The organism is Cupriavidus sp. 22TCCZM01-5 (assembly GCF_057798915.1).
On the sequence record NZ_JBYOJR010000048.1, the window covers coordinates 1 to 41,371 of the forward strand.

Consider the following 41,371-nt stretch of genomic DNA (forward strand, 5'->3'; position numbering starts at 1 on the left):
TCGCGCGGTCGTTGAGCACGTCGAGCGAACGCTCGCTGCGCCAGAACTGGAACGCGGTGCCCATCTGGCGCTGCAGGCCAATGCGCACGTTCTCCATCACCGTCAGGTGCGGGAACACCGCCGAGATCTGGAACGAGCGGATCACGCCGCGGCGCGCGATCTGCGCGGGCTTCTCGCGGGTGATGTCGATGCCATTGAAGAGGATGGTGCCGGTGGTCGGCTCCAGGAATTTGGTGAGCAGGTTGAAGCAGGTGGTCTTGCCGGCGCCGTTGGGCCCGATCAGCGCATGGATCGAGCCGCGGCGCACGCGCAGGTTGACGTCGCTCACCGCGGTAAAGCCCCGGAAGGACTTCGCCAGGCTACGGGTTTCGAGTATCAGATCTTCATGGGGCATGACTGGATCCGGTGAGGTGGAACTTCAGCCCTGGACCGGCAGCGAGACGATCTCATACCCGTGCCGCAGCGTGCGGCCCAGGACCGGGTCCTCCAGCTCGATCTCGAAGCGCTCGGCCGCCCGGATGCCACCGATCGCGGGCAAGGTGCCGCACAGCATGGCCGTGCCGTCGGCAAACTCGCCGCCGTGCTCGGCAAAGCGGGCGATGAGATCGGCCGGCGCGCGCATGGCCGTCACCGGACCCTCCTGGTACAGCACGCGTTCACCGCCGATGGTGGCGTACGAGCGCAGCACCAGCGCATCCCAGTGGCCCTCCACATCGGCCAGGCGCCACAGCGTCGCGGCGCATGGCTTTTCGCACATCTGCTTGGACACGGTGATGCCATAGGTTTCCACCTCGCGGTCGGTGTGGTCGGAGGCAATACCGACAAGCACCTCGTCGCCATCCTTCACCAGCAGGAACTCCGCCTCGCCGCTGCTGGCCTGGCCGCTGACCTGGATCTGCCCGGCTGCGCCGAGCCGTTCCGCCGCCACGCGATAGAAGACCGGTGTGTACGCGGGGCGCCTGACGCCCAGTTCCTCCAGCTCGCGGATATGGGCTTCCATGGCGGCGACGTCGCGCCCGGTCCAGCCCGCGACCACGAGCTGGCGGATGGTGAAGGTGCGGTTCTCCCGCGCCTGGGTGCTGTCGATATCGAAGGTGAGCGTTTTCATGATGAGACGAAATCCTGTATTGGCGAAATGGATGCGCGGCGCTTACTTGCGCACGAGCGGACAGTGGCTCGCGCTGAGCGGGCGGAACGCCTCGCTCGCGGGAATCACGCTCTTGATCTTGTAGAAGTCCCACGGACGCTTTGACTCGTCCGGGCGCTTGACCTCGACGAGGTACATGTCGTGGACCATCAGGCCGTCCGCGCGGATCCGGCCGTCCTTCGCAAAGAAGTCATTGACAGGCATCTCGCGCATCTTGGCCATGACGGCGTCGCTGTCATCGGTCTGCGCTGCCTGGATGGCCTTGAGGTAATGCATGGTCGACGAGTACACGCCAGCCTGGACCAGCGTTGGCATGCGCTTGGTGCGCTCGTAGAAGCGCTGCGACCACGCACGCGTGGCATCGTCGCGGTCCCAGTAGAACGATGTGGTGAGCAGCATGCCCTGTGCAGCCTGCAGACCGAGACTGTGGATGTCGCTGATGAACATGTGCAGGCCGGCAAGCTTCTGCTTGCCGCCAATGCCAATGCCAAAGTCCGCTGCAGTCTTGATCGCATTCACCGTATCCGCGCCGGCATTGGCCAGACCGATCACCTTCGCGCCGGAGGCCTGCGCCTGCAGCAGATAGGACGACAGGTCCGCCGAGTTGATCGGATGCCTGGCCTTGCCCGTCAGCTTGCCACCTGCGCTCGCCAGCGCATCCGTTGCATCCTTCTCCAGCGACGTGCCGAGCGCATAGTCGACCGTCAGGAAGTACCAGCTCTTGTCTCCCGACTTCGCCAGCGCTTTCACCGTGTTGGCAGCGAAGGCATACGTGTCATACGAGTACTGCACCGTGTAGGGCGAGCAATCCTCGTTGCTCAGGCGCGTGGTCCCCGCGCCGCTGGCAATGACGATCTTGTGCTTGAGCTTGCCAAGGTTCGACACGGCCAGCGCCACCGACGAAGGCAGCGCGTCCTGGATGACATCCACCTTCTGGTTGTCGAACCAGCCGCGCGCCAGCGTCGCGGCGACATCGGTCTTGTTCTGGTGATCGGCGCTGACGACCAGTACGGGCGCGCCAAGCACCTTGCCGCCGAAGTCCTCCACGGCCATCTGGGCAGCCACTGCCGATCCCTTGCCGCCGATATCCGAGAAGATCGAGGACATGTCCGTGAGCACGCCGATCTTGACGACGCCGTCGCTGATTCGGGGCACCTCCGCGGCCTTCGCGGACCTCGCAGGGGCGGCATATAGCATGGCACCGGCCAGGACGGCCGCGCCGATTCGCATTGCAGGCATGTTGTCTACTCCAGGTTGGATTCTCTTGGGGAATCTGAATTGCACATCTACCGTCGCAGGGCGGCTTCCACGCCCATGCCGATGCCCAGCAGCCTCCGGTCGGCCCGATGGCGGCCGAACAGCATCAGGCCCACCGGCGCTTCACCGCGCCGATGGCACGGCACCGACAACGCACACAGGTCGAGCATGTTGGCGATGGCCGGGTTGCGCAGCAGCAGGCGGTTGACGCGGAAAAATGCCTCGTCATCATCGTCGACGTCGGCGATGCGCGGCGCCACGATCGGCACGGTGGGCAGCACCACCGCATCGAACCCCGCAAGTTCGGCATCGGCTTGCCGGCACAATGCGGTGCGGCGCGCGAGCATGCGCACGTAGTCGGACGCGCGTTGCGCATCCGCCAGGCGGATGCGCGACAGCACGCGCGGGTCATACGCGTCCGCATGCGCCGTCAGCAGGTCGGCATGCCAGGCGCTGGCCTCGGCAGCCACCAGGCCGCCGCTGGCACCGATCTCCGCGAGATGGTCCCAGCTGTCGAAATGCACATCCTGCAGCCGGGCACCGGCGGCCGAGAGCTGCCGCAGCGCGCGGCTGAATGACCGCGCCACCTCGTCGCTGGCGCCGTCGAAGACGATTCCGGCGGGCACGGCCAGGCGCAAACCCGCAAGCGGCACCGGGGCCAGCGGAGTCATGTCTTCGTCTGCCATCACCGCGTCGATATCGGCACAGCACGCGACCGTGCTGGCCAGGCAGCCGACGGAGTCGTAGCTCGGCGACAGCGGCACCGCGCCGTCCAGCGGGATGCGGCTTGCCGTGGGCTTGAAGCCCGCAATGCCGCACAGCGCCGCCGGGATGCGGCACGACCCGCCGGTATCCGAACCGATGGCGGCCAGCGCCATGCCGTCGGCCACCGATACCGCGGCGCCCGAAGACGAGCCGCCCGGAATACGCTCGCCAGCACGATCGAACGGATTGCGCGGCGTGCCGTAGTGCGGGTTGATGCCGACCCCCGAGTACGCGAACTCGGTCATATTCGTGCGCCCGACGAACACCGCGCCTGCCGTCCGCAGCCGGGCAATGGCCGTCGCGTCGGCGACAGCCGGCCGCTCGGGCAGCATGCGCGCCCCGGCCCGCGTGACGTCGCCTTGCACATCGAAAAGGTCCTTGATCGAGATCGGCACGCCAGCCAGCGGGCCGGCAACGCCGTACTCGCGCATCAGGTCACTGGCGCGCGCCTGCTTGCATGCGGCCATGCTGACGCCATGCGGAAAGACGCGCGCGCCCTCGCCGCCCGGATTGCAGATGCGCTCCACGCAGGACGCCAGCAGCGACGCGGCGTTCGCGCTGCCATCAGCCAGTTGCCGCAAAGCGGCTCGTACGGTGGCAGTCATGATCAGGCCGGATCGTAGTAGTGGATCTCGAGCAGCATGCAGCCGGCATCGGACTTGAACGGCCCGTGGAACGCGCCGGGCGGGCGGCAGGCATAGGTGTTGGGCTCGAATGCTTCGCCGCCCTGCCCGCTCGCGTCGTTGCCCACCGTGAGGTCACCGCTGAGCAGATACACCTCTTCCCAGTACTCGTGCACGAACGGCTGGGTGGTGAATACACCGGGCTCGAAGCGCAGCAGGCGCGTGCGGCTGCCGCGGCGGCCCGGTTCATCGAGTGCACCGGACAGGATCTTCTGCTGGATGCCGGCCGGATAGCCATGCGGCACCTCCCAGCCGGACTGCAGGTCCAGCGTATGGAATTCGTCGTGAAGCTTGTTGATCGCCATGATCATCTCCTTGGTGTGGGGTGAGTCCGAGCTAACAGTGCGAGAGCAGTCTCAGGCAGCACGCGCGGTTGTGCCCAGTTCGGCTTCGAGTGAATAGCTGCCGAGCATGTTGTCGACGAGGTGCGCGGCGCGCTTCCAGTCGTACGTGCGGTAGGCATGGCCTTTCGTGACAAAGGACGCGCCCGCATAGAACATCTCGTACTGGTTGTGCCGCGACGCGAACTCCGAACCGACTGCGTCCCACGCGAGCTTGAAGAACTTGACGCGCTCCGCCGGGCTGCAGGCCGGCGATTTCTGCGTCTTGGCGATGATCTCGGCCAGCACCGGGTTGGCGAAGTCCTGGATGCTGGAAGGCAGCATGATCATGCCGCCGCCGGCCAGCTCGCGCAGTGTGTTGAGGACCTTCGCGTAGAGCTGCTGCGTCAGCACCTGCGAGCCGTACAGCATGCTGCGGTCCGGCACGTAGTAGCCGTTGACCATCTGGCCCTTGGCTTCCATGCCATAGACCCACGCCTCCACCATGCCCGCTTCGGCGGCGAGCTGGCCGAGCATCTCCTTCACCTGCGGGAAGTTGCTGGTACCGTTGACTTCGGTGATCTTGTGCGCGATGCCGACCAGGAAGCGCAGCTTGACCATCAGGCGCACCTGGCACTGGTAGTTCTGGTAGCTGTGCGCCGGCGTTGCATGGAACTGGCGCGCGCACATCGCAACGTCGCCGGCAACGAAGACCCGCTCCCAGGGCACCTTCACGTCGTCGAAGTAGAGCACCGCGTCGTTCTCGTCATAGCGGCTCGCGAGCGGGTTGTCGAACACCGACGTGGCATTGGCCTCGTACGACTTGCGCGACATGACCTTCAGGCCCTTGGTGTTCATCGGGATCGCGAACGACAGCGCGTACATCTCGTCGCCTTCGCGCAGCGGCTGGATGCAGCTGCAGAACACTTCATTGGCCATGATGCCGCTGGTGGCCAGCATCTTGGCGCCGCGCACGGTGATGCCTTCCGCATCCTGGTCGACGATGCCAACCGCCAGGTACTTGTCTTCCTGCTCATGCGCCGACTTGGACTGGTTGGCCTGCGGGTTGACGATCACGTAGGTCAGGAACAGGTCGTTGTCACGCGCATAGCGGTAGTAATCGCGCAGGGCCCCGGCACGTTTGGGGTCGGCCTGCTCGAACACGTCGATGCCCATATACATGCCCGAGATGCACGAGGCCACGTGGTCGGGCGATCGGCCCATGAAGCCGTAGTGCAACTCGGTCCATGCCTCCAGCGCGTCACGGCGCTGCACGAGTTCGTCGTAGCTGGTCGGAAGCTGCCAGATCCGGCTGACGCGGTTGGCAGTGCCGTCCGGCTGGAACGTCATCTTTTCGAGGTTCTCGGGCCGGGCCTGGAAGTCGTAGAGGCTCGCGTAGCTGCCGATCGAGTTGCGGAAGGCCGGGTGCGTGGTGACATCGGTCACGCGCTTGCCGTCCAGATAGACTTCGCGTCCATCGCGCAGCATGGCGATGTGCTGGGTGCCGGTCTTGACCATGTTGTTCTCCTGGGTGACTGCTGGATTGGGTGCTGGTGGTGGGCTCAGGCGGCGGCCGGGCTGGCGTCCAGCGCGCGGTACTTGCCGCCAAAGAAAATCAGGGGCCGGCCGTCCTGCCGGGACTGGTGGCGAACGACGCGCCCGATGAAGATCACGTGATCGCCGCCGTCATGCTGCGCATACGGCTCGCATTCGAAGGTGGCCAGTGCATCGGGCAGCAGCACGTGGCTTGCATCGCGCGGACCGGCGTCGATACCGTCCCACTTGCCCGAGTTCGCACGGGCGAAGCGGTTCGAAATATCCTGCTGGGCTTCGGCCAGCACATTCACCGCGTAACGAGGAGTCGCGCACAGGTCGCCAAGGCTGTGGCAGCGGCGATCCACCGAGAACAGGATCAGCGGCGGATCCAGCGATACCGAATTGAACGACGCCACCGTGATACCGACCGGCGTGCCCTCCTCCCGCGGCGCGGTAATGACGGCGACACCCGTGGCGAACATGGCCAGCGCGCTGCGGAAATGACGTTGGGCGTCGAGTTCGATAGCGCCCGCAACAGATGACTCAGACATCACGACTCCTACACATGTTGTCGACCTTGCTCATTTGCTTTTATTTTTAGCTTTGTTTGTTAGGTATTATTCAATGCTAATAAATTTCGCTATTCAAGCTAGTGAAAACACCTAGGCGAGCGCCGGGAGAGCAGTCCCGAAACCATGGTTGACACCCCGAAACCCTTCCCACACAAGGGTTTCCGAGAAATCCAGAATGACCCGTGCGGCCTGACGAAGTGGCGCCGCAAACCCGACAACAACCCTATCGACGGCATGGAGCGGCAAGGATTCTGGTGGTCCCGGTGCTAGACTCGGTCCGCGTAACCCCCACTCCAGAGCAGAAACATCATGCAATCCGAGCCCCGGACCTTTCCGATCTACATGGACTACAGCGCGACGACCCCGGTCGACGTCCGCGTCGTCGAGAAGATGGTTCCCTTCCTGCACCAGCACTTCGGCAACCCTGCCTCGCGCAGCCACGCGTACGGCTGGCACGCGGAAGACGCCGCAGAGACCGCGCGTGCGCATGTGGCCGCGCTGCTGAATGCCGATCCGCGCGAGATCGTCTGGACATCGGGGGCGACCGAAGGCAACAACCTCGCCATCAAGGGCGCGGCGAATTTCTACCGCGGCAAGGGACGACACATCGTCACCGTGAAGACCGAGCACAAGGCCGTGCTCGATACGTGCCGCGAGCTGGAGCGTCAAGGGTTCGAGGTGACGTATCTCGACGTGCGCGAGGACGGCCTGATCGATCTCGACGCACTGCGCCAGGCGCTGCGGCCAGACACCATCCTGGTGTCGGTGATGATGGTCAACAACGAGATCGGCGTGATCCAGCCAGTGAAGGAAGTCGGCGAGATCTGCCGCGCCGCGGGCGTCGTCTTCCACTGCGACGCGGTGCAGGCAGCCGGCAAGATTCCAATCGACCTGGAAGTGCTGAAGATCGACCTGCTCACCGTGACGGCGCACAAGGTCTATGGCCCCAAGGGCATCGGCGCGCTGTACGTGCGTCGCAAACCCCGCATCCGCCTGGAAGCACAGATCCACGGCGGCGGCCACGAGCGCGGCATGCGCTCCGGTACGCTGCCCACGCACCAGATCGTCGGCATGGGCGAGGCCTTTCGCATTGCGCGGCTCGAACTGGACGAAGAAGCGCGCCGCGTCGGCGCGCTGCGCGACAGGCTGCTGGCGGGGCTGAGCGCGCTTGAAGAGGTCTACGTCAACGGCAGCATTGCGCAGCGCGTGCCGCACAACCTGAACGTGAGCTTCAACTTTGTCGAGGGGGAGTCCCTGATCATGGGGATCAAGGGCGTGGCGGTGTCGTCGGGTTCGGCTTGTACATCGGCTTCACTGGAGCCGTCGTTCGTGCTGCGCGCGCTCGGCCGCAGCGATGAACTCGCGCATAGCTCCATCCGCTTCACGCTGGGCCGCTACAGCACCGAGGCGGAAGTCGATGAGGTGATCGGCCTGGTGAACGCCACCGTCGGCCGGCTGCGCGAACTGAGTCCGCTCTGGGACATGCACAAGGAAGGCATCGACCTGCGCACGATCCAGTGGGCTGACCACTGATGGCGCGGGTCCAGCGACGGCTAGCCGGCCTGCCGCCGGGCGTGCAGGTGCTCGAGGTCCAGCGCGGCGCGATCGCCGTTGGCGACGAGGCGATCGACAATGGAGCACAGCACCTTGAATTCCGTGCGCGTGACGCCGTCGAACAGCACGTCATTGATGCGCTGCTGCACCGGAAGCAATTCGCCGAGCAGCCTGGTGCCGGCCGGCGTGATCGTCAGCAGCATCTTGCGCCGGTCCTCGGGGTGCGCCTTCTTGTCGATCAGGCCGAGCTTCTTCAGCTTGCCGGTTTCGATCGTGATGAACGGCCCGCTCAGGTGCAGATGGTCGGCAAGCTGGTTGACGGTCACGTCGCCCTGCCGGGACAGGTGCGCAATCGACCGGATCAGGGAGTACTGCACCCCGGTCAGCCCGATCAGGCTGCCGAAGCCGTCCCGCACCGTCAGCAGCCGCGCGGCGAAGGGCAACAGCCCGTTCACGAGGTGGCGGAATTCGGTATCCGAGCCGTCTACCAGGCATGCCGGGTTGGTGATGGTCAGGGTCTTGCTGGACGCTTTCGACGCCACGGTATGCTCCACTTAGCTTTTTAAGCAAGCTTTGCATCAAATTGTAGCAAACGCCACCGGAGAAGACTGGCGCTGCCAGGTGCTCTCTGGCGCGATTCCCTGAAACGGAGATCACTGTGACCGCTATCCCGGCCGCTGCGGCGCAAGCCCTGCTGCACCAGTACATCGAGGCCAAGGACAACAACCGCCCCGAGATCATCCATGACGCCTTCGCCAACGATGCCTGGCTGACGATCTCGCTCAATACCGACGCCATCAGCTTTCCATCGAGAACGGAAGGCGCGGCGGCAATTGCCCGCACCCTGGTTTCAGATTTTGCGAGGATCTTTGACCGCTGCCGAACCTACTACATCGGCGACAGTCAGTCCTGGCACGACGGCGCCATGATCGTTCCATGGCTGGTTGCCATGCGCGAAACTGCGGCAACGAAGCTGCGCGTGGGCCGGGGCTACTATCGCCTTGGCTTCGTCATGACTGACGGCAAGGCCCGGATCGCAAGCTTCCATATCCATATCGACCGCATGGACGTGATCGATGATCCCGGTGCACGGGCGCTGGCAGCGCTGCACGCATCGCTGCCCTATCCCGAAGTTCGCACGGCGGAACTCAAGGCGGGTATCGAGCGGGCGCTGGCAAACCGGCCTGCGCTTGAAGCGCTGAGGTCGTTTGCCTTCCCCGCTGCGCTGCCCACTCCGTAGCCAGACTTAACGCGTCGGCAGGCTGCCGATCTCGTTGCCCGGCCCCTTGCCCATCTCGATGCGCGGATCGCGCCGCGCCGGGACGATGCCATCGTCGGCAAGCCGCCGCTGCAGGTCATTGTTGCCGAGCTGGCGATAGTCCTTGTCGAGTTCGCGCGTGACGACGTTGCACACGGACTGCGGCAGAGCCTTGCGCAGCAGGCCAAGGAAGCGCGGCGGCGCGATGACGACCAGTTCGTCGAAGCGCTGCTTGTTGTGGGCCTCCTCGAGCAGCTTCGCGACGCGGCGCGCGAAGAGCTGGGCTTCCTGGTGGACCGCGTCCTCGCCAGCCGATGACGTGACGGTAGCGGTACGGCCCGCGTGTGCGCCCGGATGACCCGCGTCGCCCTGCATGCTGGCCTGTGCGCGGCGACCGTAGGCGTCGTGCCGCAAGGCGGCATTGTGCGCGCGGGCTCCGGCGTCTGTGATCTTCTCGACGTCTTCCAGTGGCGTGCTTGCGCCTTGCGAGGCAAGCACTCTTGCAATCCCCTCGTCCGCGACAAGGATCCAGATCGTCTTCATGAATCGTCTCCGTTCGCCGGCCCCGATACCGGGCCGCGTGGAGAAAGACTTGCAAGCCGCACGCCACCCCGGAAGTGGATGTGTCTTCCCACTCCATGTGGAGCAGGGCATGCCTGATTGCAGCAATGACGCGAAACGCTGCAAGTATTGCACTACGGAGGCCCAGCCAGAGGCTGCGTAGCGAGGGTCAGCGCGGCGTGCTGGCATCCGGCGCGCCATCCGAAAGTGCGCGCCATGATTAGTGGTCCTCGGAAAATCGTGAAACTGGCCAATCCAGGTGGCCACGACTCCGACACCGAAAGGCCTCATCGCGCAAAAGTTAGCACTGGCACCCTAAGCCAACAGCTGAGCAGAGGACCAGACCTTATCCGTTCTTATATCGATTGTAAGCAATGTCTAATTCACTGCGTCCGCCACTCAGTGTTCGAAGGGGCAACTTGGAAGGTCCATTCTCAAAAACGTGCGTTGCTGCAAATGCAACTGCGCGGCTTTTCCATGCGTGCCGAGGAACTCGAGTAAATCTCCGGCGTTGAAAACGTTCCGGACGGCTACGGCTTAGAACTTGGCGCTACCTCTGCAGATGTCGGCCCGGTGCCATTTCCGCACAGACCACTACGACGGGCAGCCAGAGGTGCGTCCCCTCCTTGGTAGGATGCGCTGCCGTCTTCCACATTCTATTGTTGGACAGCTCATATCACACTATGATTCTTTTAAGCACATGCCACACACGTACGCGAAGCCCTTGAAGGGTTCAAGCGTGTAGATGAGCGCTGTCAAAGCAGGGGTCAATTGATGGATGAGGACTACGGGCCGTGGAGACGGCGCTGGCTACAATGGCATTCGCGTTCGCTGCTGGCCAGTGTGGTTGCTCTGACCGATGTCGAGCGGAATTCCTACCTGGGCAAAATGCGAGCGGCATACCGCAACCTTGGCGACTTTCCCGAGAGCGAGATTGATTTCATATTTCGGCGCGCATCCCGAGGTCTAAGAAGGCTTCGCTTATCTTGCCGGGTCTTCGAGGTTTCGCCGCTCACTCACCAGCGAATCAGGGAACAGGGTCGACGCTTGATGGCGGACGCGGATAGGCTCGTCGCCGATGACCTGTAGCAACGTCCCATGAAATTCCGGGTCAAACATCGTCGAAGCGTCAGCGCGAGTAGTGTAGATGCCAGCAGCTGCTAGCTACGGAACCTATGGCTGCGAATCAAGTGAGGTCGCATCTCATGCAGAGATGCCCCAATCCATGCTCTCGTTGAAACGTCTTTGAAGCGCGCACCTCCTGCGAAAGCTCATCTCGCGGCATTAGCAAGAAGCCATGACGACTGAAGAAGCCTGCACAACGATTCGAAAAGTACACGGCCTGCCGACAGCCGCTGGCGCGAGCTCTCATGAGGGCCGTGCGAACCAGATGCGATGCTATCCCTCGCTCTCGAAATTCTGGAAGTACTGCGACTGGTCCGACAATGGCGGTATCACCGCGCCGTTGAGCGCCGGCGCATCCCACAAGCATGCGCTCGGATTCGGCGACGTGGAACATTGTTCCGGGCAGGCCGACGTCGTCGCCAATCAGTCCGCTCCGCTGGAGAATATCGCCAATCCGCTCCCATTCTCCCGTCATTGCCGCGCGTATCGATATGCTTCTCATCACGGTACTCCATACAAGTTTGCGAACTGCAAATCACCGTGATGGCACTACATCAGTAAGAGACGAGGTCCACAGCGCAGGGTGGCCTGGTACCAAAAGTGGCTCTTTTAGGATTTCTGCAATGTGTGATTATCAGCAAAGCTCGCCGGCTTGCCAATCACCCGATTGAGCTACGAGGACGCAGGCAGAAGTCGCGGTGTCCTACTTCCCGCGTTACACCTCGCTCGTAACGCCGGATTTTTTGATTGCCACAAATCTTGCTCATCTAGCATCCGCAACCTGCGCGTAGCACGAGCGCCTCATTGGTCCCGACAATGCAGATGGGCACTTCAAGTTGGTTCGGCTTAACCGCACCATCATCCTGCGCCGAATTGCCGAGCAACTCTCCACTCAACTGGACCGTCGCCCGGAGGAACTGAAGCGCATCGCTGAGCTGGCCGCCCCTGTTCCTGAATTGTTCGACTGGCTATTTCTCGCCTGGCCGGACGGTAAGCGGGTATTCGATACCAGGTCGACAGGCCAGAACCCTGATGTCTTCGAACCGCTGGCTGGGAATTGGTTGCCACGCTACCGGCAAAGGAAGCCTTCTTGCCAATCACCCGTGCAAAGCCAAAGATTCTATCGATGCTTGCTGTAGCCCTGGCAATTGCCGGCATGCTGATGTGGGGGGTGGCCCGACGCCTGTTGACTCCGCTGGAGGCCCTGGAACGTGCCGTACAGGAAAGCGCGACGGACTTGTCGGGGCGCCGGCAGTCCCGGCTGCAACGGCCGCGGCTCGCCGCTCATGGCGACGCCGAGGTCGCGGATCAACCGCCTGTTCCATTCCAGCAGGAGGCCAGTCGAGTCACAGCGCGCTTTCAAAGGAGAAGGAGGCTTGCCCCGTTTCTGAAGGGTGCAGTGATAGTGGTCCATCACTGCACGTCGCTATTTTAGCGTGCGCAAGCGGCTGCATTCACTGTCAGTCGGTTTCCGGCAAGTCGTGAGCGTAGCTGTCCCATGAGCCAATCCGTTCGCCCCGTCGGTGTATCAAGAGTTCAACGTGTTCCCGTTCCGCCTTGGCCGTGGCCGCGGCAACCGCTTGGCGCTGGCGTGGATAGTGGCTAATAGGCTCCCGCTTTCCTTCAACGAATAAAGCCCAGCCAGCTCGGTCATGGAATACATGAATATTTGGTGCTGACATGGTGTCATCCTCTTGTACGGCGTCTCTTATTTGTATACCCGCAGATCGACAACAAGCATTCATCATTGATGAAATCTGTGTGGCTGGACACCCATAAGCCAACCGTCGCCGCGCTCCTGTTTGGGCAGCTTTTGCATGGGTGGTCGTCAATCCTATTGTCGGGTTCCCTGAATGACCGTAACTTCTCTGCTGTCCATGTTGAACGACCGCTTCAGAGTAACGCCAGCGTCTCTTCAGGGGGGCTACGGCCATCGCCTCCCTCAGGTTGAATGGCAGCAATTCGGTGCCGACGCGGACGCTCATCTCATCTAAGCGCTGCCTCGCTCCACCTGCAAAGAGTTTTCGAATTGTCCCGAGCGCTCTCCTAGCGGATCGAGGTTTGGCGGATAAGATATCCGGTCATTCCCCGAGTGTCACGCTATAGGGCTCCGGCACCCAACTGAAGCCGGTACACTCGGCGCGCACACGACCTATGCCTGGGAATGTCACATGCGCGCCGCCGACTAGGTACCCCTCCCGAGAGGCGTCGGTAAGAACGCGTAGCCGGGTCGCGGCGGCCTCGGCCCGGTCCACGTCGTAGTCGATGGTGATTGCCGGGTTGCGGAACTGCACCTCGCTGGCGTGAATGATGTCGCCCCACAATAGCAGGCGCTGCCCTTGGCTCTCGATGAAGTAGCCGCTCATCCCGGGCGTATGGCCATAAAGCGGTACAGCGCGGATGCCGGGATAGAGTTGCGTCGCGCCGTCGAAAGTCTTGAGCCGGCCTGCCGCAGCGTAGGGGTCAACCGTCTGATGCGACTGCCGATACGTACTGCGTGCTGCTGGCGGGGCCTTTGCCTCGGCTTCGGCACTGAGCCACAGCGCCGGGTCGCGCCGGTCTACGTGCACGGTCGCATTCGGAAACACACGCTGCCCGCCGATGCTGAGCCCGCCAGAATGGTCGCCATGGATATGCGTGAGCAGCACGTCGTCGATGTCGCTCGGCTCATAGCCGGCCGCGCGAAGGTTGGCGACGAGCCGGCCCGTCTGCGGCCCGAACAGCTCGCCGGCACCGGTATCCACCAGCAGGCGACGTTCGCCGGTATCTATCAAGTAGCAGTTGACCGAGATCTCAATCGGCAACGCGAGGTTGGCCGTCGCGTAGGCTTCGCGCACGGCACCGGGATTGCTCATGATCTTTGCCACGTCGCGCTGGGCGGTGCCATCGGACAGCGCGGTGATCCGGAACGCGCCGAGGCGGAAGCGATAGAAGCCGGGGGCCTGGCGGGACTCCCATCCGATGCCGGACCGCGGCACAGGCAACGTGCCCGTGCTGGCGGGACTGGCCGCCTGGATGGCCACGGAGGCCGAAGCGAGAACGAAGAGGCTGGAGAGGCGCAAGAACATGATGTCTGACTGTTTCAGGATGGGTGACAACCAAACGATAGAAGATCCTCCACACGCCGATTAGATGCCCGAATCGGGAATCATTGTGCCGTGAGTGGCATAATCTGCTTTCTACCAATGGCGAGCCTGACTGCCATGCCTGCCGACATGAACGACACGCTAGTCTTCCTGAAGGTCGTCGAGGCCGGCAGCTTCACGGCCGCGGCGGCGGAACTGCGACTGCCTAAGACCACTGTCAGCCGCCGGTTGCGCGAGCTGGAACAGCGGCTCGGCATGCAGCTCCTGCACCGGACCACGCGCCGGCTCGGCCTGACCGAAGCCGGCACGCTTTACTTCGAGACCTGCCGCGCCATTCCCGGCCTGCTCGCGAAGGCCAACGCCGCAGTCGGCCAGTTGCGCGGCGTGCCGCGTGGCGCGCTGCGGATCACGGCGTCGTACTCGCTGTCGGTCAATCTGCTGGCGCCGCTGCTGGCGTACTTCCGCGCCGCCTGTCCGGAGGTGACCATCGACCTCGTGCTGAACCACCGCACGCTCGACCTGGTGAGCGAGGAGATCGACCTCGCGCTGCGCATGGGCGACCTGCCGGATTCCTCGATGGCTGCGCGCCGGCTGACGACGTTTCCGAACCGCGTCTACGCCAGTCCCGCCTACCTGGCGCGTCACGGCACGCCCGCCCATCCCCGCGATCTGCGCCAGCACGCCGCGCTTTCCACCCGCGTGGCGCGGCGCGGCGGCGCATATGCGTGGCCGATGCGGCGCGAAGGTGGGGAGGACGAACTGGCCGACTACCCCATCCTCCCTGTGATCGAGGCAGACGACCCTGAGGTTCTCAAGGCGCCGCTGTTCGATGGCGCCGGCCTGATGATGGCCACCGACATGATCATGGCGCGCCATGCCGCACAGGGGCTGGTGGTGCCGGTACTGCCCGGCTGGGTGGGCCGCTGCCCGGTCCTGCATGCCGTGTTCCCGCGCGGGCCAATCCAGCCGCCGAAGCTGCGAGCGTTCATCGACTTCCTGGTGGCGCGCCTCGGCGGCGACCTTTCGCGCTGACGGCGCCTGTGGCATCGTCTGCCACACCCAGACGGACGACATCGTGGAACTACGACACCTACGCTACTTCATCGCCGTCGCCGAGCACGAAAGCATCCGGCACGCCGCCGAGCACATCCACGTCACCCAGCCGGCCATCTCGCGGCAGATCCACGACATGGAGGAAGAGCTCGGCTTTCCGCTTTTCTCGCGCACACCGCGCGGCCTGAAGCTGACGACCGCCGGCCAGGCCTACCTGCGCGAGGCGCGCGCTGCGCTGGCCAGGCTCGACGTTGCCGCCCGCGCCGCGCAGCGGATCTCCGCGGGGGTGCAGGGATACCTCCGTCTTGGCTTCGTGGAGAACAGCGGCTGGGACGGCATCGTCCCGCACGTCTTCCGGCGCTTTCAGGCAGAGGTACCCGACGTGCGCATCGAACTGGTGCCGATGAACACACCGCAGCAACTCGACGCGCTGCGCGACGGCATGCTCGACGGCGGCTTCATCTACCAGTACGGCCCGCTGGACTCCTCGCTGGCCACGCTGCCGCTGGCCACCAACAACGTGGTGCTCGCTGCCCCGCACGCCTGGACGCTGCCTGGCGACGACGGCTCGCGCCACCCAACAGTGACCCTGCGTGACATTGCCGACTGGCCTTTCATCACGTTCCCGCGCGCGGTCTATCCGCTCTACTACGACCGTCTAATCGGTGCCTGCCAGGCGCTAGGCGTTACGCTTGACGTGGTGCAGGAAGTCTCCACCGAGGCCGCCGTGCTGTCGCTGGTCTGCGCAGGCATCGGCGCGGCCATCGTCAACTCGGCCAACCTCGGCCGCCCGCCGGCGCTGGTTCGCTTCGCGTCGTTCTCCGACCTGTCGATCCCTATGCCGCTCGTCTTTGTGCATCCCGCGAATGCGCTGGAACCGGCACTCGCCCGCTTCATCGAGACCATCAGGGTGATGATAGCGATGCCCTGAAGGCATCAGCACCCACAAAAAACGGCATTTGTCGGCAATTCGTCCGTCGGCAATAGTGCATGCATCGGCGGCCCGTACAGCGGCCGCCCGCTTCCCAACACAGGAGACAGGCATGCAAGGCCACCCCCACGACCCTCTCACCCCCAGCCGGAAATCACTGATCTCGACCGGGATCGACTACGAGCGCGAAGGCTTCCAGACCGGCGTGCTGCGCGTTCCCTTCTCGCATGACCGCTCGGCTTACGGCCACATTCCCGTGCCGGTGGCCATGCTGAAGCACGGCGAAGGCCCGACCGTGCTGCTGACCGGCGGCAACCATGGCGACGAGTACGAAGGTCCCGTCGCGCTGATGAAACTGCTGCAGCGGATGCCATCGATGCGCATCCGGGGCCGGCTGATCGTCATCCCGGCGCTGAACTTCCCTGCCTTCCTGAATGGCTCTCGGACCTCGCCCATCGACCGCGGCAACCTGAACCGGATGTTTCCCGGCGACCGCAACGGCTCCATCACGGCCATGATCGCCCACTACGTCGATACGGAACTGTTCCCGCGCGCCGACGTGGTGCTCGACCTGCACGCCGGCGGCGCCTCGTTCAACCACATGCCGACGTTGCTCGCCGCGCTGCCCCGCGATCCGTCGCGCCATGCCGAGTATATGAAGCTGGTCCACGCCTTTGCCGCGCCGCACACGATGGTGATGGACCTGCTCGGCGAGGACCGCACCTACGGCGCCGCTGCCGAGCGCCACGGCACCCTGTTCCTGTGCGGCGAGTTCGGCGGGTACGGGAGCTGCAACGTGGACGGACTCGCCATCGTCGAGGAAGGGCTGCGGCGCGTGCTGCATGTCGCCGGCTTGACCCATGACGACACCCCGCCGCCGCCGTGCCACGACACACGCGTCATCGCCGTGAACGGTGCGCAGCACTACCTTTTCGCACCCCGACACGGAGTGTTCGAGCCGTGCTTCACGCTCGGGCAAGAGGTGGCCGCCGGCCAGCTCGCAGGCCGCCTGTTCGATCCTTACACCCCGTGGGAGGCGCCACGCGAGTTGCATTTTGGCGGCAGCGGAATGGTGGTTTGCGCCCGGACTTTCGCGAGCGTCGAGCCCGGCGACTGCATTGCGCTGCTGGCTTCGCCCGCGCCGCTCGCCTGAATGGCGCACCCTTCCCCCGATTTTCCAAGGAGATTCCTCCATGCAGCCCACCCAACCCGGGGCGCCCACAATGGACGCCCCTTGCACCGATGGACATGACAACGCCGGCAGCCTGTCCTCTCATGCCTACGTCGTGTTCCTGTTCTTCACCTGTTTCGCCTTTTCCTACATCGACCGCCAGATTGTCAGCATCCTCGTGCAGCCGCTGAAGACGTCGCTGCTCCTCAGCGACACGCAGATCGGCCTGTTGCAGGGGGCGACCTTCACACTCTGCTACGCGACGGCGGGTGTCTTCGTGGCGCGCCTGGTCGACCGCTCCAATCGCGTGCGGCTCAGCGCGGCCTGTGTCGCCATCTGGGCGATCTCCACCGCTATGTGCGGCACGGCGAGCAGCTTCGGCGAACTGCTGGTCTGGCGCGCGGGCACGGCCATCGCCGAGGCCGCGCTCAGCCCGGCGGCGCTGTCGATCTTCAGCGACCTCTTCCCACCACGCAAGGTCACGCGCGCTAGCAGCGTCTTCATGCTCGGGCCGTACGTGGGCGGCGGCGTGGCCCTGCTTGGCGGCGGCGCGCTGCTCGGCTGGGCAGGCCAGCCCGGCACATCGGCATGGCTGGCGCAGCAAGGCCTGCAACCTTGGCAGATGGTGTTCTTCGTGGTCGGCTTGCCCGGCCTGGCGCTGTCGGCGTTGCTGCTGGTGTCAATCCGGGAGCCGGCGCGGCGGGGCGTATCGGCAAGCCACGCGGAGGCCGCGCCACCGATCGGCGAAGTGCTGCGCGAGCTGTTCGTGCGCAACCGGTTCTGCCTGCCCTACTTCTTCGGCTATGTGGCACTCATCCTGCTGTTCTACTCGCACGCCGCCTGGTATCCGACCTTGCTGATCCGCAGCTTCGGACTATCCGCCAGCGAAGTCGGGAAGATGACGGGCCCGGTCTACATGCTCGGCGGGATGGCCGGCGTTCTCAGCGCCAGCCTGTTCGTCGGCAAGGTCAGCGACCGCGGCGCGCTGCGCAAGGTGCTGCGCATTGCCTGCGGCGCGGCCATCCTGCTGGTGCCCGCCGCCTGCGCGGCGCCGCTGGCCCCGTCGATGCCGGTGTCGCTGGCGTTGTATGGCCTGTGCGCCTACGCGGCCAGCATCGTCATGGCGCTCGCACCGGTGCCTCTGCAAATTGCCATTCCGAACCGCATGCGCGGCCGAGCGGTAGCGCTGCTGGTATTCCTGACCAACGCCATCAGCGGCGGCCTGGGCCCGTTCGCCGTGGGCTCGATCAACGAGTGGCTGGGGCATCCGAAGTCCGGACTGGCGATCGCGCTGGCTGTCGTCGGCACAACGGCTGCCACGATCAGCGCCGTCCTGTATTTCGTCGCTGCAAGACGGGTCGGCAACGCTTCCGTCGCTGGCATCATGCTGGAAGCACAGGAAGATTGAGTATGTTCGACAGCAAGCCATATTCAGACTGGGTCGAACACGCCGGACTGATTTTCTTCTCGGGAAAAACCGGCGCAGGCCCGGACGGATCGATTCCGGTCGATTTTCCTGCCCAGGCCTCCAATGCAATGTCAAACGTATGCACCGTACTGAGAGGTGCGGGCTGCGAGTGGCGTGACGTGATAAAGGTGACCGTATTCCTCGCGGACATGAGTGACTACGAGAGCTTCAACACCACTTACGCCGAGCACCTTGGCAGCGCAGTTCCCGCTCGCTCCTGCGTGGCTGTGGCGGGCCTTCCACGGGGCGCTGCGGTCGAAATCGAAGTGGTTGCACGACGGACCTGGGCATGATGAAGCAGGCGACGGCAGCAACGCCGTCGGTCCATCGGAGTTCGTACCTCCGGCCCCTATCATCATGGTCTCAAAGTATCGATGAAAGCGGGACGGACTCCCTATATAGGGTTGGCCAGAGGCGGTCGGAGTTTTTGGGGCAGGCGTCCGTCCAAGACTGGTCATGAAGGGTCGTTGGTCCCGGCGATCACAAGGGCGTTGGAATGTCAACTTCCGCCAAGCTAACGGACTTTCGAGGACAAACGGACGACCGCCTGGCGCCATATTTCGGCTCGTTCGAGGCTGGGTGTCGGCTGGCGACTTACTATGGCTTCATGGCGTGACAGCTCGTCCTGCGGCTACAGCCAATGCCAGATGCCTGCCGCCCGACCGGTGACTGGGGTATGTGCCCAAGTCGCTACGAGCCAGACGACGAGGCCGCCCAGAAGCGCATGCAAGCCGAAGCCGCCCGGCCGGGCACGGCCAGCGACAATCGCCGCGAATGGCCAGTAGCTCGTCTTCGACTCCCATGCGGGCCAGAGATCCGGCTGGAGCCGCTCCTTCTTCCGGTCCTGCAATGCGGCGCCGACGAGCGCGAGGACGACAATAGCCGCTGCGACTATGATGTTCTTGGCCACTGGGAACACTGCGACGTGGCACAGCCCCCAGAGTGCGAACGACCACATCATAGGGTGGCGCGTCACCGCATACACGCCGCGCGCCGCCTCGGGAAACGAGCCGGGCCGGCCGCCTGTCGGAAACGCCGGGTTGCGGATCAGAGAGCCCATCAGGAGGATCGACGCGATCAGCATGAACGCGGTCGCAACCACCCAGAGCACGTTTCCTACCGGCCATAGTGGTGCCGAAAGGGGCGCCTTTTCGTAGGCTATGACCATCCACCCGAGCGTCAAGACCGCAACCAGCGAATAGACGCCGAGAAATCCCACTTCGCCAAGTGTCCGGACCAACCGCCCGCGGAGCGAATGGGACAAGAGAAAGTGGCTGCCCACGAAGGCCACTGCCGCCGCCGCGACTGTGTAAGTGCTTCCCATTACCCGGCTCCTCAAGTCATATTGCCGAGCCAACGCTTCAATCGCCAGCCCGGCACATCCCATCGCTGCGCCCCCCGTTTCTCCCACGAGGATTGTTCGACGCCTGCCGATCGTCCTTGTAGCTGCCTTATTCGCCGCTCGGCAGCAGTCCGGTCGTTCGTCTGCCCCCGCTTTGGCACAATCTCCATTTAGCGCTTTCCCTTAATGCCTTTCCCCAAGTGCTACTGATTGCAGTAGTGGCCATACTGGTGGTTCGCCGTTTCGCGTGGCGATCACCTTGACTCATGGAAATCTGCCGCCATGCTTGCAATTGTTGCTTGGATCACCTGCTCCTTCGCGGTTGGCCTTTTTGCCAACGCACTGGGACGCTCCGGCGCCGCATGGTCTATCTTCTCGTTGATTCTGAGCCCGTCGCTTGGGCTGATGGTGGTCGCCGTGCTCGACCAGAAGTGGACCAGATCCGCTCGCGTGATGACTGCTATTGCACCTGCAGCGGTGTCACTGCCCATATAGACGGCCGGACGGAGGTCGCAGGCCGCAACTGCCGACAGAGTTTAACGTTGTCCCGCACGCCACGCTGAACGCGTGTTGCCTCCCCGCACCGGGCCCTGCTTAACGCCGAGCCAACGGGCACAGGGGGTGACGGAGGTCCAGTCCCGGAAAAGCACGCCACCGATCGTCTGCAAGCAGTGCCGACCAGCCATGGTTCCCAACTCAAGCATGCCGCCTGTCGATAGAATTGACCTTGGAACAACATAGGGGCGAAGCCATGTTCAAGCACGTATTGGTACCCACCGACGGTTCTGACCTTTCCGGGAAGGCCGCTGCCGCTGCAATCGAGTTTGCCAAGGCAATGGGCGCAAAGATTACGGCATTCACTTGCATGAATGAGTACCCCTTCCTGACATCGTCCGACTCAGGCCACCAGACCCGCAAGGCGTTCGAGGAGCATGCAGCCATCGAGGCGAGGGCGAGGCTCGATCTGGTCGTGACCGCCGCGCAGGCGGCTGGCGTTGCGTGCAGCACCGATACGGCGATCACGACGACGCCGTACAAAGAGATCATCGAGGCCGCCAAGCGCCACGGCTGCGACGTGATTTTCATGGCATCGCATGGACGTCGCGGCCTTGAGGGGCTACTGGTGGGCAGCGAAACGCAGAAGGTGCTGACGCATTGCGCGATCCCTGTGCTGGTGTACCGCTAGCGTGGATGGCCACGGGTGGAGGGCTACTGCCGCTTCGCCCTTGTCCTTGCTGCTGGCGTCTGTACGCCCTGCTGGCACTTTTCGCTGACCCTCAGCGGTCTCTTCACGCTGGCGCTCACCCTTGTCGCCTACAGTAGCGGGCCACCTCTGCCGGTCCGTCTGCTCCGCGAGCACGACCGCGCCGGCCTGAGGCCGGCCGCCGGACCGACCATGACCGTGACCGGCCTCATCTTGACCAATGCGGCTTCAGTCTGAAGTGATAGGCAAAAAACTGGCCAGGGTCCTAGCGCACATTGGCAAAGCAGCCGGTCCCGGTCGCGCGAAGCGCATCGCCGTCGCGTACGACAAAGAGTGCGTCGAGGCGCCGGCGCTGGGCATAATCTCGCCCCGCCTGCGCGCCGAGCACCAGCAAGGCTGTCGCGTAGGCGTCCGCGTCCGCGCATGTCGATGCAATGACCGTCACCGACGCAACGGAACTGCACAGTGGCGCGCCGGTTCGGGGATCCATTGTGTGCGAGACACGCGCACCGTCAATATCAGCCCAGTGGCGATAGTCGCCGGAGGTCGCTATGGCGGCGTTGCTCAGTTCGATCACGCCCATTGCGGCGTGCCGCTCGTAATCCGGGGCCTCAAGCGCAATCGCCCACGGTGACCCATCCGGCTTGCTTCCGCACGCGCGCATTTCGCCGTCGATGCCGACAAGCCAGGAGCCAATCCCGTGCTCGCTCAACACGCGTGCAAGTTCGTCGACGCCGAACCCCTTTGCAATGCCGCACAGATCCAGTGCAACGGGTCCCCGCCTGCGCACCCGGCACCGTTGCACGTCCACGTCGATCAGTCCGCTCACAGACGGGCATGGGCTCGCCTGCAACGTGTCCACCGCGCCAGGACGATGTGCATGCTGCGCGCCCGATGGCCCAAAACCCCACATACCGACAAGGTCGCCGACGCCGATGTTGAAGGCGTTGTGCGTATCGCTGCCAATCTCCAACGCTCGTGCGAGCAAAGCCGCGAGATTCCTGGACACCGGCACCCAACAGTCCAGCTCGGCACGATTCAGCCGCGACAGGTCGGAGCTTTCCATCCAGTTCGACATCTGCCCGTCTACCGCACCAACCGCCGCAGCAAGCCGCGCCGCCAATTCTTTTTCATCCGTGTTCGGCAACGCATGGAAGGCCGCCGTGTAGCGGGTTCCCATCGTCGCTCCACTCACGCGCCAAAGCTTGAGTTCGGTGTCTGGCAACGCCTCAATAGACATCTTCGACATAGCGTCCCTGCGCTCTCAGTTGTGCGACGGACAAGCCCGTATCCGTCAGAATGCTTTCCCACGCCTGCGCGACACCCTCCGCCATCCTGCGGCCGCCGCACACCATAATTTGCGCGCCATGCATAACCAGGGTGCGCAGACTCCGTGAATCGGCGACAAGGCGCTCCTGCACATAGCTCCGGCTTCCGGAACGTGAGAAGGCAGTCGTGAGTGCCCGCAGCCGCCGGTCGGCTACGAGGTGCCTGAGTTCGTCGCGGTACAGGAAGCCATCGTCAGCATTGCGCGCACCGAAATACAGGTGCATCGGACGGCGGGCCGCATTGTGCCGGATGAAACCGATTAGCGGACCAATCCCGGTACCGGCCCCAATCAGGATCACGGGCGCGCTTCCGGCACCCGGGCGAAAGCACGCGTGCGGCCGCATGAATGCCTCAATCGTGTCGCCGGGCTGCAGGCCTGTGAGATATCCGGAGCACAAGCCGTACGGATGACGCCGCACGCAGATCTCGACCAGCTCGTCCGCCGTCGCGCTCGCGAGCGAGTAGTACCGGGGCGAGGTGGCGCCCGGCGGCACGACGCCGAGCAAATCCCCCGTCTCGAACCGAGGCAGCCGCGGCCGTAGCAGGGTAGCCCAGGATCTTGCCCCCTCGGCGGGCATGAACCGCAGCACCGACGTCATGTCCTCCGGATCCGCACCATAGTCGTCACGTGAGACGAGCTTGAGCGGTATCGTGGGCGGCAGCAATGGTGTGTAGCGGATATCGAGCGACACGCCGAGCCTTTCGGCGAGCCCCGTGCACCACTGCCGGAATTCGGGTTCAGATTGCCGGTCAACCGTGCCCGGATCGGTCAGTGCTTCTAGCCCCCTGGCGGTCAGCGCCTCATGAACCGTTCGCGCATAGCCGCAAAAGTGAGGAAACTGGCGGTCGCCGAAGCCCAAGACCCCGAACGCCACCCCGCCAGGGATCGTCAGGCGTTCGAGCTTCGGCAGGCAGCGTATAGCGCTCTCCGGTGCATCGCCGTCACCGTAGGTCGCAGTCAGGACAAGCAGATACCGCAGGCTGCGGCCGGGTGCAAAATCGTTCATCGGAGCAACATGCACGCGAAGGCCAGCCTGTGTCAGCGCTGCATGCAGCGCCGAGGCAAAGCCCCACGTGCTATTACCCTCGGTACCCACCAGCAACACGGTATCCGCGTCGCGTGCCGGCACGTTGCCGGCGAGCTTGGGCATGGCCCGTCGACGACGCAGCCACAGCAGCACTCCGGTTACGGCCAGCAATGGCACCGACGCCGACGATGCGCCGAGGATCAGCCCGAGCCACCATAGCCCTTCGCCCGTGTGCAGCATGCGGACAACCCCATGCGCACGTTGCCAGGCGTCGGCCGGCTGAAAGGCAAGCCATCTGCCTGACGATGGATCGATATAACCGGCGCCATCCGTCGTATTCACTTCGAAGATGCTATTCGGGTTGGCCGCGTTGGCAAACGTCAACTGGCGCAGGCTGGTGACATCTATTGCCAGTGCGGGCATCTGCCGCAGTGGCATCGCGGGCGTGGTGACTGCCGGCACGTTGAGGGCGGGCTCCTGCGCGCCGCGCTCCGGAATCACGCCGAACGTCGTCAACGACATGACAACCCCAGTCATCGCCGACAGCGTGAGGCCGGCAAGCGCGGCTCGTGCAGTTTCGTTATGCAGCCGCTGCAACCCGTCACCCCGGATCGGGGCCAAAATATGCGTCCACCCGCCCATCCGGCGTGCGAGCAATACAAGCCCGGATAGCGCCGCGAACAGCATGAAGGCAGCAGTCGCACCTGTTGCGATCCGGCCAGCGTCACCGAGAAAGAGCTTGCGGTGCAGGTTCTTCAGCCAACGCTCGGCAGGCGAGGGGCGATAATCGCCGACAGCCTTGCCGGTAGCGGGATCAATGATCGATGCACGCTGTTCGCCGCCGGCCTGGTAGTGCGCGATGATCGCCCCTGAAGGCCGGCGTGTGAGTGTTTCGACGTCAGGCACCGAGGTGCTCACGCGGCTGGCGAGCGTTGCAACACTCAGCGGAGCCAGGCCTGGGCGGACAGCACTTGCCTGCTCAAGTGCCGGATTCACTGATAGCGCCGCGCCTGTCAAGGCGACGATCGTCATCAGCAATGCGGCGACGAGACCGGGAATTGAATGGAGCTTGCGTAACATCGGGCTGCCCCTGGTTACAGTGAATAGCGGAACGACTTCACATAGCCGCTCCCCTTGACCGTCTTGTTCGCGCCCGAGCTGGTCAACGGCATGACGACCTCGGACGGGTACTCTTTCATGTCCTCGACCGCAGTGTCGATGTGGACCTCATATCCGGCGTCGAGCAGCGTGTCCGACAGATCCAGCGTCGCACGCAGCGTCTTGCCTGCGCCGACGCTGGCGCCAGTAATGCCGTCTACCTTTGCGGTGCCGCCCGTGGCGCGGTACCAGTCGCGCAGATGCCGGTAGTACTTGGCTTTGCGCCCTGCCACCCACAGCGTGCCCTGGTACCGTCCGGCGCGATCGGTGACATACATGGCAACGTAAGCGCCATCTCCCCCATAGTTCGACAGTTGCGTTTCGAACGAAATCTGACGCGCGGATGCCAGTGAAGGCGCGGCAAGCGCACCGGCAAGCACGGCGATCGGGAATGCGTGTTTCATCTGGATTCTCCTGATTTGGGCAAAAGGGGGGCATCGCACCCATCGCATTGGCCTGCCGCTGCTTCAGCAGGGCCAACGCCGATCAGGTACGCGATGCGTCGGCAACAAGGGGTCAGCGGATCTGGACTTGGGGCTTCGCGCCTGGCTTCAGCAAGCCTTCGGTGGGGGCGTCAGCCGGTGGCTTGCCAGTATTCGCATCCGGCAGGCGTCCGCGTGCTCCGCCGTGGTCGTCGTCCTCACGCTTCATGCGGACGACGTCAAGGGTGACGGGATCAAGTTTTGCCTTGAAGCGCCGGCCATCGGCATCATGCCCCTTGACCTCGTAGCAACCGTCGTCGATCCTGAGCCTGTCGATCTGCCAGCCTTTTTGCTGCGCCATCGTCCGGACGGCGTCACGCGGCTTCCATGCGTTGACTGGCGCCTCGCAATCGTCGCTGTCGTGCGCCTGTGCGGGATGGATGCCGACAGCGCCGACCAGTGCAAACATGGTGAGCACCAGGCTTCTGGCCATTCTCAGGTGTTTCATGGCTAACATCTCCCGTTCGCATCTCTGGACCCCACAATGCACCTGAAACCTGAAGCCAAGCTTGCAGACACAGGAAATTTTCTTCATGTTCGCGACAGGTTCGCGTGGCAAAGTCACGCGAGACACCCATCAGGAAGATATTAATGAGAGTCCTTCTCATCGAGGATGAGCCTTGGCTCGGGGAGGCCGTTCGCGACCAGATCGAGAGAGACGGACATCCGACCGACTTCGTGGCCAGCCTCGCCGAGGCGCGCCGGCACCTTGCGGCCGCCAACTACGACCTGATCCTGCTCGATCTGCTGCTTCCCGACGGTAGGGGGCTCGACTTCCTGCGAGAGCTTCGCGCGGGTGGATCAACCGTGCCAGTCATCATCCTGACAGCGCTCGATCAGGTGTCGAACCGCATCGCCGGCCTGAACGCCGGCGCGGATGACTATCTCGTCAAGCCGTTCGACCTGTCCGAGCTTTCCGCACGGGTGAGCGCGGTGTCGCGCCGGTATTCGGGCAATCCGAATCCCCTGGTCAAGCTCGGCGAACTGCGTATCGATACGGCGGGGCGCAGCGTGATGCGCGGTGCCGCGCGCATCGACCTGACGGCCAGTGAATGGACGCTTCTCGAAGCGCTGATCCAGCATCCGGGGATGATCGTATCAAGGAGCCGGCTGGAGGACCGCCTTTATTCCTTCAACGAGGAAATTGGCAGCAACACCATCGAGGTACATATGAGCCGGCTGCGCAAGAAGCTTGGTGCCGATGTCATCGAGACCTTGCGTGGGCTCGGCTATCGGCTGAAGCCAGGCTGACTATGCTGCGCAGCCTGCAAGGCCGACTCGCGGCAGCACTGGTTGCAGGGCTCGCTGTCCTGTCGCTCGCGGCCGCGGCCGCTTCATTCCACGTGCTGCGCCACGAAGTCGATCGGATGTCGGACAGTGCGTTACAGGAGACCGCGCAGCGCCTGTTGCCGCTCGCCATCATGGAAATCGTCGGGCGCGATGCGGATGGCGATGACGATGGCAGCCGCCGTATCGCAGCCGTTCGCCCGCACGACGAATTGCTGACCTACGCGGTTCGCGATGACAGGGGCAGACTTCTGCTGCGATCGCACGACGCCGACATGGCCATCTTCCCGCCTGACTTGAAAGCGGGCTTCACTTCTACGGCGTCGCACCGGATCTATGCCGAGCCGGGCTTGCAGGGCACGATCTCCCTGATGATCGCGGAGCCGCTCGCAACGCGCCGGCATGCGGTGATTGAAGCCGCGCTCGCGGTCGCCAGGATCCTCATCCTGTTTCTGCCAGTGGGCCTGTGTGGCATCTGGCTGATTGTCCGCACCGGGCTACGGCCAATCCGGCGCTTCTGCGGTAGCATCGCTGCACGTGGGCAGAACGACCTGACACCGCTCGAAAGGAAGGAACTGCCGACGGAGGTCGCTCCGATCGCCGACGCGGTCAATGACCTGATGGCTCGCCTGGACCGCGCGCTGGCTGCGGAGCGCAGCTTCACTGCCAATAGTGCGCACGAGTTGCGCACACCGATCGCCGCGGCCCTCGCGCAGACGCAGCGCCTCATGGCCGAAGCCCCTTCCGACCGAGTGCGAGAGCGAGTACAAAACGTCGAACGGGCGTTGCACGCGCTGTCCCGGGTCAGCGAAAGACTCATGCAACTCGCGAAGGCGGAAAATGGACGCGTGCTAGGGGACGCGCCGCAGGATCTTCGACCGGTACTGGAACTTGTCGTCGAGGATTTCCGGCGCGTGGCCTCTGCGAACCCGATCCAGCTTGACCTGCCCGACCAGCCCGTTCCGTCGTGGATGGATCAGGACGCGTTTGCCATTGTCGTGCGCAATCTGGTCGAAAATGCTCAAAAGCACGGCTCGCCTGGGCAACCTGTGGGGATTTCGCTATTGGCCACCGGTTCGCTTACTGTGAGGAATCACGGGCCAGTGCTGCCGGATGATGAACTTGAACGTCTGACAAAGCCTTTCGAGCGTGGCGCGACCGCGGCCAAGGGCAGCGGGCTTGGCCTTGCTATCGTCGAAGCGATTGTGCGCGGCGCCGGTTCGTCCCTTGAGCTACGCTCCCCGGTTCCGGGCTGGCAAGACGGCCTGCAAGTAAGCATCGACCGTTTGCTTGTTGCGCCAGCGATGCAGAAGCGCGCGTGAGCCGGCCTGGCGACATCGATTGCGAGGCATTGTACCGGGTACCCACGGCTCTACCGACAGGTGCCCCCGAATCGACGGTTCCCGCGCACGTTGCTTCGTCACGGTGGAGAAGACAGTCTCCGTGAGCGTCGCCAACGTAAGCGTCGCTCATGCAGCAGGCATACCCAGTCCACTCTTGTGAAAAGGTACACGACCGCCAGAAGAAGCAACTGCGAGAGAACGAAGTACAGACCGAAATAGGCCCCGTCAAGATCCGTGTCCAGATAGCGCGAGCCCACCTGGGCCAGATGCGTCCACAAAAAATAGCTGATGAAGCGTCCGGCAAAGAACGGCAGCCCAATCATCCAAAGCCGCATCCCTGTGAGGCCGTAGGCAATGAAGAGATAATTCGAGGGGAATGGGCTGAAGGCATAAGCAAGCATGAACCCCACTGTCATGCTTTTGCGGCGCCCCAGCCACTGACCAACTACATCGATGTTCCGCCTGTCATCCTCACGCATCCAGCGCTGGCGCACAAGTGTAAAGGCCATCTGAGCCAAAACGAGGCGGCCGGCAGTCGCTGCACATGCCGCTGCAAGCGCCAGAAGAGCGGGGTTGGCCTCCGGCAGTGAAAAGCCTATCCATGACATCACCATCCAAGTCGGCGGTGCAAAGGCTGGCATCAGATTCAAGCCAAAGACCACGACGGCAAGGACAAGCAAGCCTGCGATATCGCTCATCCCCGTTCTCCCAAAACAAGATCAAGCTCATCTTCTTGCGCGCAACGCTGCTTCAGGATGGCATCGAGTCCATAGAGGAGCCGCTGGAATTTCCGCGCGCTCGTCTTGTCCGGCCCGTTCAACGGCAAGGCTGAGTTGACAAGCAATGCAGTATTGAGGAAGCGAAAGCCGAAGCGCATGGCCGCACCTAGCCAGAAATGCACCTGATTATCTCTGTGAGAACAAATCGCAACGTTCCTCATACCAGTTCCGCCAGTTTCATTTTGTCGGTTGACCACAAGGTTTCATGCCACGTCGACCGGATCAACGTGCGTCATTACGTTGAGGACATCTTTGCGGCCCATCACTCGCCGTCTCGCCTCAAGCGCAATGTCATGTCCCTCTCTCACACTTGCCGCCGCATTGATGTCAAGGTGGACGTCCACCAGGATCATGTCACCCATCTTCCTGGTCCGCACATCGTGGGCACCAAGCACGCCTGGTGTTTCGAGCATGGTCTTGCGAATCGCAATTACCGTCTCCACGTCGATCGCGCGATCCATCAGGTCACGCAGGGCATCCCGAGAAAACTGCCAACCCATCCTAGTCACCATCAGGCCGACAACCAGTGCCGCGATCGGATCCAGCAGGTGGTAACCCAGCGTATTGCCCAGGATCCCCACTGCCACCACCAGCGAAGACGCCGCATCAGACCGCGCGTGCCAGGCATTTGCAACCAGCATGCTCGACCGGACCCGTTCGGCGATCGCCAGCATATAACGAAACAACAATTCCTTGGTTGCCAGCGCACCAAGGGCAACCCAGAGCCCTATTATTCGTACGGGTTGTATTGAATCCGGGTGCTCAAGCTTGAGTACGGCGTTCGATAGCATGCCGACGCCGACCACGAGCAAAAGAAGTCCAAGTATCAGCGAGGCAGCAGTTTCGAAACGCTGGTGTCCATAGTGATAGGCTTCGCTGGGCGCCTTCTTGCTATGGTGGCTGGCATACAGGACAACGAAGTCCGAAGCCAAATCCGAAAGGGAATGGATTGCGTCCGCCACCAGCGCCTGGGAGCCAGCAAAGATACCGGCGGCAACCTGGCCGAGGGTCAGGCCGATATTGACCGCAACGCTCACGAGCGTGCTTCGTCTTGCCGCAGCCTGACTGCCTGGCATTTCGTCCGTCTCAGGATTCAATCCATCTTGCTTTTGCATTGACAGTGCCATGTGATTCGACGACAAGCCAAATATTAGCGCCTGCGCGACACCTCAACCAACCTTGGCCGGCGGCGGCAACCATGGGAGACAGCCCTTATTCGCACCGTTGCTCTGGCCCAATCCCGAACGGCGGTTCGGGTCGGTTAGAGACCGAACCGGTCCTCGCCTGCCCTCACGACCGTCCTCGTGGAAAATGTTGAGCGGGCTCAGGGATCACAACCCGCCCCCACAGCAATCCCAATCAAAGTCGGAGGTTTCCCTGCGCGGGCATATACGGTAGACCCGCAAGTTGGACAAAAGAATGTTTCGAACGTACCACCTGTAGCAGTCGGCCTCTCATAGCGAGTCGCCTCGCCTATGATCTCGACGCAATCCTCTGAGTGGTAGGCCAATACGCCGAACGGCGACCCGCTTCGCCGCTGACAGTCTCTGCAATGACAGGCGACTACCAATGAGCTCGGGCCTGGTAAGCTCACGGGACATCACGCCGCTCAATCCATGCTTGAGAACCGCCTCCAGGATCGCCGACGTCGAGGCAGTTCGTCTGGTGCGTGTGATGGAAGACTGGTGCCCCACCCTCCCCGGCTACCACGCGTTCTATCCAAGCCGCCGCCAGTCCTCGCGCGCCCTCAGGATCGTCATCGACGCCATCCGCTACCGCGCGGATGGCGCACGCGGCTAGGCTTGCACTAGCTGGCCCCGGATCGGCAGCGAACGAATCCGCTGGCCAGTGGCCGCGAAGATTGCGTTGCACAGCGCCGGCGCCACTGGCGGCACGGGTGGCTCGCCCACGCCTCCCGGCGGCACGTCGAAGTCCCCGCCGACCAGCCACGTGTGGATGGCGCGTGGTGCCATCTGCGAACGCAGGATTTCAAAGTCGTGGAAGTTGCTTTGCTGCACGCGGCCGCCCTGGAACGAAATCTCGCCCAGCATCGCCAGGCCGATACCCATCACGCACCCGCCCTCAACCTGGGAGCGGATACGTTCCGGGTTGACCTGCGGGCCGCAGTCGATGGCCATGTCCACGCGCGGGATCGTGACCTGGCCCTTGTCGTCCACGACCACCTCTACCACTGTCGCCACATAGGTCACGAAGCTGTACGCCATGGCAATACCCAGGCCATGGCCCTTCGGCAGTTTGCGGCCCCAGCCAGACCGGCGCGCCGCTTCCTCGATCACGCGGTGCATGCGACCCGTGTCGAGCGGATACAGGTCGGGCGACTCGCCGTAGTTCCAATTGTCGGATAGCGCCGCGGGATCAATCTTGCGCGGTGGCCCGATCAATTCCAGCAGGTAGTCCTTCGGGTCGCGGCCCGCCTGGTGCGCCAGTTCGGCGATAAAACTCTGCACCGCGAACGCATGCGGAATATTGGACACCGAGCGGAACCAGCCGATGCGCGTATGCGCCGGCACATCGGCGGACTCCAGGCGGATCGACGGAATCTGGTACGGGATGTTGATGGCCGTCATCGCGGCCTCGAAGTCTGCCTTGCCTTGCGCACCGGTCTTGAAGGTGGAGCCGATGGTAGGCGCGGCGGATCGGTGCAGCCATGCCGTGGGCCTGCCGCTGGCGTCCAGCACCGACTCCATATGCTCGACTGATACCGTGTGGTAGTAGTCGTGCCGGATATCGTCGTCGCGCGTCCATTGCAGCTTCACCGGCGTGCCGCCCATCGCCCTGGATACGAGCGCGGCCTCGGAGATGAAGTCCGCCATCGACTTGCGTCCGAACCCGCCGCCAAGCAGCGTCAGGTGCACCGTCACGTCCTTGGGATCCAGCCCGACATGCTTCGCCACGCTCTCCAGTGCTCCCTGCGGGGCCTGCGAAGGTGCCCAGATCTCGCACTTGCCGTCGACAAAGCGCGCTGTGGCCACCGGTGGTTCCATCGACGCGTGTGCAAGATGCGGGATATAGTACTCGGCCGAAACCTTGCGCTGGCCATGGCCCGCCGACAGCGCCGCAACGGCATCGCCGTCGTTGCGCAGCGCCTTGCCCGGCTGACGCGCCGCAGCTTCGAGCGCGCGACGGAACACGGCCGAGTCATAGCTCGCGTTCGCCCCATGGTCCCACTCGAGCTTGAGCGCGGCACGGCCCTGCATGGCCGCCCAGGTATTGGTGGCGACCACCGCCACGCCGCCAACAGGGTTGAACAGCGGAGGGCCGTCATATCCCTTCAGTTCCACGACGCGGAATACGCCCGGCACCTTCAGCGTCTCGGTGCTATCGACCTTGCGCAACTTGCCGCCATAGACCGGCGGGCGGGCAATGACCGCATAGACCATACCCGGCAAACGCACATCGATACCGTACCTGGCCTTGCCCTGTGCAATATCACGGCTATCCGCCGGCATGATCTTGCCTTTGCCGATATAGCGGAACGCCTCTGGCTTCTTGAGCCGGAGCTGATCGTGCGCCGGCACTGGCTGGCGCATGGCGCCCTCGGCCAGTTCGCCGTAGCCAAGCCGGCGCCCCGTCGGCACGTGAATGACTTCGTGGTTGCGCGCTTGCACCTGGGCCGCAGGCACGTTCCACCGCGCGGCCGCGGCGGCTTCCAGCATCTGGCGCGCCGATGCACCCACGCGGCGCATGGGCGCCAGGAAATGCCGCACGCTGCGCGAGCCGTCCACGTTCTGGTTGCCATAGCGGGCCTCGTTGGCATCGGCCTGCACAATCTGCACGCGGCTCCAGTCGGCCTCCATCTCGTCGGCAACCACCATGGGCAAGCTGGTCCGCACGCCGGTACCCATTTCGGCGCGATGCGCGACGATGGTCACGGTGCCATCACGGGCAAGCGACACAAAGACCAGCGGATTGTCCACGACACCACCGGGCATCGACGCGGCGCCATACTTCTTCGCGGCATTCACCTTGGTGATTAGGCCGCCGAACCCCACCGACAGTGCCAGCGCGGCTCCCGCCTGCAAGAGCCGGCGGCGCGCCGGCCGTTCCAATGGAGCCCTATCGGTGCGCATCATGCCTTGGCTCCCGTCTTGTTACCGGCAAGCCGCGAAGACGCCAGCCGTACCGCGGCGTTGATGCGCGTGTAGGTACCGCAGCGGCAAAGGTTGCCGCTCATGGCGGCCACGATCTGCGCGTCGGTGGGTGTCGGATTGTCCCTGAGCAGTGCCGTTGCGGTCATGATCTGGCCCGCCTGGCAATAGCCGCACTGCGCCACGCCCAACTCCACCCATGCGTCCTGCACGGTCTTGCCGACGCGGTCCGTCTCCATGGATTCGATCGTTCGCACCGGCTTGCCGCGCAGTGCGGAGATGGGCGTCACGCACGAGCGCACCGGCTGTCCGTCGACATGGACCGTGCAGGCACCGCACAGCGCCATGCCGCATCCGAATTTCGTGCCGGTAAAACCCAGCGCGTCGCGCAGCGTCCAGAGCAATGGCGTGTCTGGGGACAGTTCGACTTCATGGACCTGGCCGTTGATCATGAGGGATGTCATAGCAGAAAACGTGGCAGGTGTTCGCGGGATGGTAGCGGAGAAACGCGGCGCGATTATGCGCGCTATCCAACATACGGCCATGAATGACGCTCATCAATCGCTTTTCGCCTCGGGCCGCTCGCTCGCAGCCGGGCTTGCATGGATGACGGCGCGTGCCGAGACGGCACAGGCCAAGGAATCTTAATGAGAATCCCGTCTGCAGAACCGTGCCACCTTCGGAAGACCGGTACTGGCCGTCCTCTGCCGCTCGTCGTTATATACACTTGAATGGCATCAGGCGTCGGCTATGTAGGATCCATGGCGAGACAGCCGTTACGTCCTGGGCAAGAGCGCATGATCAGCAACATTCAGTGAGGGGCGCAATATGGGCGTACAGCTAAACCACACGATCGTCTGGTGCAGCGACAAGCAGAAATCAGCGATGTTCCTCGTGGACATCCTGGAGCTTCCCAGGCCCATTGAGTTCGGGCAGATGCTGGTCGTTCAACTCGACAACGGCGTCTCGCTCGACTTCTTCGAAAGCGACGGCGCGATTTCCATGCAGCACTATGCGTTCCTGATCAGCGAGGACGAATTCGATCGCGTCTTCGCTCGGATTCGCGACAGAGGGCTTCAGTACTGGGCCGATCCCAGCAAACAGCGTGCAGGCGAAACCTATCTGCACAACGGCGGGCGGGGCATGTATTTCGACGATCCTGACGGTCATTTCCTTGAGGTCATGACTCGCCCTTACAAGATGGGATCCTGACGGATTGAAGTGCAATGGGGATCGGCGCCGACTATGCGTGGCGGGCGGGTTGACGCTCACGGACCGGGGTCCGAGCTCACCACGCATGGTCGGCGAGCTTCACGGGACGAATCGCTATGACCTGATCCTGCTGGATCTCCAGATGCCTGGCATGGGCGGGTTCGACGTCATGGAGCGACGCAAGACCGTCCAGCCTGACAGCTACCTCCCGGTGATCGTCATCACGATCCACCAAGCTTGACGGCCGTTCCGGCGCCAGCTCGCAGCAGCCGGTTTGGAACTACGACGCATCGTCGACGATGCCGCACGCTGCCCGGATCTTTGCGATCAGCTCGAGCAGCAGTGGCGCATACCGGGCCACGTCGCGCCTTTTCTCGCGGGGCTCGTGGGGGAAGCTGATATTGAGGCCATACCACTGATGGTCCGGGCCGCGAAACGCGGCGCCCACCGCGGTCAGGTGCCCGGGCTGGTAGTTGGCGGTGCAGTAGCCCAGTCTCTGCGCCTGGCCGATGCCGCGTGACAGCGCCTTGCTCACAGCAGGCCAGTCCTCACCCACTTTCCGTTCGATCCGCGCCAGGAACTCGGCACGCACCGCCGGCGCTTCGGCGGCAAGCCAGGCCATGCCGATCGAGGCCTGCTCCATCGGGATACGCGTGCCGGGCGCCACGCGCCGAGTGCGCGAAACGCTGTCGCCACTGCAGCGCACCGCCGCAAGGTAGACCATCGCGGCCTGGTCCGGCACGGCAAGGCCGACATTGACCATTTCCGTTTCGGCAACCCTGCGCATCAGCGGCAAGGCGATCTCGGGCACCTCCACGGCATGGAAGAAGGCGTCAGCCAGGCTGACCACCACGGCGGCCAGACGGTAGGCGCGTTCGGTGGTGTCGTAGCGCAGGAACCCGCTGTCCACCAGCGAGCGCGTGAGCCGGCTCACCGTCGGCCGCGGCAGGCCAGTGCGCGCAGCAAGGTCCGCATTGGTCAGGCTCGAAGACCCGATGCGGAACGCGCGCAGCAGCATCAGGCCGCGCTCCAGCGACTGACTGCCTTCGGTCTGCCGCGTGAAGCAGCCCGTGCTGTGCGTCAGTTCTCGGCTCGACGGTGAAGCGGGTCGGGATGTGGCCATGGCGGGGAACGCGGCACCGTACGTACATGTCCTGCGGCACCGCAGCGAATTTCGGACTCTGAAATTGTAGTGTAGCGCAGCGGCGCGGGCCAGCGAATACTGGTTGCATTCTTCACGCCCTGGAATGCTTCGACATGACCTCTGCTTCCCCTGTCATCACGCTAAGCCGCGACGCGCACGTTGCGCAGATCGAAATATCCCGCCCACCCCATAACTTCGTCGATGCCGACGTCATGCAGCAGCTCGCCGAGGTACTGCGGCAGCTCGATGAAGACGACAACTGCCGCGCCGTGGTGCTGGCCTCCGGCGTCGGCACCTTCTGCGCCGGTGCCGATTTCAGCGGCGCCGGGAGCGTCTCGCGCGACCCGTCGGCATTCTATGCGCAGGCGATGAAGCTGTATCGCAACCGCAAGCCGGTCGTCGCGGCGGTGGAAGGGCCGGCAATCGGCGCCGGCCTGGGCCTTGCACTGGTTGCCGATTTCCGCGTGACCTGCCCCGAGGCACGCTTCAGCGCCAACTTCAACCGCCTCGGCTTTCATCCCGGCTTCGGCATGAGCGTGACGCTGCCGCGCCTGGTGGGCGAGCAACAGGCGGCACGCCTGTTCTACACGGGCATTCGCATCGGCGGCGAGGAAGCCGTACGGATCGGCCTGGCCGACGAACTGGCGGCGAAGGAAGCGGTGCGCGCCCATGCCCTCGCGCTGGCGCACGAGATTGCAGCTTCGGCGCCGCTGGCCGTGGAAAGCACGCGCGAGACGCTGCGGCTTGGCCTGGCCGACCGCATTATCGAGGCCAACCAGCGCGAACTGTCCATCCAGCGAGTGCAGTTCGCCACCGCCGATTTTCGGGAGGGCGTTGCCGCCATGGCGGAACGCCGCATACCCGTGTTCCACCGTCACTGAGGAGGGATCGATGCAAGCACGTAAATCCGCCTGTGCCGGCCCGCTCGACGGCATCCGCGTGCTGGACCTGACGTCGGTCGTACTCGGGCCGCTCGCCACGCAATCGCTGGCCGACCTGGGCGCGGACGTCATCAAGATCGAAGGCCCCGAAGGGGACCTGATGCGTGCCAACGGCGTGTCGCGCAACGCGGGCATGAGCTCGATCTATCTGGCGCTGAACCGCAACAAGCGTTCGGTGGTGCTGGACCTGAAGACCGAAGCGGGCGCGGCGGCCCTGCGGCAATTGATAACCGGCGCCGACGTGTTCATCCACAACATGCGCGTGGCCGCCATCGAGCGCCTGGGCTTCGGCTATGACACCGTGGCAGCCCTAAACCCGCGCATCGTCTACTGTGTGGCCACCGGCTTCGGCCAGGACGGCCCGCACCGCGACAAGCCCGCGTTCGACGACATCATCCAGGCTGCGTGCGGTCTCGTTTCGCTTGGCGCCGCAGCCGGCAGCCGGCCCGAGTACGTGCCGAGCCTGATCGCCGACAAGACCACCGGCATCGCGCTGGCCAACGCAGTACTGGCGGCACTGCTGCATCGCGAGCGCCACGGCGAGGGGCAGGCCGTTGAAGTACCGATGCTGGAGACCATGGCGAGCTTCGTGATGGCCGAGCATCTTGCCGGGCTGACCTTCGATCCCGCGGCAGGACCGGCCGGCTATGCGCGGCTGCTGCAAGGCGGCAGGCGGCCGGCGCGGACCGCCGATGGCTGGATCTGCGCCCTGCCCTATACAGATCGACACTGGAAGGCGTTCTTTCGCGCCGTGGACCGCGAGGACCTCGCCGAGAAGTACAACATCGCCAGCCGCGCCGAGCGCAACACCCACATCCGCGCGCTGTACCAGCACTTTGGCGACATCACACCCGACCGCACCACGGCGCAGTGGATGGCGCTGTTCGAAATACTCGATATCCCCGCCACGCCGATCTATACGCCCGACGAACTGCCATCGCATCCGCATCTGAACGCGGTGGGGCTGTTCCAGTCCACCGTGCATCCGACCGAGGGGCCTTTGCGCGAAATGCGTCCGACCGCCCGCTTCTCGGCCACGCCGCTAGCCCTGCGCCGACACGCACCGCTGCTGGGCGAGCACACCGGGGAAGTGCTGCTCGAGGCCGGCCTGGCGCCATGCGATATCGATGCGATCGCCGGCACCCGAAACAATTGAAAGAGGAGACCACGCATGCACTTCGTACTCGATGAAGAACACCAGATGCTCAAGGACCTGGTGGGGCGCTTCGTCCGCGAACAACTGATTCCGCTCGAACCTGCCGTGCTGGCGCGCGAGGCTGAGGGCGGGCAAATCACGCTGACCCCGCAGGAGCAGCACAGGCTCGACGGCATGTCGCGCGAGCTCGGCCTGTGGGGGCTGGACGCCCCCGCCGAGATGGGCGGCGCCGACTTGCCCGTGATGGCGATGGTCGGCGTCAACGAAGAGCTGGGCAAGACGATCGCGCCGTATGACCTGCCGCCCGATTCGCCAAACCTGCGCATGCTGCTGAAGACCGCCGATGCGGCACAGCGCGCGCGCTATCTGGAGCCTTACGCACGCGGCGAAGCCGTTTCCGCGATCGCCATTTCCGAGCCTGGCGCCGGCGGCGATCCCGCCATGATGACGACGCGCGCCGAGCGCGACGGGAACGACTGGGTGCTCAACGGCCGCAAGATCTGGATCAGCCGCGCCGCGCGCGCCGACTGGACCATCGTGATGGCCGTCACCGACAAGACGCGCGGCACGCGCGGCGGCATCTCCGCCTTCCTCGTCGATCGCGGCACGCCCGGCTTCAAGGTGGAGCGGCGCATTCCGATGATCGGCGGCGCTTCCACCTACGAGGTGGTGCTGGAAGACTGCCGCATTCCTCACTCCCAGCTGCTGGGCGTGGAAGGACAGGGCTTCGCGCCAATGCAGACGCGGTTGTCCAGCCGCCGTGTGCAGATGGCGGCCTGGTGCATCGGCCGGGCGCAACGCGCGCTCGACATGCTGTGCGAATACGCACCGCAGCGCCGTACCCTCGGCGCCGCGCTGGCGGACCGGCAAGCCATCCAGTGGTGGGTGGCCGACGCCGCCACGCGCATCCACGCATGCCGCCTGATGACCTACGAGGCCGCGGCCCGCATCGACAACGGCGACGAGGCGCGCACCCAGGTCTCGATGATCAAGGTGTTCGCCACGGAAATGGCATGGGACGTGATCGACCACGCGATGCAGGCATTCGGCGCCATGGGCATGACCAAGGAAATGCCACTGCAGCAGATGGCCAATGAAACCCGGCTGATGCGCATCTACGAAGGCCCGTCCGAGGTGCACCGCTGGGTCATCGCCCGCGATCTGCTGGGGCTCAAGCGCTAGCGTGCGCGGCTCCTGCACCCCACTGACGTACCCATACCGGCGGCAGATACCGCCGGACGCATGACAGGAGACAACATGACCACCACCCTCAGCGCTTCGCGGCGCCGCTTCACCTTGCTTGCGGGCGCGGCGTGCGCGGCCGGCCTGGCCAGCCTGCCGCTGCCCGGATGGGCGCAAGCATTTCCCAGCCGGCCGATCCGCTTTATCGTGCCGTTTCCGTCCGGAAGCGGCACGGACATGACCGCGCGCATCTTTGCCAAGAAGATCGGCGATCTGACGGGACAGGGCGTGGTGGTGGAGAACAAGCCCGGCGGCAACGGATTTATTGGCGTGCAGACGGTGCTCGGTGCGCCCGCCGATGGCTACACGGTGTTCATCGGCAGCAATTCCACGCTCTCCACCAACGCCGCCACGTTCCGCAAGCTGCCCTACGACCCGCTGACCGACTTCAAGCCGATCACGCTGCTGTCGCGCGGGCCGTGCCTGATCATCGTGCCGGCAAACTCGCCGTATCGGACCCTCGGGGAGCTGGTGGAGGACGCCCGGAAGCGACCTGGGGCGCTCAACTATGGCACTGGCTCCGTCTCTTACACGTTGTATAGCGAGTGGCTGAACGAGCAGAGCCGCATGAAGACCACCGGCGTCCCCTACAAGGGCGCCGGCGATGCCGTCAACGGTGTGCTGGCCGCCAATGTCGATTTCGCGGTGGTGGACGCCAGCGGCGCCATCGAACTGGTGAAGTCCGGAAAGCTGCGCGCGCTGGCCTTCACGGCGCCCCAGCGCTCGCCGTTGTTGCCGAACGTGCCAAGCGCAGGCGAGGCGGGCGCGCCGAAATTCCTGGCCTACAACTGGGTGGCGGCGGCCGTGTCCGCCAAGACGCCCGCGCCGATCGCGCAACGGCTGGGCGAGCTGTTCGCCCAGGCTGCGGCGTCCGCGGAGGTCAGGGAGTACTACCAGCGCCAGTCCACATCGCTGATTGTTTCCACGCCTGCGGAACTGCACAGCTACCAAAAGGAAGAAATCGCCAGGTGGAAGCGGCTGGCGGCGACTGCAAAGATCGAGTTGCTATAGAGGGGATGGGGCCGGGGGACGCGGATCGCGATCCGCCTTGCGCACCCATGCGCGAACGGTGCGCCTTGGCCAGGCGCGGCATTGATTCGGCGCAAACCGCTTACGCCATCTAGATGGGTATGCCGCATTTTCGGATGTCATATGTTGATTCCGGCAACATCGCGTGCTCCGACACGCCAAACACATTCCTACGCCCACTGAGAATTAACATGACAATTATCAGAGCAGCGCTCCTTGGCATGATGCTGGCAACGGCGTCCTCCGCACATGCAATACGTTGCGAAGGCAGTGGCAAGACTCTTTACACCGAAAATTCGGCATGCCCAGATGGCTACGGTATCGTTGATGGCTCTCCCCAAGGCAGCGTATCGGTCATTGGAAAGAGCGAGCACGTGCGTAAAGATGAAGCGAGCTTCCTATCTGATCGCGCATTGGAGCGGAAGACAATGCGCGGTCACGAAGCCAGAAGCAAGGGAGACTCTGGCGTAGGCCAATCCCGCGCCGCGGTGTGCGAATCCCTGGCTAATCAAGCGAGATCTGTTGACGCCACGATGGAACAACCGAATGATCCTCATGCACTCCGTGCCTTGCGAAAGATCCACCGAAACATCCGAGACGAGCAGCAACAAAATGACTGCTAGTCCACTGAACCAGAAGAATCGCACCGGATGCGGCGCGTTGGATCGGAGTGCTTCTATTTCAGCGGAGCGGCCAGCTTGTTGTACTGACGGATGGAGCGCATGAGCTTTTTGTCGAGGTCCTTCGTACTGATGAACACGCACGCGTGATGATCGGGATCGTTGGAGACCATGTGGGTATCGAGCCGATGTGGTCGAATGTCGTGCTTGCGCCAGATGGCGATCGTGGAGTTTCGGGGCAGTCTCCGACTTCAAGACCTGTTCCCAACTCCACTCCTTCCGCACCTATCACGGTGAACCCATAAAGGAAAAGCCCCGCCGGCTTTCCCGGCGGGGCTTCTACCGTAGACGGTCGACTTAGACCGGTTCGATCTTGGTCGCGGCCGGGCCCTTCTGGCCTACACCAGCCACATAGCGCACTTTCTGGCCTTCCTGGAGCGACTTGAACCCGTTGCCTTGAATTTCGGAGAAATGGGCGAACAGGTCATTTCCGCCTGCATCAGGCGTAATGAAGCCAAAACCCTTTGAATCGTTAAACCACTTTACAGTACCGGTTTCCATGTGAGGACTCCTTAAGAATTCTCGCCGAGCCGAAAATGCAGGCGAGGCATGACGATCAAGGAGGAAACATGGAGAGAAAGTGGCGCCGCCGGGGCGTGTACCTAACGCTTCGAGGTTACGCTTGAAGATCCTGCACTAATTCTTATACAGGCATGCCGCATCGCGGTCAATGAAGATCTCACGGCGATCGATGCGTACTCGCCAGGCCCGCCACAAGTCAATGCGCTGAAGACGCCCGCGAAAGAGTGCCGAATTGTTCCGCGATGCGTGCTACAGTGGCACGCCTTCAGCACAAGAGGTCGGTATGTTTCTCTGCGCAAACTGTCTCGCTGTGGCGAGTGACGCCTCCGGTGCCTCAGGACATCTCGGGTTACGCATCATCGATACCCGGCGAAGCAAGATGCCTCGGTCAGTCACGGTCACGATCAGTACATTCCGCTGCTCGAACTGCAGTGCAATCTGGAGCTACCGGGAAGCAAAGGACAGCGGTCCGCAAGGCTGGTCGCTGGTGCCGAGCGAAAAGACCAGCGATGGTGGCTGATACGCCTAGCCACATGCTGCAGACTTGCGAAGATTCGGAGAGACATGACCGGTCTCTTGCACCGCCCACATTCCCGCCATCACAACCTTTCGGATCGTAGTGCCTTGGGGGACGGCGCAAGCCTGTAGTCGATGGATGCCAACGCCGACGCATATTTTTCACGCAAGGACGGCGATCGAACTGGGCGGCGCCGAACCGCGGCGCTTTCCGACTATGGTGTTGAGCGAGCAGAGGGGGCCACCGAATCATGATCGAGCCAATCCTGCTGGCCGTCACGCGCGTTGCCGACTGGACGTGGGTTCGCGGGACTTTGGACTGGACGAAGCCCTGGGCTTGAATTCCGCCTGGTATGCCGACATCCTGCTGCCTCTGACCGA

Annotated in this window: 43 protein-coding genes and 2 pseudogenes; 20 read left to right on the forward strand and 25 right to left on the reverse strand. The window is 63.7% G+C overall.

Annotation, left to right across the window (positions count from 1 at the left end):
* The 7 genes from AC3FNH_RS29785 to AC3FNH_RS29815 form a co-directional block, all read right to left on the reverse strand.
* Window positions 1-394: ATP-binding cassette domain-containing protein (locus AC3FNH_RS29785; RefSeq protein ID WP_488722626.1), on the reverse strand; the 394-nt coding region annotated here is incomplete at its 3' end.
* Between the two features lie 24 nt (window positions 395-418).
* Entirely contained in the window at window positions 419-1,108 is a 690-nt protein-coding gene (locus tag AC3FNH_RS29790) for a DUF2848 domain-containing protein (protein ID WP_276097705.1), read from the reverse strand.
* Between the two features lie 42 nt (window positions 1,109-1,150).
* On the reverse strand, window positions 1,151-2,386 hold the full coding sequence (locus AC3FNH_RS29795) for an ABC transporter substrate-binding protein (RefSeq protein ID WP_488722627.1): 1,236 nt from the start codon (window positions 2,384-2,386) through the stop codon (window positions 1,151-1,153).
* A 47-nt stretch (window positions 2,387-2,433) separates the two neighbouring features.
* Window positions 2,434-3,774, reverse strand: coding sequence for an amidase (locus AC3FNH_RS29800; RefSeq protein ID WP_488722628.1), 1,341 nt, complete (start codon window positions 3,772-3,774; stop codon window positions 2,434-2,436).
* 2 nt (window positions 3,775-3,776) lie between these two features.
* On the reverse strand, window positions 3,777-4,157 hold the full coding sequence (locus AC3FNH_RS29805) for a cupin domain-containing protein (RefSeq protein ID WP_276097708.1): 381 nt from the start codon (window positions 4,155-4,157) through the stop codon (window positions 3,777-3,779).
* A 51-nt stretch (window positions 4,158-4,208) separates the two neighbouring features.
* Entirely contained in the window at window positions 4,209-5,690 is a 1,482-nt protein-coding gene (locus AC3FNH_RS29810; protein ID WP_488722629.1) for a 4-hydroxyphenylacetate 3-hydroxylase family protein, read from the reverse strand.
* 44 nt (window positions 5,691-5,734) lie between these two features.
* The gene (locus AC3FNH_RS29815; RefSeq protein ID WP_488722630.1) at window positions 5,735-6,259 is read right to left on the reverse strand and encodes a flavin reductase family protein; all 525 of its coding nucleotides are present in this window, start codon (window positions 6,257-6,259) and stop codon (window positions 5,735-5,737) included.
* A gap of 330 nt (window positions 6,260-6,589) precedes the next feature.
* Here AC3FNH_RS29815 and AC3FNH_RS29820 point away from each other — a divergent pair, with 330 nt between their 5' ends.
* A complete protein-coding gene (locus AC3FNH_RS29820) occupies window positions 6,590-7,813 on the forward strand; it encodes an IscS subfamily cysteine desulfurase (RefSeq protein ID WP_276097711.1) in 1,224 nt (407 codons plus the stop codon).
* Window positions 7,814-7,833: 20 nt separating this feature from the next.
* Here the strand turns inward: AC3FNH_RS29820 and AC3FNH_RS29825 are convergent, their stop codons facing one another.
* Entirely contained in the window at window positions 7,834-8,376 is a 543-nt protein-coding gene (locus AC3FNH_RS29825; RefSeq protein WP_276097712.1) for a MarR family winged helix-turn-helix transcriptional regulator, read from the reverse strand.
* Window positions 8,377-8,492: 116 nt separating this feature from the next.
* Here AC3FNH_RS29825 and AC3FNH_RS29830 point away from each other — a divergent pair, with 116 nt between their 5' ends.
* Window positions 8,493-9,074, forward strand: coding sequence for a hypothetical protein (locus AC3FNH_RS29830; RefSeq protein WP_276097713.1), 582 nt, complete (start codon window positions 8,493-8,495; stop codon window positions 9,072-9,074).
* A gap of 6 nt (window positions 9,075-9,080) precedes the next feature.
* On the opposite strand, the gene AC3FNH_RS29835 is transcribed toward AC3FNH_RS29830, so the two are convergent.
* The 4 genes from AC3FNH_RS29835 to AC3FNH_RS29850 all read right to left on the reverse strand — a co-directional run bounded on the left by AC3FNH_RS29835 (window position 9,081) and on the right by AC3FNH_RS29850 (window position 13,876).
* Complete coding sequence (locus AC3FNH_RS29835; protein WP_276097714.1) at window positions 9,081-9,635, reverse strand: host attachment protein; 555 nt, start codon at window positions 9,633-9,635, stop codon at window positions 9,081-9,083.
* A 1,204-nt stretch (window positions 9,636-10,839) separates the two neighbouring features.
* A complete protein-coding gene (locus tag AC3FNH_RS29840; protein ID WP_488722631.1) occupies window positions 10,840-11,280 on the reverse strand; it encodes a GNAT family N-acetyltransferase in 441 nt (146 codons plus the stop codon).
* A 958-nt stretch (window positions 11,281-12,238) separates the two neighbouring features.
* Window positions 12,239-12,763 carry a DUF2188 domain-containing protein gene (locus AC3FNH_RS29845; protein ID WP_488722632.1) on the reverse strand — a complete coding sequence of 175 codons (525 nt, stop codon included), beginning with the start codon at window positions 12,761-12,763 and terminating at the stop codon, window positions 12,239-12,241.
* Between the two features lie 96 nt (window positions 12,764-12,859).
* A complete protein-coding gene (locus AC3FNH_RS29850) occupies window positions 12,860-13,876 on the reverse strand; it encodes an MBL fold metallo-hydrolase (protein WP_488722633.1) in 1,017 nt (338 codons plus the stop codon).
* An 87-nt stretch (window positions 13,877-13,963) separates the two neighbouring features.
* Here AC3FNH_RS29850 and AC3FNH_RS29855 point away from each other — a divergent pair, with 87 nt between their 5' ends.
* From AC3FNH_RS29855 to AC3FNH_RS29875, 5 genes are all read left to right on the forward strand, one after another.
* Complete coding sequence (locus tag AC3FNH_RS29855) at window positions 13,964-14,896, forward strand: LysR family transcriptional regulator (protein ID WP_488722634.1); 933 nt, start codon at window positions 13,964-13,966, stop codon at window positions 14,894-14,896.
* Window positions 14,897-14,939: 43 nt separating this feature from the next.
* The gene (locus AC3FNH_RS29860) at window positions 14,940-15,848 is read left to right on the forward strand and encodes a LysR family transcriptional regulator (RefSeq protein ID WP_488722635.1); all 909 of its coding nucleotides are present in this window, start codon (window positions 14,940-14,942) and stop codon (window positions 15,846-15,848) included.
* Between the two features lie 112 nt (window positions 15,849-15,960).
* Window positions 15,961-17,001 carry a succinylglutamate desuccinylase/aspartoacylase family protein gene (locus AC3FNH_RS29865; RefSeq protein WP_488722636.1) on the forward strand — a complete coding sequence of 347 codons (1,041 nt, stop codon included), beginning with the start codon at window positions 15,961-15,963 and terminating at the stop codon, window positions 16,999-17,001.
* 40 nt (window positions 17,002-17,041) lie between these two features.
* Complete coding sequence (locus AC3FNH_RS29870) at window positions 17,042-18,427, forward strand: MFS transporter (RefSeq protein WP_488722637.1); 1,386 nt, start codon at window positions 17,042-17,044, stop codon at window positions 18,425-18,427.
* A 2-nt stretch (window positions 18,428-18,429) separates the two neighbouring features.
* The gene (locus AC3FNH_RS29875; RefSeq protein WP_488722638.1) at window positions 18,430-18,780 is read left to right on the forward strand and encodes a RidA family protein; all 351 of its coding nucleotides are present in this window, start codon (window positions 18,430-18,432) and stop codon (window positions 18,778-18,780) included.
* 338 nt (window positions 18,781-19,118) lie between these two features.
* On the opposite strand, the gene AC3FNH_RS29880 is transcribed toward AC3FNH_RS29875, so the two are convergent.
* Entirely contained in the window at window positions 19,119-19,811 is a 693-nt protein-coding gene (locus AC3FNH_RS29880) for an NnrU family protein (RefSeq protein ID WP_346348603.1), read from the reverse strand.
* 300 nt (window positions 19,812-20,111) lie between these two features.
* Here AC3FNH_RS29880 and AC3FNH_RS29885 point away from each other — a divergent pair, with 300 nt between their 5' ends.
* The gene (locus AC3FNH_RS29885) at window positions 20,112-20,324 is read left to right on the forward strand and encodes a hypothetical protein (protein WP_488722639.1); all 213 of its coding nucleotides are present in this window, start codon (window positions 20,112-20,114) and stop codon (window positions 20,322-20,324) included.
* Between the two features lie 256 nt (window positions 20,325-20,580).
* The gene (locus AC3FNH_RS29890) at window positions 20,581-21,015 is read left to right on the forward strand and encodes a universal stress protein (RefSeq protein ID WP_276097724.1); all 435 of its coding nucleotides are present in this window, start codon (window positions 20,581-20,583) and stop codon (window positions 21,013-21,015) included.
* Window positions 21,016-21,298: 283 nt separating this feature from the next.
* Here the strand turns inward: AC3FNH_RS29890 and AC3FNH_RS29895 are convergent, their stop codons facing one another.
* From AC3FNH_RS29895 to AC3FNH_RS29910, 4 genes are all read right to left on the reverse strand, one after another.
* A complete protein-coding gene (locus AC3FNH_RS29895; RefSeq protein WP_488722640.1) occupies window positions 21,299-22,282 on the reverse strand; it encodes an FAD:protein FMN transferase in 984 nt (327 codons plus the stop codon).
* Window positions 22,263-24,470 (reverse strand): PepSY domain-containing protein, encoded by a 2,208-nt coding sequence (locus AC3FNH_RS29900; RefSeq protein WP_488722641.1) that lies wholly within the window; start codon window positions 24,468-24,470, stop codon window positions 22,263-22,265. The genes AC3FNH_RS29895 and AC3FNH_RS29900 overlap by 20 nt, the downstream gene beginning before the upstream one ends.
* 14 nt (window positions 24,471-24,484) lie before the next feature.
* Window positions 24,485-24,952, reverse strand: coding sequence for a DUF2271 domain-containing protein (locus tag AC3FNH_RS29905; protein ID WP_488722642.1), 468 nt, complete (start codon window positions 24,950-24,952; stop codon window positions 24,485-24,487).
* A gap of 112 nt (window positions 24,953-25,064) precedes the next feature.
* On the reverse strand, window positions 25,065-25,478 hold the full coding sequence (locus AC3FNH_RS29910) for a PepSY domain-containing protein (RefSeq protein WP_488722658.1): 414 nt from the start codon (window positions 25,476-25,478) through the stop codon (window positions 25,065-25,067).
* Window positions 25,479-25,621: 143 nt separating this feature from the next.
* Here AC3FNH_RS29910 and AC3FNH_RS29915 point away from each other — a divergent pair, with 143 nt between their 5' ends.
* Window positions 25,622-26,281: a response regulator gene (locus AC3FNH_RS29915; protein ID WP_488722643.1), complete on the forward strand. Its 660-nt coding sequence runs from the start codon at window positions 25,622-25,624 to the stop codon at window positions 26,279-26,281.
* A 2-nt stretch (window positions 26,282-26,283) separates the two neighbouring features.
* On the forward strand, window positions 26,284-27,639 hold the full coding sequence (locus AC3FNH_RS29920; protein WP_488722644.1) for a sensor histidine kinase: 1,356 nt from the start codon (window positions 26,284-26,286) through the stop codon (window positions 27,637-27,639).
* Between the two features lie 98 nt (window positions 27,640-27,737).
* Here the strand turns inward: AC3FNH_RS29920 and AC3FNH_RS29925 are convergent, their stop codons facing one another.
* The 4 genes from AC3FNH_RS29925 to AC3FNH_RS29940 form a co-directional block, all read right to left on the reverse strand.
* Complete coding sequence (locus AC3FNH_RS29925; RefSeq protein ID WP_488722659.1) at window positions 27,738-28,349, reverse strand: hypothetical protein; 612 nt, start codon at window positions 28,347-28,349, stop codon at window positions 27,738-27,740.
* Between the two features lie 5 nt (window positions 28,350-28,354).
* Window positions 28,355-28,600, reverse strand: a complete 246-nt coding sequence (locus tag AC3FNH_RS29930; protein ID WP_488722645.1) for a hypothetical protein — start codon at window positions 28,598-28,600, stop codon at window positions 28,355-28,357.
* A 42-nt stretch (window positions 28,601-28,642) separates the two neighbouring features.
* Window positions 28,643-29,554, reverse strand: coding sequence for a cation diffusion facilitator family transporter (locus AC3FNH_RS29935; protein WP_488722646.1), 912 nt, complete (start codon window positions 29,552-29,554; stop codon window positions 28,643-28,645).
* A gap of 209 nt (window positions 29,555-29,763) precedes the next feature.
* Window positions 29,764-30,033: a GFA family protein gene (locus tag AC3FNH_RS29940; RefSeq protein WP_488722647.1), complete on the reverse strand. Its 270-nt coding sequence runs from the start codon at window positions 30,031-30,033 to the stop codon at window positions 29,764-29,766.
* 26 nt (window positions 30,034-30,059) lie between these two features.
* Between AC3FNH_RS29940 and AC3FNH_RS29945 the strand changes: the two genes are divergently transcribed.
* A complete protein-coding gene (locus AC3FNH_RS29945; protein WP_488722660.1) occupies window positions 30,060-30,239 on the forward strand; it encodes a hypothetical protein in 180 nt (59 codons plus the stop codon).
* On the opposite strand, the gene AC3FNH_RS29950 is transcribed toward AC3FNH_RS29945, so the two are convergent.
* Window positions 30,236-32,533: a xanthine dehydrogenase family protein molybdopterin-binding subunit gene (locus AC3FNH_RS29950; RefSeq protein WP_488722648.1), complete on the reverse strand. Its 2,298-nt coding sequence runs from the start codon at window positions 32,531-32,533 to the stop codon at window positions 30,236-30,238. The genes AC3FNH_RS29945 and AC3FNH_RS29950 overlap by 4 nt on opposite strands.
* A complete protein-coding gene (locus tag AC3FNH_RS29955) occupies window positions 32,530-33,012 on the reverse strand; it encodes a (2Fe-2S)-binding protein (RefSeq protein WP_488722649.1) in 483 nt (160 codons plus the stop codon). Before AC3FNH_RS29955 ends, AC3FNH_RS29950 begins: the two co-directional genes overlap by 4 nt.
* 364 nt (window positions 33,013-33,376) lie before the next feature.
* Here AC3FNH_RS29955 and AC3FNH_RS29960 point away from each other — a divergent pair, with 364 nt between their 5' ends.
* On the forward strand, window positions 33,377-33,760 hold the full coding sequence (locus AC3FNH_RS29960) for a VOC family protein (RefSeq protein ID WP_488722650.1): 384 nt from the start codon (window positions 33,377-33,379) through the stop codon (window positions 33,758-33,760).
* Between the two features lie 79 nt (window positions 33,761-33,839).
* Window positions 33,840-33,986: pseudogene (locus AC3FNH_RS29965) on the forward strand (response regulator); the annotation flags it as partial.
* 54 nt (window positions 33,987-34,040) lie between these two features.
* Here AC3FNH_RS29965 and AC3FNH_RS29970 read toward each other — a convergent pair.
* Window positions 34,041-34,883 carry an IclR family transcriptional regulator gene (locus tag AC3FNH_RS29970; RefSeq protein ID WP_488722651.1) on the reverse strand — a complete coding sequence of 281 codons (843 nt, stop codon included), beginning with the start codon at window positions 34,881-34,883 and terminating at the stop codon, window positions 34,041-34,043.
* Window positions 34,884-35,017: 134 nt separating this feature from the next.
* Here AC3FNH_RS29970 and AC3FNH_RS29975 point away from each other — a divergent pair, with 134 nt between their 5' ends.
* From AC3FNH_RS29975 to AC3FNH_RS29995, 5 genes are all read left to right on the forward strand, one after another.
* Window positions 35,018-35,785 (forward strand): enoyl-CoA hydratase/isomerase family protein, encoded by a 768-nt coding sequence (locus tag AC3FNH_RS29975; RefSeq protein ID WP_488722652.1) that lies wholly within the window; start codon window positions 35,018-35,020, stop codon window positions 35,783-35,785.
* A gap of 10 nt (window positions 35,786-35,795) precedes the next feature.
* Window positions 35,796-37,001 (forward strand): CaiB/BaiF CoA transferase family protein, encoded by a 1,206-nt coding sequence (locus AC3FNH_RS29980; protein ID WP_488722653.1) that lies wholly within the window; start codon window positions 35,796-35,798, stop codon window positions 36,999-37,001.
* A gap of 15 nt (window positions 37,002-37,016) precedes the next feature.
* Window positions 37,017-38,183 carry an acyl-CoA dehydrogenase family protein gene (locus AC3FNH_RS29985; RefSeq protein WP_488722654.1) on the forward strand — a complete coding sequence of 389 codons (1,167 nt, stop codon included), beginning with the start codon at window positions 37,017-37,019 and terminating at the stop codon, window positions 38,181-38,183.
* Window positions 38,184-38,258: 75 nt separating this feature from the next.
* On the forward strand, window positions 38,259-39,254 hold the full coding sequence (locus AC3FNH_RS29990; protein WP_488722655.1) for a Bug family tripartite tricarboxylate transporter substrate binding protein: 996 nt from the start codon (window positions 38,259-38,261) through the stop codon (window positions 39,252-39,254).
* 209 nt (window positions 39,255-39,463) lie between these two features.
* A complete protein-coding gene (locus AC3FNH_RS29995) occupies window positions 39,464-39,895 on the forward strand; it encodes a hypothetical protein (RefSeq protein WP_488722656.1) in 432 nt (143 codons plus the stop codon).
* Window positions 39,896-40,249: 354 nt separating this feature from the next.
* Here AC3FNH_RS29995 and AC3FNH_RS30000 read toward each other — a convergent pair whose 3' ends face one another.
* Window positions 40,250-40,453, reverse strand: a complete 204-nt coding sequence (locus AC3FNH_RS30000) for a cold-shock protein (protein WP_488722657.1) — start codon at window positions 40,451-40,453, stop codon at window positions 40,250-40,252.
* Between the two features lie 826 nt (window positions 40,454-41,279).
* Between AC3FNH_RS30000 and AC3FNH_RS30005 the strand changes: the two are divergent.
* A pseudogene (locus AC3FNH_RS30005) lies at window positions 41,280-41,371 on the forward strand (serine protease); the annotation flags it as partial.

What these genes read in the sequence shown, in the direction of transcription:
- AC3FNH_RS29790 (WP_276097705.1), bottom strand. Translation starts at nt 1,108, where the DNA reads ATGAAAACGCTCACCTTCGATATCGACAGCACCCAGGCGCGGGAGAAC.
- AC3FNH_RS29795 (WP_488722627.1), bottom strand. Translation starts at nt 2,386, where the DNA reads ATGCCTGCAATGCGAATCGGCGCGGCCGTCCTGGCCGGTGCCATGCTA.
- AC3FNH_RS29800 (WP_488722628.1), bottom strand. Translation starts at nt 3,774, where the DNA reads ATGACTGCCACCGTACGAGCCGCTTTGCGGCAACTGGCTGATGGCAGC.
- AC3FNH_RS29805 (WP_276097708.1), bottom strand. Translation starts at nt 4,157, where the DNA reads ATGGCGATCAACAAGCTTCACGACGAATTCCATACGCTGGACCTGCAG.
- AC3FNH_RS29810 (WP_488722629.1), bottom strand. Translation starts at nt 5,690, where the DNA reads ATGGTCAAGACCGGCACCCAGCACATCGCCATGCTGCGCGATGGACGC.
- AC3FNH_RS29815 (WP_488722630.1), bottom strand. Translation starts at nt 6,259, where the DNA reads ATGTCTGAGTCATCTGTTGCGGGCGCTATCGAACTCGACGCCCAACGT.
- AC3FNH_RS29820 (WP_276097711.1), top strand. Translation starts at nt 6,590, where the DNA reads ATGCAATCCGAGCCCCGGACCTTTCCGATCTACATGGACTACAGCGCG.
- AC3FNH_RS29835 (WP_276097714.1), bottom strand. Translation starts at nt 9,635, where the DNA reads ATGAAGACGATCTGGATCCTTGTCGCGGACGAGGGGATTGCAAGAGTG.
- AC3FNH_RS29840 (WP_488722631.1), bottom strand. Translation starts at nt 11,280, where the DNA reads ATGAGAAGCATATCGATACGCGCGGCAATGACGGGAGAATGGGAGCGG.
- AC3FNH_RS29845 (WP_488722632.1), bottom strand. Translation starts at nt 12,763, where the DNA reads ATGAGCGTCCGCGTCGGCACCGAATTGCTGCCATTCAACCTGAGGGAG.
- AC3FNH_RS29855 (WP_488722634.1), top strand. Translation starts at nt 13,964, where the DNA reads ATGGCGAGCCTGACTGCCATGCCTGCCGACATGAACGACACGCTAGTC.
- AC3FNH_RS29865 (WP_488722636.1), top strand. Translation starts at nt 15,961, where the DNA reads ATGCAAGGCCACCCCCACGACCCTCTCACCCCCAGCCGGAAATCACTG.
- AC3FNH_RS29870 (WP_488722637.1), top strand. Translation starts at nt 17,042, where the DNA reads ATGCAGCCCACCCAACCCGGGGCGCCCACAATGGACGCCCCTTGCACC.
- AC3FNH_RS29875 (WP_488722638.1), top strand. Translation starts at nt 18,430, where the DNA reads ATGTTCGACAGCAAGCCATATTCAGACTGGGTCGAACACGCCGGACTG.
- AC3FNH_RS29880 (WP_346348603.1), bottom strand. Translation starts at nt 19,811, where the DNA reads ATGGGAAGCACTTACACAGTCGCGGCGGCGGCAGTGGCCTTCGTGGGC.
- AC3FNH_RS29885 (WP_488722639.1), top strand. Translation starts at nt 20,112, where the DNA reads ATGCTTGCAATTGTTGCTTGGATCACCTGCTCCTTCGCGGTTGGCCTT.
- AC3FNH_RS29890 (WP_276097724.1), top strand. Translation starts at nt 20,581, where the DNA reads ATGTTCAAGCACGTATTGGTACCCACCGACGGTTCTGACCTTTCCGGG.
- AC3FNH_RS29895 (WP_488722640.1), bottom strand. Translation starts at nt 22,282, where the DNA reads ATGTCGAAGATGTCTATTGAGGCGTTGCCAGACACCGAACTCAAGCTT.
- AC3FNH_RS29900 (WP_488722641.1), bottom strand. Translation starts at nt 24,470, where the DNA reads ATGTTACGCAAGCTCCATTCAATTCCCGGTCTCGTCGCCGCATTGCTG.
- AC3FNH_RS29905 (WP_488722642.1), bottom strand. Translation starts at nt 24,952, where the DNA reads ATGAAACACGCATTCCCGATCGCCGTGCTTGCCGGTGCGCTTGCCGCG.
- AC3FNH_RS29910 (WP_488722658.1), bottom strand. Translation starts at nt 25,478, where the DNA reads ATGAAACACCTGAGAATGGCCAGAAGCCTGGTGCTCACCATGTTTGCA.
- AC3FNH_RS29915 (WP_488722643.1), top strand. Translation starts at nt 25,622, where the DNA reads ATGAGAGTCCTTCTCATCGAGGATGAGCCTTGGCTCGGGGAGGCCGTT.
- AC3FNH_RS29920 (WP_488722644.1), top strand. Translation starts at nt 26,284, where the DNA reads ATGCTGCGCAGCCTGCAAGGCCGACTCGCGGCAGCACTGGTTGCAGGG.
- AC3FNH_RS29930 (WP_488722645.1), bottom strand. Translation starts at nt 28,600, where the DNA reads ATGAGGAACGTTGCGATTTGTTCTCACAGAGATAATCAGGTGCATTTC.
- AC3FNH_RS29935 (WP_488722646.1), bottom strand. Translation starts at nt 29,554, where the DNA reads ATGCAAAAGCAAGATGGATTGAATCCTGAGACGGACGAAATGCCAGGC.
- AC3FNH_RS29950 (WP_488722648.1), bottom strand. Translation starts at nt 32,533, where the DNA reads ATGATGCGCACCGATAGGGCTCCATTGGAACGGCCGGCGCGCCGCCGG.
- AC3FNH_RS29955 (WP_488722649.1), bottom strand. Translation starts at nt 33,012, where the DNA reads ATGACATCCCTCATGATCAACGGCCAGGTCCATGAAGTCGAACTGTCC.
- AC3FNH_RS29960 (WP_488722650.1), top strand. Translation starts at nt 33,377, where the DNA reads ATGGGCGTACAGCTAAACCACACGATCGTCTGGTGCAGCGACAAGCAG.
- AC3FNH_RS29970 (WP_488722651.1), bottom strand. Translation starts at nt 34,883, where the DNA reads ATGGCCACATCCCGACCCGCTTCACCGTCGAGCCGAGAACTGACGCAC.
- AC3FNH_RS29975 (WP_488722652.1), top strand. Translation starts at nt 35,018, where the DNA reads ATGACCTCTGCTTCCCCTGTCATCACGCTAAGCCGCGACGCGCACGTT.
- AC3FNH_RS29980 (WP_488722653.1), top strand. Translation starts at nt 35,796, where the DNA reads ATGCAAGCACGTAAATCCGCCTGTGCCGGCCCGCTCGACGGCATCCGC.
- AC3FNH_RS29985 (WP_488722654.1), top strand. Translation starts at nt 37,017, where the DNA reads ATGCACTTCGTACTCGATGAAGAACACCAGATGCTCAAGGACCTGGTG.
- AC3FNH_RS29990 (WP_488722655.1), top strand. Translation starts at nt 38,259, where the DNA reads ATGACCACCACCCTCAGCGCTTCGCGGCGCCGCTTCACCTTGCTTGCG.
- AC3FNH_RS29995 (WP_488722656.1), top strand. Translation starts at nt 39,464, where the DNA reads ATGACAATTATCAGAGCAGCGCTCCTTGGCATGATGCTGGCAACGGCG.
- AC3FNH_RS30000 (WP_488722657.1), bottom strand. Translation starts at nt 40,453, where the DNA reads ATGGAAACCGGTACTGTAAAGTGGTTTAACGATTCAAAGGGTTTTGGC.